53 protein-coding genes (1 of these 53 only partly in view) are annotated in these 57671 nt (G+C 42.2%); 23 read left to right on the forward strand and 30 right to left on the reverse strand.

All coding sequences use genetic code 11. The features are described from left to right. Window positions 1–36: 36 nt before the first annotated feature. A complete protein-coding gene (locus tag FRX45_RS13435) occupies window positions 37–732 on the reverse strand; it encodes an LOG family protein (protein ID WP_152268953.1) in 696 nt (231 codons plus the stop codon). Window positions 733–985: 253 nt separating this feature from the next. Continuing rightward, on the reverse strand, window positions 986–2509 hold the full coding sequence (locus FRX45_RS13440) for a sodium:solute symporter (protein ID WP_152268954.1): 1524 nt from the start codon (window positions 2507–2509) through the stop codon (window positions 986–988). Between the two features lie 164 nt (window positions 2510–2673). Here FRX45_RS13440 and FRX45_RS13445 point away from each other — a divergent pair, with 164 nt between their 5' ends. Next, the gene (locus tag FRX45_RS13445) at window positions 2674–3222 is read left to right on the forward strand and encodes an LOG family protein (RefSeq protein WP_152268955.1); all 549 of its coding nucleotides are present in this window, start codon (window positions 2674–2676) and stop codon (window positions 3220–3222) included. A gap of 150 nt (window positions 3223–3372) precedes the next feature. On the opposite strand, the gene FRX45_RS23575 is transcribed toward FRX45_RS13445, so the two are convergent. Continuing rightward, window positions 3373–3774, reverse strand: coding sequence for a TolB family protein (locus tag FRX45_RS23575; RefSeq protein ID WP_226805366.1), 402 nt, complete (start codon window positions 3772–3774; stop codon window positions 3373–3375). Next, window positions 3771–4877, reverse strand: coding sequence for a TolB family protein (locus tag FRX45_RS13450; protein WP_226805369.1), 1107 nt, complete (start codon window positions 4875–4877; stop codon window positions 3771–3773). Before FRX45_RS13450 ends, FRX45_RS23575 begins: the two co-directional genes overlap by 4 nt. Window positions 4878–4951: 74 nt before the next feature. On the opposite strand from FRX45_RS13450, the gene FRX45_RS13455 reads away from it, so the two are divergent. Next, window positions 4952–6085: a redoxin family protein gene (locus FRX45_RS13455; RefSeq protein ID WP_152268956.1), complete on the forward strand. Its 1134-nt coding sequence runs from the start codon at window positions 4952–4954 to the stop codon at window positions 6083–6085. Here the strand turns inward: FRX45_RS13455 and FRX45_RS13460 are convergent. The 8 genes from FRX45_RS13460 to FRX45_RS13495 form a co-directional block, all read right to left on the reverse strand. After that, window positions 6051–7433, reverse strand: a complete 1383-nt coding sequence (locus FRX45_RS13460) for an AGE family epimerase/isomerase (protein ID WP_152268957.1) — start codon at window positions 7431–7433, stop codon at window positions 6051–6053. The genes FRX45_RS13455 and FRX45_RS13460 overlap by 35 nt on opposite strands. A 139-nt stretch (window positions 7434–7572) precedes the next feature. Next, the gene (locus tag FRX45_RS13465; protein ID WP_193311696.1) at window positions 7573–9852 is read right to left on the reverse strand and encodes a S41 family peptidase; all 2280 of its coding nucleotides are present in this window, start codon (window positions 9850–9852) and stop codon (window positions 7573–7575) included. Window positions 9853–10049: 197 nt separating this feature from the next. Continuing rightward, window positions 10050–10442 (reverse strand): type II toxin-antitoxin system VapC family toxin, encoded by a 393-nt coding sequence (locus FRX45_RS13470; RefSeq protein ID WP_152268959.1) that lies wholly within the window; start codon window positions 10440–10442, stop codon window positions 10050–10052. Beyond that, a complete protein-coding gene (locus tag FRX45_RS13475) occupies window positions 10429–10662 on the reverse strand; it encodes a hypothetical protein (protein ID WP_152268960.1) in 234 nt (77 codons plus the stop codon). Before FRX45_RS13475 ends, FRX45_RS13470 begins: the two co-directional genes overlap by 14 nt. A gap of 115 nt (window positions 10663–10777) precedes the next feature. Then, window positions 10778–11122, reverse strand: a complete 345-nt coding sequence (locus FRX45_RS13480) for an L-rhamnose mutarotase (protein ID WP_152268961.1) — start codon at window positions 11120–11122, stop codon at window positions 10778–10780. 9 nt (window positions 11123–11131) lie between these two features. Continuing rightward, window positions 11132–11944, reverse strand: a complete 813-nt coding sequence (locus FRX45_RS13485; RefSeq protein ID WP_152268962.1) for a sugar phosphate isomerase/epimerase family protein — start codon at window positions 11942–11944, stop codon at window positions 11132–11134. Between the two features lie 9 nt (window positions 11945–11953). Continuing rightward, complete coding sequence (locus FRX45_RS13490; protein ID WP_152268963.1) at window positions 11954–12973, reverse strand: zinc-binding alcohol dehydrogenase family protein; 1020 nt, start codon at window positions 12971–12973, stop codon at window positions 11954–11956. Between the two features lie 13 nt (window positions 12974–12986). Then, complete coding sequence (locus FRX45_RS13495; protein ID WP_152268964.1) at window positions 12987–13922, reverse strand: aldo/keto reductase; 936 nt, start codon at window positions 13920–13922, stop codon at window positions 12987–12989. Window positions 13923–14181: 259 nt separating this feature from the next. Between FRX45_RS13495 and ric the strand changes: the two genes are divergently transcribed. From ric to tsf, 11 genes are all read left to right on the forward strand, one after another. Beyond that, window positions 14182–15141 carry an iron-sulfur cluster repair di-iron protein gene (gene ric, locus FRX45_RS13500; RefSeq protein ID WP_152268965.1) on the forward strand — a complete coding sequence of 320 codons (960 nt, stop codon included), beginning with the start codon at window positions 14182–14184 and terminating at the stop codon, window positions 15139–15141. Between the two features lie 191 nt (window positions 15142–15332). Then, on the forward strand, window positions 15333–15788 hold the full coding sequence (locus tag FRX45_RS13505) for a hypothetical protein (protein ID WP_152268966.1): 456 nt from the start codon (window positions 15333–15335) through the stop codon (window positions 15786–15788). Then, entirely contained in the window at window positions 15785–16594 is an 810-nt protein-coding gene (locus tag FRX45_RS13510; RefSeq protein ID WP_152268967.1) for a DUF2249 domain-containing protein, read from the forward strand. The genes FRX45_RS13505 and FRX45_RS13510 overlap by 4 nt, the downstream gene beginning before the upstream one ends. Window position 16595: 1 nt before the next feature. Continuing rightward, window positions 16596–17885 (forward strand): cytochrome C oxidase subunit I, encoded by a 1290-nt coding sequence (locus FRX45_RS13515; protein ID WP_152268968.1) that lies wholly within the window; start codon window positions 16596–16598, stop codon window positions 17883–17885. Beyond that, a complete protein-coding gene (locus FRX45_RS13520; protein ID WP_152268969.1) occupies window positions 17882–18205 on the forward strand; it encodes a metal-sulfur cluster assembly factor in 324 nt (107 codons plus the stop codon). The genes FRX45_RS13515 and FRX45_RS13520 overlap by 4 nt, the downstream gene beginning before the upstream one ends. A gap of 3 nt (window positions 18206–18208) precedes the next feature. Further along, window positions 18209–18640, forward strand: a complete 432-nt coding sequence (locus FRX45_RS13525; protein ID WP_152268970.1) for an RrF2 family transcriptional regulator — start codon at window positions 18209–18211, stop codon at window positions 18638–18640. 233 nt (window positions 18641–18873) lie between these two features. Further along, complete coding sequence (locus tag FRX45_RS13530; RefSeq protein ID WP_152268971.1) at window positions 18874–19815, forward strand: hypothetical protein; 942 nt, start codon at window positions 18874–18876, stop codon at window positions 19813–19815. A gap of 313 nt (window positions 19816–20128) precedes the next feature. Continuing rightward, the gene (gene rplM, locus FRX45_RS13535) at window positions 20129–20572 is read left to right on the forward strand and encodes a 50S ribosomal protein L13 (RefSeq protein ID WP_152268972.1); all 444 of its coding nucleotides are present in this window, start codon (window positions 20129–20131) and stop codon (window positions 20570–20572) included. 50 nt (window positions 20573–20622) lie between these two features. Beyond that, window positions 20623–21012, forward strand: coding sequence for a 30S ribosomal protein S9 (gene rpsI / locus FRX45_RS13540; RefSeq protein ID WP_152268973.1), 390 nt, complete (start codon window positions 20623–20625; stop codon window positions 21010–21012). A gap of 101 nt (window positions 21013–21113) precedes the next feature. Further along, window positions 21114–22055, forward strand: coding sequence for a 30S ribosomal protein S2 (rpsB, locus tag FRX45_RS13545; RefSeq protein ID WP_152268974.1), 942 nt, complete (start codon window positions 21114–21116; stop codon window positions 22053–22055). A gap of 49 nt (window positions 22056–22104) precedes the next feature. After that, window positions 22105–22944, forward strand: coding sequence for a translation elongation factor Ts (gene tsf / locus FRX45_RS13550; RefSeq protein ID WP_152268975.1), 840 nt, complete (start codon window positions 22105–22107; stop codon window positions 22942–22944). A 90-nt stretch (window positions 22945–23034) separates the two neighbouring features. Here tsf and FRX45_RS13555 read toward each other — a convergent pair whose 3' ends face one another. From FRX45_RS13555 to FRX45_RS13565, 3 genes are all read right to left on the reverse strand, one after another. Further along, window positions 23035–24330, reverse strand: coding sequence for a M28 family metallopeptidase (locus tag FRX45_RS13555; protein WP_152268976.1), 1296 nt, complete (start codon window positions 24328–24330; stop codon window positions 23035–23037). A gap of 169 nt (window positions 24331–24499) precedes the next feature. Then, window positions 24500–25243 carry a LytR/AlgR family response regulator transcription factor gene (locus FRX45_RS13560; RefSeq protein ID WP_152268977.1) on the reverse strand — a complete coding sequence of 248 codons (744 nt, stop codon included), beginning with the start codon at window positions 25241–25243 and terminating at the stop codon, window positions 24500–24502. Window positions 25244–25257: 14 nt separating this feature from the next. Continuing rightward, entirely contained in the window at window positions 25258–26310 is a 1053-nt protein-coding gene (locus FRX45_RS13565) for a sensor histidine kinase (RefSeq protein WP_152268978.1), read from the reverse strand. 193 nt (window positions 26311–26503) lie between these two features. On the opposite strand from FRX45_RS13565, the gene dxs reads away from it, so the two are divergent. Then, the gene (gene dxs, locus FRX45_RS13570; protein ID WP_152268979.1) at window positions 26504–28441 is read left to right on the forward strand and encodes a 1-deoxy-D-xylulose-5-phosphate synthase; all 1938 of its coding nucleotides are present in this window, start codon (window positions 26504–26506) and stop codon (window positions 28439–28441) included. Window positions 28442–28596: 155 nt separating this feature from the next. Further along, on the forward strand, window positions 28597–30717 hold the full coding sequence (locus tag FRX45_RS13575) for a S9 family peptidase (RefSeq protein WP_152268980.1): 2121 nt from the start codon (window positions 28597–28599) through the stop codon (window positions 30715–30717). Between the two features lie 99 nt (window positions 30718–30816). On the opposite strand, the gene FRX45_RS13580 is transcribed toward FRX45_RS13575, so the two are convergent. Further along, on the reverse strand, window positions 30817–31215 hold the full coding sequence (locus tag FRX45_RS13580) for a hypothetical protein (RefSeq protein WP_152268981.1): 399 nt from the start codon (window positions 31213–31215) through the stop codon (window positions 30817–30819). A gap of 2 nt (window positions 31216–31217) precedes the next feature. Beyond that, window positions 31218–31781, reverse strand: a complete 564-nt coding sequence (locus FRX45_RS13585; RefSeq protein ID WP_152268982.1) for an ORF6N domain-containing protein — start codon at window positions 31779–31781, stop codon at window positions 31218–31220. Between the two features lie 225 nt (window positions 31782–32006). On the opposite strand from FRX45_RS13585, the gene FRX45_RS13590 reads away from it, so the two are divergent. Then, on the forward strand, window positions 32007–34532 hold the full coding sequence (locus FRX45_RS13590; RefSeq protein WP_152268983.1) for a ligase-associated DNA damage response DEXH box helicase: 2526 nt from the start codon (window positions 32007–32009) through the stop codon (window positions 34530–34532). Between the two features lie 67 nt (window positions 34533–34599). On the opposite strand, the gene gdhA is transcribed toward FRX45_RS13590, so the two are convergent. Genes gdhA through FRX45_RS13605 form a run of 3 tightly spaced genes read right to left on the reverse strand, consistent with a single transcriptional unit; the run spans window position 34600 to window position 36590 of the window. Next, window positions 34600–35940 (reverse strand): NADP-specific glutamate dehydrogenase, encoded by a 1341-nt coding sequence (gdhA, locus tag FRX45_RS13595; protein WP_152268984.1) that lies wholly within the window; start codon window positions 35938–35940, stop codon window positions 34600–34602. A 55-nt stretch (window positions 35941–35995) separates the two neighbouring features. Beyond that, window positions 35996–36421: a hypothetical protein gene (locus FRX45_RS13600; RefSeq protein ID WP_152268985.1), complete on the reverse strand. Its 426-nt coding sequence runs from the start codon at window positions 36419–36421 to the stop codon at window positions 35996–35998. Then, window positions 36408–36590: a hypothetical protein gene (locus tag FRX45_RS13605; RefSeq protein ID WP_152268986.1), complete on the reverse strand. Its 183-nt coding sequence runs from the start codon at window positions 36588–36590 to the stop codon at window positions 36408–36410. Before FRX45_RS13605 ends, FRX45_RS13600 begins: the two co-directional genes overlap by 14 nt. A gap of 99 nt (window positions 36591–36689) precedes the next feature. On the opposite strand from FRX45_RS13605, the gene FRX45_RS13610 reads away from it, so the two are divergent. Next, entirely contained in the window at window positions 36690–37094 is a 405-nt protein-coding gene (locus FRX45_RS13610) for a cupin domain-containing protein (RefSeq protein ID WP_152268987.1), read from the forward strand. A 20-nt stretch (window positions 37095–37114) separates the two neighbouring features. On the opposite strand, the gene FRX45_RS13615 is transcribed toward FRX45_RS13610, so the two are convergent. Further along, complete coding sequence (locus FRX45_RS13615; RefSeq protein WP_152268988.1) at window positions 37115–38218, reverse strand: class I SAM-dependent methyltransferase; 1104 nt, start codon at window positions 38216–38218, stop codon at window positions 37115–37117. 136 nt (window positions 38219–38354) lie between these two features. Here FRX45_RS13615 and FRX45_RS13620 point away from each other — a divergent pair, with 136 nt between their 5' ends. The 4 genes from FRX45_RS13620 to FRX45_RS13635 all read left to right on the forward strand — a co-directional run bounded on the left by FRX45_RS13620 (window position 38355) and on the right by FRX45_RS13635 (window position 42109). Beyond that, complete coding sequence (locus tag FRX45_RS13620; RefSeq protein WP_152268989.1) at window positions 38355–38972, forward strand: hypothetical protein; 618 nt, start codon at window positions 38355–38357, stop codon at window positions 38970–38972. Between the two features lie 66 nt (window positions 38973–39038). After that, a complete protein-coding gene (locus FRX45_RS13625) occupies window positions 39039–39335 on the forward strand; it encodes a hypothetical protein (RefSeq protein WP_152268990.1) in 297 nt (98 codons plus the stop codon). Between the two features lie 308 nt (window positions 39336–39643). Further along, window positions 39644–40993 (forward strand): Y-family DNA polymerase, encoded by a 1350-nt coding sequence (locus FRX45_RS13630; RefSeq protein ID WP_152268991.1) that lies wholly within the window; start codon window positions 39644–39646, stop codon window positions 40991–40993. A gap of 24 nt (window positions 40994–41017) precedes the next feature. Next, the gene (locus FRX45_RS13635; RefSeq protein ID WP_152268992.1) at window positions 41018–42109 is read left to right on the forward strand and encodes a metallophosphoesterase; all 1092 of its coding nucleotides are present in this window, start codon (window positions 41018–41020) and stop codon (window positions 42107–42109) included. Here FRX45_RS13635 and FRX45_RS13640 read toward each other — a convergent pair. Continuing rightward, window positions 42106–42741 (reverse strand): DUF4230 domain-containing protein, encoded by a 636-nt coding sequence (locus FRX45_RS13640; RefSeq protein ID WP_152268993.1) that lies wholly within the window; start codon window positions 42739–42741, stop codon window positions 42106–42108. The two genes, FRX45_RS13635 and FRX45_RS13640, sit on opposite strands and share 4 nt — an antisense overlap. A 2-nt stretch (window positions 42742–42743) precedes the next feature. Next, window positions 42744–43304, reverse strand: a complete 561-nt coding sequence (locus FRX45_RS13645) for a DUF4230 domain-containing protein (RefSeq protein ID WP_152268994.1) — start codon at window positions 43302–43304, stop codon at window positions 42744–42746. A gap of 433 nt (window positions 43305–43737) precedes the next feature. On the opposite strand from FRX45_RS13645, the gene FRX45_RS13650 reads away from it, so the two are divergent. Continuing rightward, the gene (locus FRX45_RS13650) at window positions 43738–44406 is read left to right on the forward strand and encodes a 2-C-methyl-D-erythritol 4-phosphate cytidylyltransferase (protein ID WP_152268995.1); all 669 of its coding nucleotides are present in this window, start codon (window positions 43738–43740) and stop codon (window positions 44404–44406) included. A gap of 43 nt (window positions 44407–44449) precedes the next feature. Then, window positions 44450–45259: an FkbM family methyltransferase gene (locus FRX45_RS13655; protein ID WP_152268996.1), complete on the forward strand. Its 810-nt coding sequence runs from the start codon at window positions 44450–44452 to the stop codon at window positions 45257–45259. An 8-nt stretch (window positions 45260–45267) separates the two neighbouring features. Here the strand turns inward: FRX45_RS13655 and FRX45_RS13660 are convergent, their stop codons facing one another. The 7 genes from FRX45_RS13660 to FRX45_RS13690 all read right to left on the reverse strand — a co-directional run. Beyond that, window positions 45268–46197 (reverse strand): hypothetical protein, encoded by a 930-nt coding sequence (locus FRX45_RS13660; protein WP_152268997.1) that lies wholly within the window; start codon window positions 46195–46197, stop codon window positions 45268–45270. Window positions 46198–46213: 16 nt separating this feature from the next. Next, window positions 46214–48991: a M1 family metallopeptidase gene (locus FRX45_RS13665; protein WP_152268998.1), complete on the reverse strand. Its 2778-nt coding sequence runs from the start codon at window positions 48989–48991 to the stop codon at window positions 46214–46216. Between the two features lie 126 nt (window positions 48992–49117). Further along, window positions 49118–50536, reverse strand: a complete 1419-nt coding sequence (locus FRX45_RS13670) for a sugar transferase (protein WP_152268999.1) — start codon at window positions 50534–50536, stop codon at window positions 49118–49120. Between the two features lie 21 nt (window positions 50537–50557). Then, complete coding sequence (locus FRX45_RS13675; RefSeq protein WP_152269000.1) at window positions 50558–51535, reverse strand: Gfo/Idh/MocA family protein; 978 nt, start codon at window positions 51533–51535, stop codon at window positions 50558–50560. A gap of 419 nt (window positions 51536–51954) precedes the next feature. After that, complete coding sequence (locus tag FRX45_RS13680; RefSeq protein WP_152269001.1) at window positions 51955–53454, reverse strand: HAD-IB family phosphatase; 1500 nt, start codon at window positions 53452–53454, stop codon at window positions 51955–51957. Between the two features lie 280 nt (window positions 53455–53734). Further along, complete coding sequence (locus FRX45_RS13685; RefSeq protein WP_152269002.1) at window positions 53735–56272, reverse strand: TonB-dependent receptor; 2538 nt, start codon at window positions 56270–56272, stop codon at window positions 53735–53737. Window positions 56273–57128: 856 nt separating this feature from the next. Continuing rightward, window positions 57129–57671: the 3' end of a HEAT repeat domain-containing protein gene (locus FRX45_RS13690; protein ID WP_152269003.1), read on the reverse strand. The gene runs 2883 nt beyond the window's last position; only the last 543 of its 3426 coding nucleotides appear in the window; its start codon lies off the right edge, out of view; its stop codon occupies window positions 57129–57131.

A 57671-nucleotide genomic window follows, 5' to 3' on the forward strand; every position in this document is an offset into this window, starting at 1 on the left:
CCCGGGATCTAACCGCTGAAAGCTCATTGCCGCAAATTAAAAATTCGGCGCCAGTTGCCTCGTACGATAATAGTCTAACATATAGCTCACCACTTCTTCCGAGGTATCAACAATTTCAAATAAGGCAAGATCTTCAGGATGGATATTGCCTTCCACCAGCATTACATCTTCGAGCCAGTTAATCAGGCCCTGCCAGTATTTTCTGCCTACCAGCACCATGGGCATTTGCCTGAACTTTTCTGTTTGTATTAAAGTAACTACTTCAAAAAATTCATCTAAGGTACCAAATCCACCGGGCATCATAACAAAGCCCTGCGAATATTTGGTGAACATTACTTTGCGCACAAAGAAATAATCAAAATTCAACAGCTTATCCTTATCAATAAAATCATTGGGACGTTGTTCAAACGGAAGATCAATATTTAACCCAACACTTTTACCGTTAGCCAGCTTAGCGCCCTTATTGGCTGCTTCCATAATGCCGGGGCCGCCACCGGTTATAACGCCAAACCCTTCCTCCGAAAGCCGTCGTGCTATTTCTATAGAAAGTTCATAATACACAGTGCCCGGCTTTGTTCGGGCCGAACCGAATATAGATATACAGGGACCTATCTTGGATAATGCTTCAAAGCCTTCCACAAATTCGGCCATAATTTTAAATATCTGCCAACTGCTGTGGGCCATGCTTTCCTTCCAGTGTCTTTCCTTCAAAGTTTTAAGGGTTGCATTCATACTTTTTTACTTTTTGAACAAAAATTGTATTCTACCGATGCTATGTCAGTCAAATTTTGGCTGGATGTTTATCCTGACGTGAGACGATAAAAGAGAGACGATAGAGGGGGAGCCTTTCACCTTTCTCGTTTCACCTTTCACTTCTCACAATTCACAACTCACGATTTACCCATTTCACATCAACCCAGCCACAGATAGCAAAGCCACCGCTCATGCAGTGGCCGCTCATTGATATAACGCAGTTTATAAAAATTTAGTTCGTGGAAGCAGGTTTTTTTGAAATGACCCATAAACCAAGGTAGGTGAGCATTCCGTTATAGATCAGCAGTTCGTAGCCAATTTTGAAATTACCAAAAAGGGAGTTGGAAAGGGACTTGATGTTTTCAACCCATTGCCCGCTCAGATTCATTTGCGGCTGGTACCATTCAATGTTATTGATCATGTCAATGCCAAGGATCAGTAAAGGAGCCAGCAGGCAGACAAACAGGGATAGCCGGTCGTTGATGACTCTTTTGGTAAGGATGCCAAACGCAAACAAACCAAGCAAAGGCCCATAAGTGAAGCCTGCTACTTTCAGAATTACATCAATGATTGATTTATTATCAACCAATTTGAAGCCCAGCACGATAATAAAAAATATAAAAGCAAAAGTGAAGTGAATAGCCAGCCTGATCTTTCTTCTGCGGGATTCACTCCAGTCTTCCCTTCTTTTTAAACCTAAGATGTCTAAGCAAAATGAAGAGGTCAAAGCTGTTAATGCTCCATCGGCACTGGGGAATAGAGCAGAGATGAGCCCGATGATAAAGATAATGGATACCGCTGTTGGCATATAACTCAGCGCGGCAGTAGGAAACAGATCATCAGGCGCAACATTGATGCCTTTTTCGGCCGCAAAAATATACAACAAACCACCTAAGAAAAGAAATAAGAAGTTTACCAATGCCATAATGATGCTGAAAGTAATCATGTTTTTTTGGGAGTCCTTCAAGTTTTTAACACTGATATTTTTTTGCATCATTTCCTGGTCAAGCCCGGTCATGGCAACCGTAATAAAAACGCCTCCCATAATATGCTTCAGAAAATGAGATGAACTGTTAATATCCGTATTGAAGATCTTAGTCATGCCGAGGTTTCCTAACTCATTCAGTGTTCCTGAAAAGCTATGACCCAGGTTGTTCATAATAAAGATGGTGCATACAACCAATCCCAGCAGCATAAAAGAAGTTTGCAGCGTATCCGTAAATACAATGGTTTTAACGCCTCCTTCAAAAGTGTACAGGATGATCATCAGCAGGATAATAATGGTAGTGAGCCAGAAAGGCATTCCAAGGTTATCAAGAATGAAGATCTGTAGAATATTGATGACAAGATATAGCCTGGCTGTTGCGCCTAATGTTCTGGAAATGATGAAAAACAGTGCCCCTGTTTTGTAAGAGATCATTCCAAAGCGGTGCTGGAGGTAATTATAAATGGATGTGAGATTCAACCGGTAATACAAGGGCAGAAGAATAAATGCAATCAGGAAATAACCAATCAAATACCCGATAACCACCTGGAAATAGGCAAAGCCGGCGCCACCCACTGTTCCCGGTACTGATACAAATGTTACGCCCGATAAGGATGTGCCGATCATACCAAAAGCCACCAGCATCCAGTTGGAACTTCTGTTGCCAATAAAAAAAGAATCATTATTGGAGTTTCGTGAAGTGTAGTAAGCCACCACTAAAAGCAAAACAAAGTATCCTACTACAAATGAAAAAAGCAGCCATGGAGACATATGGTATAATTAAAGTTAGGGGGAAAGATAAAACTTTTATTTTTTATTGATTGCATCACGTGATGGGGATATTACAACTTTCATTTTCTACAGTAGCAGAATATTAAACGCAAACAGACATGCAAGCGTGTTACTGCGTATCATTGCAGTACAAAATAAGGTTTATGCAAATTAAGGCGGTAACGGTTTTTTGCGGATCCAAACCTGGTGCCAATCCGCAATACGAAAAAGATGCGGCACGACTCGGTAAGCTGATAGCGGAAGCCGGGCTTAAATTAATTTATGGAGGTGGCAACAAAGGGTTGATGTCGGCGGTAGCCAATGCTGCATTACAGAATGGCGGCAGCGTAACCGGCGTTATGCCTCAAATGCTTATAGAATGGGAACAACAGCATACGGGGTTAACAGAACTTATTATTACCGATACTATTCATCAGCGAAAAAAGCTGATGTATGAATTGTGCGATGCAGCCATTGTTTTACCGGGCGGTTACGGCACCCTTGATGAGTTGTTTGAAATGCTTACCTGGAACAATTTAAGAATTCATAATAAAAGAATATTCTTACTAAACACTTCCAGCTATTACAAACACCTGGAGGCACATATACAAAATATAGAAGCAGAAAATTTCGCGTACAGGAAGTCAAAAAATCATATTGTGTTTAGCGATACGCCTGAAGCATTGATGAATAGTATAAACGACTCATGTTAAGTTAACCATATTATGCTATATCTTCTTTGTGAGAGGTGAAAAGGCAAAGGTGAGCATTTTTTTACCGCCCCGGTTCGTGTCTCCACGAAACGGAAGTCAGGGCATTGGTGGGAATCTGGTTCGTGCGGACACGAACCAGGGCATTGGACATTAATTAATCACCGAATTGCTGATGAAAGCAATCCTTTTGCTGTCTGGCGACCAGGAGGGCGTGTTGATGGTTCCCTGCCCGCCATATACATAAGCAATTACTTTGGGCGTTCCGCCCGCAACCGGCATTAACCGGAGATATACGTGTTTATAAAAAGGATGATCCTCCGCTTCCACCTCTTCTTTTAAAAAAGACAGGAATACGATCCATTTCCCATCGGGCGATACATGCGGGAACCAGTCATAGAAGGTTCCGTCTGTAACAGGTTCCTGTTCGCTTCCATCTGCTTTCATGCGCCATAGCTGCATAGCGCCAGTGCGGGCGGAATTGAAATAAATATATTTTCCATCGGGCGTATATTCAGGGCCATCGTCCAATCCTTTGGCTGTGGTTAATCTCACTTCCTTACCCCATTGGAAGGAACCGTATAAATATCGTATTCATCGTTTCGCCGACCGGTAAATATAAGCAACTGGTCGTTTGGCGACCATCCGTGCAGGTAAGATGGACCTTTGGGCGTAATTTGTTTGGGAATACCACCGGCTACGGGTACTGTATAAATAATAGATCCGCCTAAATCCCCTACACCGCTGCTTAGTCCAAGCATTTTGCCATCAAAGGAAAGCACATGATCATTATTGTTATTTTTTACTTCGCCGGTTGGGAGTAATGAGGGTTTACGGGTAGCAAGATCAAAATTATACATGAGTCCCTCGCTGTTGTAAATTAAGGATTTGTCATCTGTTGTCCAGTTGGGCGCCTGCAGCGATTTGGGAGATGTGTATACGATTTCCCTTGAACCGGTAGCGATGTCAAGCAGTTCAACATGGCTTCCCAGGTAGTTCCGGTACTGAACCAATCCATCCCATGCAGGAATGCAAATGCGTACATCATTGAATACGCCGGTTTCTATAACATCCGCATTATGCGAGCCAACAAACAAGCCGAGATAAACTTCTTCTCCCAAATCAAGGGCTTCCGTTTGTGTTGTAACAAATGGTTCGCCATATTTTGCCACACGCATCGTATACACATTTCCTTTTCTCTCCAACTGGATGATATTGGCGTGGGTAAGCGCTGACCGGATTTCTTCCGTAGCCGATCCGGCGGTTTTTCTGAATTGTAATGAAGTTAACCCGTCTCCATGCACTACGGCATTAATATGCGGCGCATTTCCTTCAAGACTTTTCCGCGCCATCCAGCCAATTTTGCGATGTGCTTCTACCCCTGCACCAACAAATTCCCCACGGGCGTACGCAATAAAATCACCTTTTATTTTTTTCCACGCAAAATGGAATTCATCGTGATCGCCCCATATATTATAACCGGAGCCAGAAATTACATACTGGCGTGTAGCTGCGATGTAGGTGGCTTCGCCGGGCTTTACTACCGCTCCAATATCGCCATGCCCGTTAAATATGCCCATTGCTGTTTGCGAAAACAGTGAAGGGTTTACCAGCGTAATGCTGTACATTAAAATAAAGAAGGCAAATTTTTTTAGCATGTGCAATTTTATTTAGGTCTATTAATATAAGCTGTAATGCCGAAAAATGGTAACTTTTAGTAAAATATTCAGTTATGAAGCATTCATTTGTAGTTTTCCTGCTGAGCATTTTATTTTTATTGCAGTATTCTCAGTGTTATGCCCAACCGCCCCGGGAGCATAAAACCCTTGCTATAGGAGCCTCTGCGCCCGATTTTACATTGCCGGCTGTTGATGGCAAAACATATACACTTGCGTCTTTCAGCAACAGTAAAATATTGGTCATCATCTTTACCTGTAATCACTGCCCTACCGCACAGGCTTATGAAGATCGTATTATACAACTCACCGATGAGTATACTAATAAAGGCGTTGCTGTTCTTGCCATTATGCCCAATGATCCAAAGTCCATTACTTTAAGTGAGCTGGACTATACAGATTTAAGCGATTCCTTTGAGGAGATGAAGATCCGTGCCAAAGAGAAGCAATTCAATTTTCCGTATTTATATGATGGCGATACGCAGGCAACAGCAAAAGCTTACGGACCTGCCGTTACACCGCATGTTTTTATTTTTGATGAAACCCGCAAACTCCGTTTCCAGGGAAGAATAGACGATGTGGAAAATCCTGCCAAAACACCGAAGTATTTTGATACGCGGAATGCTATAGAAGCTTTGCTTGCTAATAAGGAAGTAACTACGCCCACTACAAAGGTTTTTGGTTGTTCTGCAAAATGGAAAGAAAAAAGCGATTGGATTGTTAAGGCACAGCAGGAGTGGGCAAAAGAGCCGGTGCAGTTGAACGATATTGATGTAGCAGGAATAAAAAATTTGCTGAAGAATGAATCCGGTAAACTGCGTTTAATTAATATCTGGGCTACCTGGTGTGGTCCCTGCGTTACGGAATTCCCGGAATTTATAACCATGAACAGGATGTACCGCAAAAGAGATTTCGAATTCATCAGCATCAGCGCCGATGATCCTGCCAAAAAGGAGAAAGCATTACAATTCCTTCAAAAGCAACAGGCTTCCAATGCCAATTATATTTTCAGCACAGATGATAAGTACCAGCTTATTGAAGCGGTAGACCCTAACTGGCAGGGCGCACTGCCTTATACTATTTTGGTGGAACCCGGAGGTAAAATTGTATATGCCAAACAGGGGATCATTGATCCGCTGCAAATGAAAAAAACCATCATTGAGCATCCGCTGCTGGGCCGATTTTATTGAGTGCTATAATACAATTGCTTAATGAACGGAAGTGGTGGTAAGTGGCTTTCCATATATGGCCCTTTAAACTTTTTTTGAGTTCGGGCTGTTTATCTAATCCGCCTTCATACCAGTCGCCGTATTCGTGATCAATAAGGTAGGTTTGGGTATAGCTCCAGAGTTGTTGGAATTTTTCAAAATATCGTAAAGGATCGTTTGGAAAAAGATCGGCCATTAATAACAAGGTATTCATTCCTTCTGCCTGCGCCCACCAGTTTTTGGTATCCTTTATGATCGTGATCTTATCATTACCTTTAAAATAATAGCCTTCATCATAAAATCCTCCAACAGCGTTATCCCAGCCATTGCGCAAAGCATGATCCACCATATGCTTTGCCTTATGAAGGGTGATGCTGTCGTTTTCAATTCCCAATATATGGGACGCTTCAAGCATAAGCCAGACGGTTTCCACATCATGACCAAAAGAAACATGATCGAGGTAGCGATGCTTCAAAATAGTTTCTTTATCCGAGCCGTTGAACGAAACGGGCGTCCAGTTGGGCTGAAAGAAAAGTATAAGATTTCCTTTGGGAGAAGTAATAGTATCCCTGATAAGCAGCAGCATTTCGTTTAAGCGTTCGCGCAATAACGGGTCGGGCCATACCTGGTACAGTTCGGTGAAAGCTTCCAGCAGGTGAATAGAGCTGTTCTGGTCTTTATATCCAAGATCGGAAACAGAAGGGATATCAGCGGTTCGTTTAACAGGCGTGCCATCTCTTTGCATGTGCTGAAAGTATCCCTTGTAGACCGGATCGTGGCTGTGTTTCTCCAGCCATGCAAATGCCTGTTTTGCGAGATTCAGTGCGGCGGTATCACCTGATGTTTTATAATATGCGGCAAGTGCATAAATACCAAATGCATTTCCATAGGCTTCTTTTGCTGCAAAACCGTTGTTCTTTACATTTCCTTTTTGATCTGCCAGTGTATAAAATCCACCATAAATTTTATCCCACATTACATCTTTAAGAAAAAGAAAGCCATGCTTTGCACCTGCTTTATAATATGCAACGGAAGGATATAATTCAGCGGCTTTTGAATTAACCCAGGTATGGCGTGCCTGCGTTACGATCATTTTATCCTGGTTGGGTGACGGTTTAAAGTCGTAGGTATAGGAGCTTATAAACCCTCCGTATACGGTATCCAAAGACCGGGGATACCAGATGTTTAGTAATTCTTTTTGCAAACTCTTTTCCATTGCCATGGCAATCTGCATGCTTTCCGCTTTCTTGTTTTTTGGAGGTAAAGTTTGTAGCTGTGTGTATGCTGTATGTTGTAAAAAAAGTGAAAGGAAGAAGAGTACGTATTTCATACAATTGATTTAGTTCTTTTTTTGCCGCCCTGTTTCGTGTCTCCGCGAAACGGAAGCTAGAAGCTGGTTTGTAAGGACACGAACCAGGGTATTGATCGCTTTAGCGGAATGTAATAACTAAAAGTCAAAAGAAGATAATTCATTTTTCTGAAATTAAATCCATTGCTTTTTCCAGCACCTCGTCTCGTCCCGAACGGATTCCTTCTATGGTCGGTCGTAATGAAATATCTATTTTAACACCTGTCTGCTGAGTTTCAGTTCCGTCAGGATAATATACCCCAGTACCAGAAATTGATGTTTTAATACCTCCAGGTAATGTAATTTCAGAAATATCTCCGTCTGCTCCTGCGGTAGTGCTTCCAAGTACAAGAGATCCCTGTACCGTACTTAGTGCCATAGTGGTATATTCTGCCTGGCTAATGGTGGATGCGTTTACAAGAATAATAACCTTCCCTTTATAAAAATCATTGTTGCAAAATGTTCCGTTTGATATATTCTTCCTATGTACAATTGCTCCAGGCATCTTCAAGCTGATTGAAGTAAAATGAACAAATGGAGAACTGGTTTGTTTTAGCCAGGAGCCATATGTAAAAGGCATAAAAGTTGAAGGATAGCAACGCAGATCAATGATCAATCCTTTAGTGTTCTTAAAAAGAGGCTTGATAGATTCAATATCAGATTCCTTTAAGGAAGCCGGATAAATATATCCAATATCGCCATTCAGTTTTTTGTATCCTCTATCTATAACATTAGCATTAGAGGAAGTATATGTAGAGCGCACCGGAATTCTTTTGATAACGTGTTCTGTTAGTTTGCCCTTGCTGCGAGTCAGTAGTTTTACATCAGGATTATTGCTCCTTAAAAGAAACCCTTTATTAGAAGACAGTTGTTCCAATTGAGCGTCTCTATTAGAACCCGGAGTGAATTTTAATAATTGTTCTACCAGACTATCTGTCTTTATTCCATCTATTCCTTCTATTATGTCTCCAACTTTCAATAATGGTTTAATTTCTGCAGAGTCTTTGTAATAACCAGTCACTAAGAGTTTACGTTCTATGAATTTGGTCTTAAAAGGAATAATAAGCATTCCTTTTAAGGAATCTAAAGTGCCTATTTGGTCTTGAAAATATGCGTGTGTATCTTGTATCCGTCCTGTTAATTCAAGACAAGCCAGTACATATTCAGACCTGATACTAGCCTGTACAAACTTAGGAATGAATTCAACTAATACTTCATTCCAGTCTTCTTTGATCAGGTGTCTGTAAGGGAAGAAATACTGTATACTATTCCAATACCTGTACAATGCCAGCAGCCTTAATCCAATGTTGAGATAATAGGAAGAACCAAAAGCCAATTCATTTTTGAAAATGGGATTTCCAATATGCTCTACCTGGGAAATATAATAATGACTACTCCTGTCATCATAATTATCACGAATTTTAGCAAGCCTGGAAATTAATGAAGAAGTTAGATTGCCATCGTTAAACAGATACCCGAACGATGGCATTAATTTGATTTTTGACCTATCCAAAACGTTGCAATCTCTGCAGTCCTGAACGGCACCCAATTCGTCAACCCAAATTTCCATTTCCGAATTAAACTCGTCTTTTGATGATGCAGAAAACACTTTAGGAAGCATCCTGAATAATTCTTTATCCCAATTATAATCCCCCGCTGCAACCCGCGGGTGATAATATTTTAAGAATCCCCAAAGCATCCCCAAATTGGTTAGTTGTTTAATTTTGTCCGGAGTTATCTTTGGTGGTGCTATTCCTGAAAGATTGAAGGATGTGTCCTTCTTTTTAAATATAGTTTTAAGCGGAACATCTGTTATTAATGTATCGTCAATAGTTAGTTGAAGGTTATCAACCCAGATTTTTCCGCTTCCTGCGAACAAAGCACCAAAGGATATCCTCTCAGCCCTTGCCGGATCAAGAGGAATTTCCACGCTGTATTTCTGCCAGTCATTGGTTCCAGAAATTCCTTTGTCATACATATTATTAAAGGCAAGTACATTCTGGTTTTCATCATCCGCTCTTATCCACAATCCCGCAAATCCATCCAGAACATCTTCGGATTTTATATATCCGCTTAGTCGAAGGGTTTTCCCTGCCAGCGGGGGAGCGATTTCTTTAACGCTAACAATAGCGTTTATGTCTCGCGCATTTTTGGTAAAACGCAATGAATATCTTCCCTCTTGTTTAACAGTCGAATCAATATTTACAGCGTGTGTAGCATTTCCTTCAGGGATTTGCCATCCCAGAGGATGAAGCGTGTCATTAATTTTTTCAACTTGCTCAAAACTGAGGTTGTATTTACTTTCTATCCGGGTGTGACATGAAAAAAGCGATGAGATAAGTAACGCCGCTAATATGGGAGTCGCTATCCTATTTATATAAATACAGCAGGCATCAATCATGGCTGAATTTTGTAAAACAAACCGACTATCCAAATACATGCCTGTTAAAAAGGAACGAATGGCGATTCAATTTTTAGTATACAGGTCTGCTATACGCAGTCTCCAGACTTCGTTATTAATATGTTCTTCCGGGACTATGTCTCGAATGTGGAACTGTGTCCACGAAACGGAAATTGGAGCTGGGGAGCATAAATTATTCACCACGATTTAGTTTGCAGGCCTGCAATTTCTGTAAAATGCTTATCTCTTGTAATTAAAACGAGCTCATGCTGAAATGCCGATGCGGCAATCCATATATCATTAGTAGGTATGGGTTTTCCTTTCTTGTAAAGTTCTGCTACAATTAATCCGTAATGCTGTGCCGTAACTTCATCTGCGTTTAAAACGGTGCATAATTGCAGAAAATCTTGCAATTTTTTCAGGTGCTTAGCTTTGTTGGTTACACGATTTATGCCGATATAAAGTTCGCCTAATACAACGGAGGATATATAAAAAACCGGCAACTTGCTAATTTTATCTGCAATGTTTTTGTTGCCATCAAAAACTTCAATTATAATATTGGTGTCAAGCAAAAAACTATTTCCAGTCATCGGCGCATATGGTTTCGCAGGTTTCAGCAATCGCTGTTCTCATTTTACTGGCTTCCTTTTTGGTAAGGATACCTACAAAATCATAAATACTTGGCTTTTTCGCGGGAATCGTTTTTTTCCTTGATTTTTTCAACACGGCTTCCAATGCTGTTAAAGTTGCTTCGTTGTCAACTTTCAGCACTTCTTCGATTAAAGATATTTTCCTTGCCTCCGTGTACATAAATGTATTTTCTCAAATTTACATCAAAAACCGTTTTGGGCAAAGGGAATTTAAGGCTTTATGCCTGCGGGCATAACGGGTAGATTCAAACAAACACCTCCATTGTGTATACTGCTCATTCTCCTTCAAACTGGAAGATCTTTTCCATCAGCACCCATTTTTCACCAGGCTTTGCCCAGGGAATGGCCTGCTGGTATTTCCACATCAGTTCTTCCCATTCCTGTACTTTGGCGCAATGGGCATCCAACTGTTTCTTTTTTTCAAATGAAAAGTTGTCATCCGTTTCCAGGATCATAAACATCCTGTTGCCTGTGCGGTATATTTCGATGTTTGTAATACCGGCATCCAGATCATTTTGTCGCACTCCCGGCCAACCCACCCCGGGCTTGTGCCAGTTTTGATATTCCTCAATGCTTTTGGGGTCATCAATCAGATCAAGCGTAAGACAAAATTTTTGCATAAGTATTATTTATTTGAACCAGGTATTAAAAGCATTGATCGTTTGTTTGGCCGCCGCATCGCTGCTGGGCCAGGGAAACACTTCCGCAGAAATGTACCCGCTGTACGATATGGATTGCAAAGCCTTTGCAATATCACTCATGGATGTATGTCCCATGCCTATGGCGCGCCTGTTGCTGTCGGCAAAATGTATATGGCCTATATAACTGCCATATTGATAAATGGTTTCGGGTATAGAAGCTTCTTCTATATTCATGTGAAACAGATCGGCCAGCAACTGTATGTTGTTTGTGCCAAGCGTTTCAAGCCAGGCAACAGCATCTGCGAAACAATTGAATATATTGGTTTCGTAGCGGTTCAACGGTTCGTATATCAGGCGTACACCCTTCTTTTCCGCTTTGCCAGCCAGTATGCTTATTCCTTCACTCAGCCACTGTAAAGCGGTAGTTCTTTCAATGCCCTGTGGTATATTACCCTGCATGGAACCAATAATAGCGGGCGCGTTAAAGGCCGCGCCAAAATCAATCATTTCACTTATAAACGCTATGGCACGGTCACGCACAACCGCATTGGGATCGGTAAGGGTTAAGCCCTGTACCACTTTCCCTGCTCCTGTGCCAACTGCGCATATCCGTATACGATAGCTCTCTGAAAGTTGCTGCAGGAGGGTAGTATCAACCGCTGTTGCCGAAGCCGTAAAAAGCTCAACCGCGTCAAATCCTAAGGCTGACGCTTTGGCAATGGAGTCTTCTAAGTTCTCCCAGAATACCCAGGGCCCGCTTTTTATTTGGGGTACCAGGGCTATGGTTATCGCAGATTTCATCTTTTTTATTTACAATGTAAGATCAACCATGATCTTGGTAATATTACCCCTGTTTTCCGACCAGTCCTGTAAAGCTTCGCCGGCGTTATCAAGCGACACGGTTTTGGATATAACGGCATCAACAGGAAACTTACCGTATTCCAGGTACTGAATGACAACCGGAAAATCATCAAGGCAATTGCGGGAACCCAGTATTTCAATTTCTTTTCTTACAAATACACCGGTATTGTATTCTACCGGCTTTTTGCCATAGCCTATGTATACTACTCTTCCGGTATACGATACCAGCTCAACGGCTGCCCTATATGTTTCATGATTACCAACCGCCTCTATAATTACATCCGGGCCATCGCCATTCGTCCATTCATCTAAGGCTTGTTTTAAATTGGCGGTAGTAGTATTAATGGCCGTGGACGCGCCAACAGCTTTGGCTATCCCTGTTTTATAATCGCTTATATCCGCTGCAAAAACTTCTGCTCCATTATTCAGCGATCCGGCAATGGCGCCCAATCCTACTATGCCGCAACCAATCACCAATACCTTGTCGCCTTCCTGTACTCTTCCCCTGTTTGCAGCATGAAAGCCAACCGTCAGGGGTTCAGCAAGCGCCAGTTCTTTATAGGATAAAGCTGCTGAAGCATGTAACTTCCTCCAGTTCACCGCAATGTATTCCGTCATAGCGCCCGGACGTCTTACCCCCATTGTTTTATTGTCAACACAGGCATTGGGGCGGCCTTTACGGCACGCAATACATACACCGCAGTTTAAATAAGGATTCAACGTAACTTTCATCCCCGCTACAAAAGCGGCAGGCACGTTTTTTCCTGCTGCTTCTATTATACCGCCCACTTCATGCCCCAGTACATTCGGGTATTCCTGCATTTCAAAAAGACCTTTGAATCCATTTAAATCGCCTCCGCAAAAGCCTACCATACCAATGCGCAGCAATACTTCCTCATCCGTTGGCACGGGCATTGGTATTTCGCGGATCTCCGTTTTCCCGGGTTCAACCAAAACTAAAGCTCTCATATAAAAACTATTGTTATTTAGGTATGTTGTTTTCACTGCGACCTTCAAACCACATCTTGTTTTTTACCGGCGCTACCAGCTTTTCCATATCATGTAACAGCGCGGCAGGAATATCAAGAGCGGCGGCAGCTATATTTTGTTTAACTTTTTCCACTTCGCACATGCCGGTAATGGTACTTGCTATATGCGGGTGGGCAATGGCGTAAGATAAAGCTACATCGCTCAGTGCCACGCCATATTCACGGCAAAGGCTGATGAGCGCCGGTTGTATGGCGATCATTTCTTTGGGCGACCGGTGCCAGGAAGGTAAGGCGGCATCCGTTAGTATGCGCTGCAAAAACGGAGCGGCATTCATCAGTCCGAATCCCTTTTCCAAAGAAAGGGGTACCAGTTCATCATTGATCTCATCTTCCAATAAATTATAATGCGCCCACGAAAGTACCGTATCTACATTGGTTTGCCGGGCTATATGCGCCAAATAGCGTACCGGCAATCCGGTGAACCCGATATAACGGGCCTTACCACTTTCTTTTACTTTTAGTGCCGCGGGTATCGCCTCATTGAGTAGCTGCTCTTCCGTGCCAAATTCAATATCATGGATTTGCAGTATGTCTACGTAATCCGTTTTTAATCTTTTTAATGATTCATCAATGCTGCTCAGTACACGCTGATAGGAGAAATCAAAATGAGTAACGTACCTGCAACATTTGGTAGCCAGTATAATGTCCTGCCTTTTCCCTTCCAAAGCCTTTCCCAGCCTGGTTTCAGCAAGCGTGTCTCCATAAAACGGCGCCACGTCAAAAAAATTGATACCATTGTCTATGGCATAATGAATAGCGTTTACGCCTTCCTGTTCTTCTACCGGCTCAAATACATTGCCTACCGGCGACACGCCAAAGCCCAGTGCGGATATGCTTAAACCCGTTTTACCGAGAATGCGGTACTGCATAATGAATTTTGAATTGAATGATGTTTATTCTTTTGCCTACCGCCCCGGTTCATGTCACCAAAAACGGAAATTGGAAGTTGGTTCGTGAGGACACGGACCAAGGCATTGGCGGTTGGCAAGTTACAACTTGGCTTTGATTTATAGGATAGAGAATATAGTCACTGAACTGTAAAATTAAATTAATAAAAGTAATTAAATACTTTTATTATAAAAATGGCTTAGCTTTGCGCTATACATTAAACTTTAAAAGCGTACAGATATGGACACTATTACAGAAAACATACTCAACGTAACATTACTTGAACCCCGGCAAAAACATCCTACCATTTTTGCGCGGTTCGATGACCTGGAAGAAGGGGAAAGCCTTACTATCCATAATGACCACGACCCCAAGCCGCTTTACTATCAATTGCTGGGAGAAAGAGGTAATATTTTTATATGGGAATACCTTGAAGAAGGTCCGCAATCATGGAAGGTACGCATCAGCAAACGTATTACGGGTGAAAATGAAGAAACACTCGGAGCCATTGCTGCTAAAGATTTGCGTAAGGCCGAAGTGTTTAAGAAATATGGATTAGACTTTTGTTGTGGCGGAAAAAAAACAGTGAAGGAGGCTTGCGCCGAAAAGGGGATTGACGTAACTAAAATTGAAAAAGAGCTGCAACAGGCGGATAAGCACCCTTCCGCGCGTCCTTTGCCCTACAATGACTGGAACCTTGATTTTCTGGCAGACTATATCGTGAATACGCACCACAGCTATGTACGCAAAACACTACCCGATATAAAAGGGTATGCTTTAAAGGTAGCACAGGTGCATAGCGCACAGCACCCGGAGCTGATCCCTATTCAGCAACTGGTAGAAGAAGTGAATAAAGAACTGACTGAGCACTTGGTGAAGGAGGAAAAGATATTATTCCCTTTCATTAAGGAACTGGTAATGGCAAAAGACAGGAGCCAGTCGCCACGTGCCGTGCAATTCGGCAGTGTACAAAATCCTATACAGATGATGGAGGCGGAGCATGAAACGGCCGGTAAATGTATGGAAGAGATCAGAACGCTGAGTAACAATTACGCTTTGCCTGAAGATGCCTGTGCCAGTTACAGTCTGCTTTTTAAGATGCTGAACGATTTTGAAGAAGACCTGCATATTCATGTTCATCTTGAAAATAATATCCTGTTTCCGAAAGCAGTTGCTTTAGAACGCCATTTAAACCCATGAAGAACCCGAGCCCTATAGAATACCCTCCAGGCCTTTGTTGTATTTCCGGGAATAATGATTTGTGTTGTTGTTAAGATGGAAATACGGCAAGGTCTGAAAGGAGGCTATAGTTCGGTGCGTAACCTGTTGCCAGGCTGAATGATTAAAACTCAGGATGCGAAATGAAAAGCACAGCAATCAAATAAATTACAATGATAAAGCCACTGATGATTTTAATGCTCTCCTGCCTCTTTTGGGCGTGTAAGTCAAATCCTTCTCCCGGTACTGAAACGCCCACAGCGTCCGATGGTCAGGCGCATGAGCATGAAGCCACATTAACGTTGAACAACGGCCAAAAATGGGAGGCGGATGCAGCTACTAGTGAAAATGTAGTGGCTATGCGTACCATTGTTCAGAATTTTTCGGTGGAACCGCATACCAGCTTGGCCGATTACCAGATTTTGGACGGCGACCTTCAGAAAGGATTAGACAAGATGATACAGGAATGTAAAATGCAGGGTCCCGATCACGATGCGCTGCACCTGTGGCTTGAGCCATTACTGAAAAATGTAAGTGAATTGAAGAAAGCTGATGGTACAGCATCTGCCGAAAAGATATTTCATGCTATTGAGGAAAGATTGGATCTGTATACACAATATTTTGAATGATGATGATCAATGCCAATACAAAAATAGCCGCTATACTAAAGCAGCATCCTGCAGCATTAGATGCTGTTATTGCTGTTAGCTCAAAGTTTGAAAAATTACGTAATCCTATATTGCGCAAGGTAATGGCAGGCAGAACAAGTCTTGCTATGGCTGCTAAGGTGGGAGGATGTACAGTAGAGGATTTTTTTATGAAGCTTAAACCTTTAGGCTTTGAAACAGATATGGTAACTGTTATTGCTGCAGAAGAAAAAAAAGTCTTGCCGGCATTTATGACTTCGCTCAAAAATGAACAAATCATTGAGCTGGATGTTCGCCCGGTTATCGCTTCAGGAAAGGACCCGCTGAATATTATTGTTCAGAAAGTAAAAACGATACAGAAGGGGCAGGTGTTAAAGATCATTAATAGTTTTGAACCAATCCCATTGATCGCTTTATTGGAAAAGCAGGGTTTTGTTTCCTATGCCGATACGATACAACCCGATTGGGTAGAAACTTATTTTTACAAAATCAATGCTGCAGAAACTACGGTTAAGGACTCACCTGCCGTTAGCAACGAAGGATGGGATATTTTATTGAAACAATTCGAAAATCATATAAAAACTATTGATGTACGGCACCTGGAGATGCCGGGACCAATGATGACAATATTAGAATCGCTGGAAACCCTGCCCGCAGATGCGGCATTGTATGTTTATCATAAACGCATCCCGGTTTTTTTACTGCCTGAACTGGCGGAAAGAAAATTCGGTTACCGTATAAAAGAGATCAGCGATGGGGAAGTGCATCTTTTAATATTTAAAGACTAAAATGTTAGGCGCATCCATAAGTACAGATCCTGTTAAAACCACCTCTTATAAAGTGGTATTGCCCTTCTATGCTTATGCTTCCATCGCCTTTTTTGTTGCTACCTTACTTTTATTTTTTTCGGCGCCGGCATTCGGCAGGCATTATTTTCATCCGCATGTAATAGCTATTACGCATACTATGGCTTTGGGCTGGGGCACGATGGTAATACTGGGCGCCAGTCACCAGTTGGTGCCTGTGCTTATTGAAGGGAAACTGTTCAGTAACACATTGGCTTATATTTCTTTTGCGCTGGCGGCAGTGGGTATTCCGCTGCTGGTGTATGCTTTTTATACCTTCAATATGAGCTGGATGGCCAGGTGTGGAGGTGAATTGGTTATTGGCGCTGTTGTTATATACCTTATAAACATGGGTATAAGCATGGCTAAATCAAAAACAGAGAATGTGCATGCCGTATTTGTATTTACCGCCGGACTGTGGCTGCTGATCACTACTATTGTTGGGTTGCTGCTGGTATACAATTTTTCAATACCCCTGTTTTCTGAAGACTCCCTGCATTATCTTTCGCTGCATGCGCATATGGGCATTATTGGCTGGTTCTTATTGCTGATCATTGGTGTGGGCTCGCGGTTAATGCCTATGTTCCTGATTTCAAAATATGCCAATGCCAAATTGCTATGGTGGGTATATATCCTTATTAACATGGGATTGATAGCATTTGTTTTCATGTTTTTATATGCTCCTCCTGTTTATTGTTACCTGTTGCCCGTTACCGCTGTTACGGCAGCGCTGCTGTTGTTCGGTTATTATTGCAGGCAGGCTTACAGGCAGCGTTTACGCAAACAGGTAGATGAGCAGCTAAAAATATCCGTGCTTTCTGTGGTGATGATGATATTACCCGTTATTTTATTGATTATTATGATCATTGGCCTATGGGTGGCGGGCGAAAATGCCCGCCTGGTGCTGGCTTATGGTTTCACTGTTTTTTTTGGATGGATTACAGCCATTATTTTGGGTATGACATTTAAAACGCTGCCTTTTATTATCTGGAACAAAGTATATCATAAAAAAGCGGGACTGGGCAAAACGCCCAATCCAAAAAACTTATTCAGCAACCGGGTATTCACCGGTATGGCTGTATTGTATCTGGCAGGGTTTGTTTTATTTGTAACCGGTATTTTATTATCTGTTGTTTTTGTTTTGCAGATTGGGGCCCTGCTTTTATTGCTGGCTGCGGGTTTGTATAACTTTAACGTAATGAAAATAATACTGCATAAACCTGTAATGCCATGAATGTAATAACCAACAGCGATATTAAATCTACAATTGCCATGGCGGCGCTGCAAAATGTAATAGACCCCGAAATAGGATTAAACGTAGCGGATCTCGGATTGATTTACCAGATTGATTTTGATGAACCAGGCAGGAAAATCAATACAACGATGACATTAACCACGCAATTTTGCCCTATGGGTGAATCCATAGTAGACGGGGTAACGCAGGCCATGCAGCAAACTTTTCCCGGTGATACTATACAGGTTGATCTTACCTTTAACCCGCCCTGGAGCTACGATCTGATATCGGAGGAAGGGCGAAAATTCTTAAACAGATAGCACATGCTGAGTTATACCTGTAAAACCGCTGTAAAGGCTGTTATTTATCTGGCTTCAAAGCATGATGCCCGTTCCAACGCCGGTAGCAAAGAAATTGCAGAATATATTGACGCCAGTGAACATACGGTAGGAAAACTATTGCAAACACTGGTAAAGCGAAATGTAATCAATAGTGTAAAAGGGCCGTCCGGCGGATTTAATATTTCTAAAGAGCAACTGAAGCAACCCATTGTTAATATTGTTGCGGCTATTGACGGTGAGGAAGTATTTAAAGAATGCGGGCTGGGACTCAGCAAATGTTCTTCAACTCATCCGTGTCCTATTCACGATGAATATAAGGTAGCGCGCAATTTGATTGAGAAGCTTTTTACTACCAATAAGATATACGACTTATGCAAGCCTGTTAACAGTGGGTTAGCCTACCTGATCGGTTAGGTTCCTTCCCGGAGGCTGCTTTCCTTTGTTTTTTTTGCGGATAAAGCTTTTGTTTAGCGAAGGATATCGCCCCTTCATCGAAGCTTTTGGGGTAATCATCGAAATCAACTGTTAAAAGCCATTAAGGCTCATAATTTTACATGTATACCCGGCGTACACGAAAGTGATTGCTGCAGGTTTGGAGATGAAGTTGCCGGGCAGTAAAATTCAATACTTATAAAACAGACCTATCCATGCAAGGAAAGAAAATTGTAATTACAGTTTTGACGGTGCTTTTCATAGCGCTATTTTTTCTGATGACCATTCCCATGCGCCGCACCTATCACGCTAAAATTGTTGTGAACTCGGATGAACTTATTACATACCGCACCTTGCAGGATACTGTTAATTGGGAGAAGTGGTATTCCGATAATGAAATGCTCCGGCCCAGTCCCGCTTCTTTGACCATGCAACCTGCCAAAAAAAGCAAAGTGTTTGAATATCATTTGAAAGATCAGAACGGGTATGAAAAGGAAGGACGGATACAGGTATCGCGGAAGAATAGCTGGAATATGCAAATCAACTGGTCGGAAGAGCTTGTATTTAAAACGAATATTGCTAAAAAGCTTCAGCTCCTTTTTAAACCCTCTGAGTTCAGAACGGCGTTTCTGCAAAATATGGTACAGTTTAAAAATGCCATTGAGCACCCGGATAATACTTTCGGAGGTTTAACTTTTGAAAGAAAAGAAATGCCTGCCAGTAAGCTTGTAACCTTGTCTGATACCGCGGCATTAAGTGAAGTAAAAGATCAGATTGCTTATTTGCACAATACAATAACCGCTCAGTTGCCTGCTGAAGAAATACAATATCCGGGAACTTTTTTAAGTCAGCACGAAGCGCTGAATGATTCCACAATAATACTTTGTGTAGCAGTGGCGGTAACAGACGCATTGCAGGAAGTTAAAGCGCCTTTTGAAATGATAGAAATGGATGAGCATCCGGCTGTGATTATACAAACGCAGAAAAGTTATACCGATATGGATGAGGATATAAGCATCATGTATGAGTGGCTGAAAAAAAATGATAAACGTCCGGCAACAAGCTACTGGATTAAGCATACCCCATCTGCCGACATTGCAAAAACAACAGGTAAAAACAACTTTACCATTATCCAGGAGGTATATTCCATAAAATAAAGAGCTTAAAAACCGGGTAACCAACCTACACTTTCACTCCGTTACTCTTATTAACAGACAGCACAAATACTGCGTAAAAACGCCCATTTTCATGCCTTCTATGCATGGACTTCCTGCCGCTATTTATGACTTTGTCAAAATTTTTACTGATTATCAATCTGTTACAAAGGTGGCTTTAAAATAACAACCTTAAATTTTGGTAATCTTATTTGATTACTCCTACCTTTGCGCTCCAATTTTTAACCGGTAACCGAAGGGATGGCGACGGTACCAACTCCATGTTTTATATGAGCAGGGGTAAAAAACGAAAATAATGAGTAAACTACATTTCACTACCAAACATGCGAACGCGGCTTCCGTGCAACATAACTGGTATGTTGTGGACGGCACCAATCAAACTGTTGGTCGCATGTGTGCCCGTATTGCGGCTGTGCTGCGAGGCAAAAACAAAGCTTATTACACTCCTCATGTTGATTGTGGGGATTTTATTGTTGTAATTAACGCTGATAAGGTAAAATTCACGGGCAATAAAATTGATGACAAAAACTATATCAACTTTTCCGGTTACCCGGGTGGCAAAAGGGAAGAAACGGCCAGGAGCCTTCTCAGCCGGCGGCCAGAAGTTGTAATAGAAAGAGCTGTAAAGGGGATGTTGCCTAAAAATCGCCTGGGCCGTAAGATATATAAAAAATTATTTGTGTATGCGGGCGCTGAACATCCGCATATTGCGCAACAACCCAAAGAATTGAAATTTTAATTAGTAAACTGCTAATAGCGGTTTCGCTAATAGCCTAAAGCTTAAAATAAATGGAAAAGCAAAAAAATGGCGTTGGTCGTCGTAAAGAAGCAGTGACCCGGGTTTTTCTTTCAAAAGGAGACGGGAAGATCATTGTAAATGACAAAGACTATAAGCAATATTTTTCCCTGATCTACCTTCAAAACAAGGTTGAGCTTCCTTTAAAAACCGTTGAGGGATTAGATAAGTTTGATATTAAAATTAATGCTTCAGGCGGGGGTGTTAAAGGCCAGGCCGAAGCTGCAAAGCTGGGTATTGCACGCGCTTTGCTGGAGGTGAGTGCAGATTATCGTCCTGCATTAAAGGCTGCCGGATTGCTTATGCGCGACCCAAGAGGTGTTGAACGCAAGAAGTTTGGTAAGAAAAAAGCCAGGAAGAGCTTCCAGTTCAGCAAACGTTAGTCCTTTATTTCCCGCAAAGGGATATCGGAAATTTTCAAAAGTTTTCAGATTAGCACATCAGCCTGCCGGCTGGCAGGTTTTCAAATTTTAAAATCAGATAAATGGAAAATAATACTTCCCTTCAACAACAACTCCTCGAAGCCGGTGTTCATTTTGGTCACCTGCGTAAGAAGTGGAATCCAAAGATGCTGCCTTACATCTTTGCTGAAAAAAAAGGCATTCATATTATTGACCTGAATAAAACAGTTGAAAACCTGCAGGAAACTGCTGCTGCATTAAAAAGTATTGCCAAAAGTGGTAAAAAAATAATGTTTGTAGGCACCAAAAAACAGGCAAAGGAAATTGTTACCGATTGCGCAAAGCGGGTAAATATGCCTTTCGTTACTGAAAGGTGGCTGGGTGGTATGCTTACCAACTTTAATACAGTGCGCAAAAGTGTAAAGAAAATGCAAAGCATTGAAAAGATGCTGAACGACGGCACTTTTGACAGCATTACCAAAAAGGAAAGATTAACCCTTAGCCGTGATAAAGAAAAAATGGAAAAGGTGCTGGGTGGTATCGCACAGTTAGGACGGGTTCCGGCGGCCCTGTTTATCATTGATATTGGCCATGAACACATAGCGCTTGCCGAAGCCAAACGCCTGGGCGTTGCTACTTTTGGTATGGTAGATACCAACTGCGATCCTAATAAAGTGGATTTTGCGATTCCTTCAAATGATGATGCAACAAAATCTATTGCTATAATAACCAATTATATTGTTGCGGCCATCGCCGAGGGCTTGGCCGAACGCCAGAACGAGAAAGCTGAAGAAGAAACAGAAGAAGAAGTTGTGGACAAAGGCCCGAGGATGGATATAGATGAGGCCGGCGGTGCAGATAAAGAAAGAGGTGGCAGAACTCCGGGAAGCCGTCCCGGACCAGGTGCAAATCGCCCCGGTGGTGGCGGTAACAGGGGAGGCGCTCCCGGTGGGCAAAGAAGACGTACAACCGGCGGACCTGGTGGACCAGGCAGACGCCCCCCGGGTGGTGGCGGTGGCAGATAGCACACATGTACTATCTCAATTTTATTCTTAATTAAAATTATTGTCCGATATGTCAACAATAACAATTACAGCAGCAGATATTAATAAGCTGCGTCAAATGACTGGCGCGGGTATGATGGATTGCCGTAAGGCATTAACTGAAACCAATGGTGATTTTGAAGAAGCGATTGACTGGTTACGCAAAAAAGGAGCAAAAGTGGCCGCTCTTCGTGGCGACCGTGAAGCGAAAGAAGGCGTGGTAATTGCTCAAACTACGGCTGATAATAAGACAGGTATTGCTGTTTGCATAAGCAGTGAAACGGATTTTGTAAGTAAGAATGCGGATTTTGTGGCTTTTGCGCAAAGTATAGCAGACGCTGCCATACAGCATAATGTAAAAAGTGCTGATGAACTGAATAATGTTGCTATTGATGGTGCTAAAATTGCCGACCTGGTAAATGATAAATTGGCCAGCATTGGTGAAAAAATCGGTATCAGCAAATTTGAGCGTTTAGATGCGCCTTATGTTGCTTCCTATATTCATGGCGCTTATCGCATTGGTGTGCTGGTGGGGTTAAGCAAAGAAGCGGCAGATGCCGGTAAGGATGTGGCTATGCAAATTGCTGCCATGAACCCCGTGGCTGTAGACCCCGATTCTGTATCGGCCGATATAATAGCACGTGAAAAAGCAATTGTAACGGAACAAATTAAAAATGATCCTAAAATGGCAGGTAAGCCCGATGCAATGATTGATAAAATTGCAGACGGAAAACTTAATGCTTTTTTTAAAGAAAATACTTTAACTGCCCAGGCATTTGTAAAAGATAATGGAAAAACTGTTGGCGATTACCTCACCAGTGTTGACAGCGGGTTGAAAGTTATTGATTTTAAAAGAGTAGCTTTAGGATAATCGTATTTCAACTTATCGTATAGGGATCCCGGCAAATTTTTTTTGCCGGGATTTTTTTAGTACTTATACCGCCTGATCGTTTAATGTACCCTATCTCAGTTGTTTGGTATCTACCCGCGAAGGCGTATCTGTTCCATTTACAATGCTTGCTGAGCTTAGCGCAATAGCTTTAATAATTTCCGTCATATTTTTAATATCAAGTGTTGAAAACTCATCGCCGGGTGTATGATAATAAGGCTCGCTGTCCATTTTTGAAGTGGAGACAGTATGTGCAGGAACGCCGAGCCTGGCCAGTGTAGCATTATCCGAACGGTAAAACAATTGCTGGTCGGGGTAAGGATCCTGGTAAAATTTAAAAGCGGTGCCTTCAAGATTTTTTTCTAAAATCTTACCCATGTCCGTTTTTTCATAACCGGTTATATAAGCAGAATTGGCACCCCACTTACTTTCAGTGCCAATCATTTCAATATTGAACATTGCGGTTACCTTATCTGGTTCAAACTGCTTAGAAAAATACTGCGATCCAAAACCACCGCTTTCTTCCGCCGTAAATGCGGCAAACACAAGTGTGCGTTCGTTGTTATTTACCTTTTTAAAATATTTTGCCAGCATAATCACCGCCGTTATACCTGCAGCATCATCATTTGCACCGTTGAATACCGAGTCACCTTTTGCATCGGGTTGGCCTATGCCCAGGTGATCATAATGCCCGGAAAATATTACATACTCTTCCTTTTCGGCAGACCGGTTTTTTCCCGGTAAAATGCCCACTACATTTTTCAGTTTCTTTTCTGTTATCCGGTGCTGAATAGAAAACGAATATTCAACGGGTTCCTGTTCCGTTAACACAAACAGCACACTGTTGTCCGACCTGAAGCTTTCTCTTTTGAGCCGCAGCAGGTTAAAAAAATTCTTAGCATGTGCAGTATCCACCCATACCACATAATTTTTCCCGGACGTAATATAGCCATACGCAGTATTGAATAGTTTATCTCCTGCATTGATTTGTACATTTTCATACCCCGAATCCTGTGTTACCGACAATGTTTCTTTGGATGTAAAAGCAATGATATGACTGCTATCCATATGGCTGCTATTTACTGTGCCGGATGCGGTCGTTTGTTTGGCTTCAATCAAAGTAAATTCCTGGAAAAAATTTGTTGAGGAAGGTGGGGGTTGCAAGCCTGCTTTCTTAAATGCTTTTGCGATATATGCTGCTGCCTTGTCAATACCGGGTGTAAATATAGCACGCCCCTCCATATCATCAGCCGATAAGGTTTTTTCTATTTTGCTGACTTTTTTAACGGTAATGATCCTGTCAATTTTTTGTGCGGATACATACACACTTGTGAGCAGTATAATTACTGATACATAAAACTTCTTCATACTTTAAAGGGGAATTTTTAAATAAGAGGAATTAAACCACGAAAATAAACAAAACCCGAAATTCGAAGGGAAATGCAAACCGAAACGAATGCTCCCTGTAACTTGTAACCTGTAACCTCTTCCCGAAACAAAACCCAACGATAAACTAAAAACGATAAACAACAGACTTCTACAGGCTCATCATTTCTTTAAACTTCACGGCCTGGCGGCGGCTTACCTCAATTTTTTCTCCTCCTTTAATTTCAAGCAGTAATCCACCATTAAAATAAGGTTCCACTCTTTCTATCATGCGCAGATTTACAATATGTTTACGGTTGGCGCGAAAAAAAACTTTTTCATCCAATCGTTCTTCTAATGCATTGAGTGATTTTAAGATGAGTGGCTTGTGTGTGCTGAAAAATACTTTGGCATAATTGCCCACACTTTCAAACAGCCGTATTTCATTCAATTTTACAAACCAGCATCTTTCGCCATCTTTTACAAATACCTGGTCATTTTCGCCCAAAATGCCCCTGTTTACCCCCTGAACGCCTAATGAAGAGGTGAGCGCTTCTTTTTCCTCAATATATTCCAGTTTATGCAGTGCATCTGCCAGCCGTTTGGGCTCAACCGGTTTCAGCAAATAATCTAATGCGTTCACCTCAAAAGCTTTCAGGGCGTATTCATCGTATGCTGTAGTAAATATTACCTGTGGTAATCTGTCTAATTCAGTTAACAAATCAAAACCTGTTTTACCCGGCATTTGAATATCAAGGAATACAAGGTCGGGAGCCATATGCTCAATCTTTTCTATACCCTCATTGGCATTGGCGGCTTCGGCTATTACTTCTATTTCAGGGTGATCCTGCAATAGTTTTTTTAATTCAGTTCTGGCCAATCTTTCATCGTCAATAATAATGGCTCTTTTTGTCATAATGTATAATTTAACTATCGGTTATGTACAGGCATTATCACTTTGGCCTCTACCATATTACCCGGTATATCTTTGATCTCAAACGTAGCCCTTGTGCCAAATAAAAGATTCAGACGGTCCTGCGTACTTTGCAGCCCAAACCCCATTTGCCCTGCATGACCATTTAAAAATCCGCTGTTGCGGATGATTAGTTCGTGACGGTTGTCTATAAAATCCGAAATAATGGTTACCACCCCGCCATGTACCTGTTTGCTAATGCCATGTTTGATGGCGTTTTCCGCAAGCGTTTGCAGCATCATGGGCGGTATAGGTTGGTCCAGCGTATCTTCATCAATATTAAACTGCACTTTCAATCTTTCTTCAAAGCGCATTTGTTCCAGGGCAAGATAATCTCTCACTATACTTAATTCCTGCTCCAGGGGAACGGTCTCTAATTTTTCTGTTTGCATGCTGCTGCGCAAAATATTGCTCAGTTCAGTAATAGCCCGCCGGGCCCTTTGTGGATTTTCATCAACCAAAGCCCTGATGCTATTAAGCGAATTGAAAATGAAATGCGGGTTGATATGCGATTTAATGGTTTTTAGTTCCAGCTCTTTTACCAGCGACTGCAGGCGAAAAGTATCTACTTCCTGCTTTTTATTTTTCTGGAAAAAATGGTATACATAATAAATCAATACCCACACCATTAAAATAAGGGAACTGTCAAAAGTTCTTAGCACCAGTTTATTGATGAAAGCCACTTTCTTTTTGGGATCTATTTCAGACAGGTTAAACAGTTCAAAAAAGGTAAGTAAACTGAGCGAGTAAATAAAGCTGGCTATAATGATGCAGATAAAAAGCCGCGGAACTAATTTTTCAATAGGCAATACCAACCAGTTGCGTTTGATGATAACATTGCGCAACATATGGGTAATGGGTATCCCCAATGACAAAGCGATCAAAAGACGGATAATTAGTTTCTCTGATATTGTTTTATCGTAGGTATAAGCAAAAAAGATATTAATAAGCGCAAACATCCCCCAGCCACAAATCTGGCACCACCAGTATCTTGATATTTTAGATAGCATATATCAAATCTAAACATTTCTGCTTCCTGTCAAAAATATTGTATTACTAGTGGTGAAAAATGCGGGTTAACGGCGGACATAAATTCAAATAAATTTGGTTATTTATTGATTTTCAAGTCGTAATAAGCCAATAAATACTTTACTAAAAAAGCATTTATATCTTACTTTTGTTGTTGATTTAAGATGTTTTTACATGGATATAACACCAGGGCCTCTTTTACAACAGATCACCGATCCGAAAGATCTCAAAAAGCTAAGCAGGGAACAATTGCACCAGGTGTGCAGCGAACTCCGTCAATATATTATTGATGTGGTAAGTACGCATGGCGGACATTTTGGGGCCAGTTTGGGTGTTGTAGAGCTTACTGTTGCCCTCCATTATGTGTTTAACACGCCTTACGACCAGTTGGTATGGGATGTAGGTCACCAGGCTTACGGCCATAAAATTTTAACGGGCAGAAGAGATAATTTTTATACCAACCGCAAATACAAAGGACTTAGCGGGTTTCCAAGACGCGCCGAAAGCCAGTACGACAGTTTTGGAGTAGGCCATTCTTCTACTTCTATTTCTGCTGCGCTGGGCATGGCAATGGCAGCTAAATACAAGGGGGAGGATCGCAAATCGGTAGCTGTTATCGGGGATGGCGCAATGACTGCCGGTCTTGCTTTTGAAGGAATGAATCATGCCGGTGTGGCAGATGCAGATATGCTCATCATTCTCAACGACAACTGTATGAGCATTGACCAGAATGTGGGAGCGTTAAAAGAATACCTTACCGATATTACCACTTCGCGTACCTATAATAAATTAAAAGACGACATCTGGAATGCCTTGGGCAAATTACCGGTGGGCAAACGTTTTACCAGGGAAATGGCCAGCAAGCTGGAACACAGTATTAAAGGATTTGTAAGCAAAAGCAGCAATCTTTTCGAAGCACTGAACCTCCGGTATTTTGGGCCTATAGACGGGCATAATATTACCAAGCTGGTGGATGTTTTGCAGGATCTTAAAAAAATTCCAGGTCCCAAGCTATTGCATATACTTACGGTTAAAGGAAAAGGATATTCGCTTGCCGAAAAAGATCAAACCAAATGGCATGCGCCGGGACTGTTCGATAAGATAACCGGTGAAATATATAAAAAGAAATTCGATCTTCCGCAACCCCCTAAATACCAGGATGTTTTTGGACATACCATAATTGAGCTGGCCGAAAAAAACAATAAAATACTGGGGGTAACACCTGCAATGCCTTCGGGGTCGTCATTAAAATTTATGATGGACAAAATGCCGGACCGTGCTTTTGATGTTGGTATCTGCGAGCAGCATGCGGTAACCTTAAGTGCAGGCATGGCTACCCAGGGTATGAAGGTGTTTTGCAATATCTATTCTTCCTTTATGCAAAGGGCTTATGACCAGGTAGTACACGATGTAGCTATCCAGGATCTGCCTGTTGTTTTTTGCCTTGATCGTGCCGGATTGGTTGGTGAAGATGGCGCCACGCATCATGGGGCATACGATATAGCCTATATGCGCTGCATTCCCAATATGATTGTAAGCGCCCCCATGAATGAAAGTGAATTGCGTAACCTGATGTATACTGCGCAGTTAGACACTACTGTGCATCCTTTCGTTATCCGCTATCCCCGTGGTGAAGGTGTTATGCCTGTATGGAAAACCGAGATGAAAGAAATTAAGCCGGGAACAGGAAGAAAATTAAAAGACGGCGAACGGATTGCTATATTGTCATTCGGTCATCCGGGAAATTTTGCGGCCGCAGCCATACGCGAATTAAGAACGGAAGAGCTGAACCCGGCGCATTATGATATGCGCTTTGCCAAACCTCTGGATGAAAATTTGCTTCATGAAGTATTCGCTAAGTTCGATAAAGTAATTACCGTTGAAGATGGTACTGTACAAGGTGGCTTTGGAAGCGCCGTTCTGGAATTTATGGCAATGCATCACTACGGGGCCGAAGTGAAAATATTAGGAATGCCCGATCATGTGATAGAACAGGGCACTCCTAAGGAGTTACAAAAAGAATGTGGATATGATGCCCCTGCTATAGCCGCTGCTGTACGGGAAATGATGAATGAGGGGCAGCATTCTGTCATACACAAATCTATTCTTTAAAATTCCTTTTACAGATAACGGGTTTATGTTGGTTGTTCTGAATGCCGCCATTCAGAATCCTGCCTGTAATTGTTTTCATTTTTGTAATCCAGATCACTTCAAAAAGATATATGAGAACCTGTTTTACAACCTTCATTTTTACTATATGCATTTTTATGACTGCATGCAATACACAAATAAAAGACGAAAAAGAATCCTTTATGTGGAACAAGGATATTAAACCTCCGGTGGCTGCAATTAAAGAACATCAACGTATTATCCATGGCGATACAGTAACCGATAATTATTACTGGATGGTTGATTATTTTAAAAAGGGCCCCGATAGTACTGAAGTGGTAAGTTATTTAAAAGAAGAAAATGCTTACCTCGATACCATGATGAGCGGGTCGAAGATCTTCAGGGAAAAATTGTATGAGGAAATGAAGAGCAGGATAAAGGAAAAAGATGAATCTGTTCCTGTTTTTAAAAACGGGTACTTCTATTATATCCGCACAGATGATGGGAAACAATACTATAAATATTGCCGGAAAAAAGGAAGCCTTGAAGCGCCTGAAGAAATTCTATTGGATGTGGATGAATTGGCAAAAGCTCACCCGTATTATGCTGCTACAGGATTTAATGTAAGTGAAGACAATAAGCTGCTGGCTTTTGGGACAGATACCGTATCGCGCCGGCAGTATACTATTTATATAAAGAATTTAGAAACCGGGGAACTGTTTAAAGAATCAATAAAAGGAACTACTGGTGGTTCCACCTGGGCCAATGATAACAAAACGTTGTTTTACACGCTTAACAATCCCGCTACGTTGCTTACCGAAAAAATAAGGCGGCACAAATTAAATACGAGGGAAGAAGAGGATATAACGGTGTACGAAGAAAAAGATCCCACGAATTATATTGGTGTGGAAAAAACGAAATCCGGCAAATTTATATTTATTGTTTCAGAGGCTACACTGTCGGCGGAAATGCGTTTTATTAAGGCTGATGAACCCGATGCTGCGTTCACAATATTTCAACCCCGCATGAAGGAAGTATTGTATGAGGTACATGAACTGGGGGATAAATTCTATATCGTTACCAATTTAAACGCGAAGAATTTCAGGCTCATGGAATGTTCCCTGAACAAAACAGACAGCAGTGCGTGGATGGATGTTATACCGCACCGTTCCGATGTATTGCTTGAAGATATTGATGTATTTAAAGATCACCTGGTTGTTACTGAACGTAAAAACGGGTTGACACAGTTGCGCATACGCAATATTTCATCAGCGCAGGAATATTATATTGATTTTGGAGAACCGGCCTACAGCGCTGCTGTGGGTTCCAATCCTGAATTTAATACTTCAACCCTGCGGTATAGCTATACTTCCCTGGTAACTCCCAATACTACTTATGATTACAATATGGATACCAAAGAAAAGAAGCTGATGAAACAACAGGAAGTAGTGGGTGGATATGATACTAAAGACTATACTACAGAAAGGTTATACGCTGCAGCAAGGGACGGATCTAAGATTCCTGTTTCTATTGTATATAAACGGGGATTTGTGAAAGACGGAAAAGCGCCATTATTGCTATATGGCTACGGATCCTATGGCAATAGTATGAATGCCACATTTAGCAGTAACCGGCTCAGTTTGCTCAACCGCGGTTTTGCATTTGCCATAGCGCATATCCGCGGTGGGCAGGAAATGGGAAGGCAATGGTATGAGGATGGAAAAATGATGAAAAAGAAAAATACGTTTACTGATTTTATTGATTGCGCAGAGTATTTGATCAAAGAAAACTTCACTTCTACAGAGCACCTGTATGCACAGGGTGGCAGCGCCGGCGGCTTGCTGATGGGAGCAGTAATGAATATGGCCCCGGATCTATGGCACGGCATTATTGCTCAGGTGCCGTTTGTAGACGTAGTGAATACCATGCTCGATGCAAGCATTCCGTTAACCACCAATGAATATGATGAATGGGGCAATCCCGAAAAGAGTGCAGAAGCGTATGCGTATATGAAATCCTATTCTCCTTACGAGAATGTTGAAAAAAAAGATTATCCCAACACACTTGTAACAACGGGGTTGCACGATAGCCAGGTACAATATTTTGAACCGGCAAAATGGGTGGCTAAACTCAGGGTAATGAAAACAGACAACAACATTCTTTTATTGCATACGAATATGGATTTCGGGCATGGCGGCGCTTCGGGCAGGTTCGATTACCTGAAAGACATTGCACTGGAATATGCATTTTTGTTCAGGCTGGAAGGGATTGGGGAGTAAGCGGGAAGAGATAACTCCCATGAACTTCTTTCAATGAGTTATTCCATAATATTTACTTCGCTTAAAATTTCATATCGCACCGCTGGTTCCATTGTAAAATCATACAACAACGGCTGGTGGAATTTTCTGTACCCCGATTTGCTGCCATAGCATTGCAGGCAATGGTTTATGTTTTTCAAAGTCCAGTTCTAAAAATTTAGCATCTTTCATTTTTTTGCTGCTGAATTCAAAAACTACAAAGCCTTCTACGATCTCTTCATCAAAATCTATGGGTACAATGCAGCCAATATAGCCATCAGGAGACGGTCTAAGCACATAACGCTGGCCAAGGTTTACCGGCGTGCTGCCGTTCTTGTTCAGCGAAAGTCCTATCCTTGGATCATCGTTTTCAATTTCCAGGGTTTGCAGCAATTTTTGCTGCAGATCAAAATACCTGTTTATCCATGCTTTGGATGGATAGGCATGCAGGGCTTTTATGAGATGCTGGTATGGATTCATTTTTATTTTTTAAAGCCGATCCGATCCCGGTCTTCCCATTTTTTTTGTGCGGCTTTATCATCTAATAAATTTTCAATAGCGTCGTAAATGGCCGATAGCTGTTCGTCGTGCTCGCCAATGCGTTGCTGTATTTGTTTTAATTGCACCTTTATATCGCCCTGCTGCAAAACAATCCTTCTTATTTCTACAAAAGCCCTCATGATAGCAATGTTCATATTGATGGCTTTGTCGCTATTTAATATACCGCTGAGCATGGCAACACCCTGTTCGGTAAAGGCATAGGGAGTAACCCCGATGTTTCGTTTTCCTTGCGATGCGGTCACAATTTGTGACCGCATGGAAGAAGCACCTACGGATGTGGTCACAAATTGTGACCGGATGGTTTCCCATTCTACTGTAGTGAGCCGAAACATGAAATCAGCAGGAAACCGTTTACGGTTCCTCTTTACTGACTGGTTCAACACTTTGGTTTCCACTTCATAAAGAGCGGACAGGTCAAAATCGAGCATTACTTTTTCACCCCTGACTTCATAAATGCGGTTTTGTATACTCCGGATGATCTGCATGGTATAAGATTTTATTAAAAAGCGGGTCGATGACGGAAAAGTGACTTAGGCGGCTCAGGGCCCGGAAGATTTCCCGGTTTTATCCATGTCGTTGCGTAGTCGGAATTAAGCATAGGCCGGCGCTGAAACCCGGTTGCCGGCAGGCAGGTGTGAAAATATAGAAAATATGTAAATAAAAATTGTGGTGTGCTGCTAAAAATAAATATCCTTTAATTTACATCCTTCATGCAGCTACATCAGTCAGCAGGATATAAGGCAATACGGGAATGGTTGGCTAAAAAGCATTTCAAACCTTTTACCTTCCAGGAAGAAACCTGGCAGCATATCATTAATGGCAAAAGCGGGTTGGTAAATGCGCCTACCGGATTTGGCAAAACATTTTCCGTTTTCCTGGGTACTGTAATAGATTTCATTAATCAGCATCCGGTTGATTATAAAAGCAAGGCAGGCAATAAACTGCAATTGGTGTGGATCACGCCTTTGCGTGCACTGGCTAAGGATATAGGCAGGGCAATGGAGGAAGCGATAGCAGAGCTGGGTATGCGCTGGCGTGTGGGCATACGCAATGGCGATACACCCACAACTGAACGACAGCAGCAAAAAAAACATCCTCCGGAAATACTGATCATTACGCCCGAAAGCCTGCACCTGTTGCTGGCACAAAAAAATTATCCGGAATTTTTCGCTACACTAAAGATCATCGCAGTGGATGAATGGCATGAGCTGCTGGGCAGCAAAAGAGGCGTGCAGGTAGAACTGGCCATCAGCAGGCTGGTATCTGTACGTTCTGCAACCACTCGCCACTCATCTTTTCCCCTCATCTGGGGCATCTCCGCTACCATCGGTAATCTTACAGAAGCGGGTGCGGTATTGCATGCTTCACTTCCGGCACAGGCCCGGCCGGTAATTGTGCGTGCTCAACTGAAAAAAAATATTGAAGTTGAATCTATTTTTCCCGATGAAATTGAAAAATATCCCTGGGCGGGGCATTTGGGAATAAAATTGATTGATAAAGTAATTCCCATTATTGATCAAAGCCGCACAACGCTCATCTTCATTAATACCAGGGGCATGAGTGAAACCTGGTACCAGGGGTTGCTGAATGCAGCGCCGGAATTAGCCGGTGCTATTGCTTTGCATCATGGAAGCATTGAACCCGAATTGAGAACATGGGTAGAAGAAGCATTGCATGCCGGTATTTTAAAAGCAGTGGTATGTACGGCAAGTTTGGATTTGGGCGTAGACTTCAGGCCGGTAGAAACGGTTATACAGGTAGGCTCTCCAAAAGGAGTAGCGCGGTTTTTACAACGGGCAGGCCGTAGCGGTCATCAGCCGGATGCGGTAAGTAAAATCTATTTCCTGCCTACCCATTCGCTGGAGCTGGTAGAAGCTTCGGCATTGAAAAGCGCTATAGCCGAAGATATTATTGAAAGCCGCGAACCCATGTTGCTGTGCCTTGATGTATTGATTCAATACCTCTGCACTTTAGCGGTTTCAGATGGTTTTGATCCGGACATCATATACAAGGAAGTGCTGGCAACTCATTGTTATAAAGATATGACGCGGGATGAATGGCTGCAGATATTACAATTTATAACCGCCGGTGGAGTAGCCCTGCAACAATACGATGAATTTAAAAAGGTAGAGATCATTGACGGACTGTACCGCATTACCAATCGCAGGATGGCCATGCGCCACCGGATGCATATTGGCACTATTGTAAGTGAAGCCATGCTGAAAGTAAAATTTATGTCGGGCGGGTATATCGGGGTGATTGAAGAATGGTTTATATCAAGACTGGATCCGGGAGCCGTCTTTACGCTGGCCGGCAGGAATGTGGAACTGGTAGGCATAAAAGATATGACCGTAATCGTAAAAAAATCCAATGCCAAAAAATCCATTGTTCCAAGCTGGCAGGGCGGCAGAATGCCTTTGTCGGCTAATTTGGGGAAAAAATTAAGAGAAGAATTAAATAAAGCAGGAAGGAAAAAAACAAACCTGTCTGCTGTGACGGATCACAAAAAACAAACCGCAAAGAGGAACGACAGTGAAATAGATGTTTTAAAACCCTTGTTTGACCTGCAGGAACAACTATCGCATGTGCCCAAACACAATGAACTGCTCATTGAACATATTGAAACGAAGGATGGCTACCACCTGTTTGTATTTCCTTTTGAAGGGAGATTGGTACATGAAGCCATGGCCGCCATTTTGGCCTGGCGCATCAGCCGGATCACATCCATCACTTTTTCGTTTGCGATGAATGATTATGGCTTTGAGTTGCTGAGCGATCAGCCTATACCGGTAGATGACAGTAACGTATATGAATTGTTTTCTCCGGATAACCTGTTAAACGATATACAGCGAAGTGTAAATGCAACGGAAATGGCTATGCGCAAATTCAGGGATATCGCTGTTATCGGGGGACTGATCTTCCAGGGGTTTCCGGGCGAGCAAAAAAAGGCACGCCACCTGCAGTCTTCGGCTTCCCTGCTTTTTAAAGTGTTTAATGAATACGATTCGGGTAATGTGCTTATGCAGCAGGCTTATCGTGAAGTATTGGATCAGCAGATGGAAGAAGTGCGTTTACGCAACATGCTGGAGCGCATACAGCAATCCAATATTATTATCACATTCCCTCCGCAGCTTACTCCTTTTTGTTTTCCTATTAAAGTGGATAGCTTACGGGAAAGTCTTACGTCGGAAAAATTAGAAGACAGGGTGCGCAGAATGCAGCAGCAATTGGATTGATACAGTTCAAAAATACTTCGTTGCATGGCAGTAAAAACTGCATTACACCAGCTAGTATATCCTGTTTTTAAACTACTCCCTGGGCCAGCATAGAATCGGCTATCTTTACAAATCCGCCTATATTGGCGCCTTTTTCATAATTGATATGTCCGTCTTCTTCCCTGCCATATTTCACGCAAAGCTTATGGATCTGCTTCATGATTTCTTTGAGCTTGTTATCCACCTCATCTCTTGTCCACGAAAAACGAAGTGAGTTTTGCGACATTTCCAATCCCGATACTGCTACTCCGCCTGCATTGGCGGCCTTCCCCGGGGCATAAAAAATACGTGCCTGGTTAAATGCAGCCACTGCTTCCGGCGTGCAGGGCATATTGGCGCCCTCAGCAACACAAAAACAACCATTTTCTACCAGTGCAATGGCATCATCCCCGTTTAATTCATTTTGAGTGGCATTGGGCAATGCGATATCACATTTGATCTTCCAGGGACGTTCGCCTTCAAAAAAGCTGCAATTGAATTTGTTCGCGTATTCCCTGATCCTGCCCCGCTCATGATCTTTCAGGTGCTTAATATAATTTAATCGTTCCTGGTCAATGCCATCGGGATCATAAATAAATCCACCGGAGTCAGACATGGTGAGCACTTTAGCACCTTTGGCAATGCATTTCTCAGCAGCATATTGGGCTACATTGCCCGAGCCGGAAATGGTAACTTTTTTTCCCACCAGTGAATCGCCCCTGGTTTTAAGAATTTCCTCCACAAAATAAACCAGGCCGTAACCGGTAGCTTCAGGACGAATAAGACTGCCACCCCACTCGTATCCTTTGCCCGTAAGTACGCCGCTGAATTCGCCTTTAATGCGTTTATATTGTCCAAACAAATAGCCGATCTCCCTGTTTCCTACACCAATATCTCCTGCCGGAATATCTATGTCGGCGCCTACATGGCGGTAAAGTTCGGTCATAAAACTCTGGCAAAATTTCATTACTTCATTATCGGATCTGTTTTTTGGATCAAAATCAGAACCGCCCTTACCACCGCCCATAGGAAGACCGGTAAGGCTGTTTTTGAATACCTGCTCAAAAGCCAGGAATTTAAGCACGCTCAATGTTACCGAGGGATGAAAACGAAGTCCTCCCTTATAGGGCCCGATGGCGCTGTTCATTTGTACCCTAAAGCCCCTGTTTACCTCCACTTCTCCTTTGTCATTCAACCAGGGGACTCTGAAGATGATTACTCTTTCGGGTTCAACAATGCGTTCCAGAATTTTACTGTTTTTATATTTCGGATGCTTTTCAATATAAGGGATGAGTGATTCGGCCACCTCCGACACCGCTTGTAAAAACTCTGGTTCTGCTGTATTTCTGCATTGTACTTTTTCTAAAAACTGCCTGAGCAAATCATTCATATACTTAATAAATATGTGTTTAGGGAGTCAATATTCCGGAAATTACTGAAATTATCTATTGAAGCATTTTATTAAATTTTTGCAATTCACTTAATTCCACAGTTGACAGTGGTTCGTTGTTGTCGTATTTGGCCTTTAAAAACAATACTCTTTTGTGTTGCGGATATTTTGCCAGTATGGCATTGAGCATACGTTCCGCATTTTCATCTTTTGTGTAAAGCGGTGAGGGCCCGGGTGGGGCAGATTTATACCTGTTCGGTTTTTTTTTAATGATCGCTTCCAAAGTGGTGAGCTTATTTTCGGGGATAGCAGCTATTTTAGCGGCTTTATAGTACAATCCCTCCAACTGCTTTTTGCTCAGTCCCCCCCGTTCCTGGTATTGATACAATAAGCTTTGTATAAAGGAAGAATTGGGCTGGGCAGCGAGGACAGCTTTCAGCAAATCGCTAACGATATCTACATCTGGTTTAATTCTGTTCATAAAAACTGGTGCGTGAAAATAGTAAAAAAGAACGATCATCAGGTGTTTCCTGCTTTTTCACTCCGGCCATCATGTATAAGCCACTCAAAGGGTTGAGAAAATATATATGATCCGTATAGGTGTAGAATAAATACCACAGGTAGAAATAATTTTCCCATCCCGTTTGCATATGTCCATTTTTATTTCGTGCGGCCCCTTAATGATAGGTTATTTGTTTTAGTGGTATGGTTTTGCACTTTAAAACAGCAGTTAATAAAAACAATAGCAGATGGATACAAAATACAATGAAGCTACTCCCAATCGTCCAAAAGGCGAGCGGGTTCTGGATGCCCCATTTGTACTGATGGATATTCCGGCTTTTACAGCACAATTACCCCAGGAAAAAGCCTGGCAGGAAAATGACCGCAATGGCATTACGGTTTTTAAAGGGAAGAGTCTCACTATATTCATTACAATGCTGAAAAGCGGAGCAAAAATAAAAGACAGTCCACAAACAGACATTCTTGTTGCTTACCTGCTGAAAGGAGAGGCGAAGTTTACTACAAACGATAAGGAGGAAGTAATTGTGAAAGAAAATCAATCCATCGTTTTTCATAAGGGGATGCTCAATTGCATTGAAGCAGTTTCAGAAGCAACGATAATGTTGAACAGCTACGGAGAAAAGAATGTATAGTATCATTCGTACCACTTATTTCATAGTATTGGATTGGGAAATTGGAATCCGGAAAGCCGCGGCTTCTGTATTCCTTTTAGCTGAAGAAGTACCTTTAATTTTTTGCCCATGCCCAGAAGAAAGTTGTGCAGGAAACGGGCTCTTTCTTCCTGTAAAGCCTGGTTCGATAAACCTGCGTTCTCTTCCATCTTCTCTAATTGCCCCGTCAGTCCAAGTCCCAGCAGAAAATAAGCCTGGTTGGTAAACCCTCCACATTTCAATCCTTCTTTTAATCCCCAGTGCACTAAGGCGGAAAAATTAACATGCGTCGTTATATCCTGTTCACCAATATGAATATAAGGACAATCGCTGATCTGATGTTTGTAGTAACATAGCAATGTACCCGAAGTGCGGAGCGGATGGTAGAGCGCTGAAGCAGGGTATCCATAATCTATGGTCAATACAAATCCTTTGTGTATCGCTTTGGCTATCTCCCGGATCCATTCCGTGACGTGCAGGTTTATTTCTGTGCGAAAACCCTGTGGCAGTTGTACACGGGATTGGACCAGGTAGTTCTTAAGCAGCGGAGATGCAGGCTGCAAACGTTCAGCAAAACCATCCTGGTAATCCACAAAAATTTCCATAAGTTCATCCTGCATCAGTACCTGGTGTACGGCAAAATTATCTACTACTTCATTAGACAGAATGCAACCTTCTACAGCCGGAATGTCGCCGATGCTGTTAAGCCACTGTACTTTTTCATCTGCGTCAATCTTTTGTTTTTGTTTCATGAAAGGACTTTTTTCGATAATGCAGTACCGCAGATTACTATAAAGTGCTTCGTTTTTTTTGAGATGCTGAATGATATCCCTGCACAAAAAGCCATTGCCTGCCCCGTACTCTACCACGGTGAATTTCTTTTTGCCAAGCAACGCCCACATTTCTTCCAGTTGTTTGGCCAAGAGTGCACCAAAAGCAGAAGTGATATAAGGGCTTGTATAATAATCGCCGGAACCACCAACAGGGTCGTGTTCATTAACATAATAACCCGCCCCGGGATAATACAGGGCCATTTCCATGAAATCATGAAATAAAACCGGTCCTTCTTTCCTGATCTTATCAGCGATGATTTCCGTGAGCGACATCTTTACCATATTTAAAGTAAACAAGACGCTCCAATTTTAATGCCGTGCCTTAACACCCGGTATTGTTCATGGTATTATTATTGTACTCACTTTATTTTATTTAAAATGAAAGTAAAAATCACATAAATGTATTTATATGCATAATGAGGATGTTGAACCTGTACCTCCGCAGGAGGTGGGAAAGAAAACGGATATTGCGGCGCATGTAGAGGCAACAGGCCCGGAAGAAGCCCACCGGATATTTGCGGAGGCTAAAAAGCGATTACTAGACATTAATCATTGGGGGGACATCAGCCGTGGCATTTCAGCTTCTTTTGTTTTAACGGATTGCAGGGGAATAATAAAAAAATGTTCTCCCGAAGTGGGTGATTATTTCCGTATAGATATTCCCGGGCCGGGAACTACGGCGGGTGATGGGTTTGACTGGGTACGAATTGAGATGATAGAAGAGGAGCCGGGTTACCTTGGGGCAAAAGAATCTGTTGTAGTGCGTGTACGACCTGCACCGCGACCTGAAAAGAAGAAGCCAACAGCGCATTTTTTTGAGCAGGATGCTACAAGTTCTTTTATAGTAAAAAGAGAAGGCAGGCGTATTACAGCAGAAGTGCATGGAAGAAATGAAAAGCCCAATACAGAAAATGAAAGCCTTACCGATGCCATTAGAAATGCAGTGGTGAGTAGGGGTGCACAAGCGGGATTATCTAAAGTACAATGGGAAAAATTAGTAAAAGGTATATTAAATATCCAACCATGATTTACAAATAAATGAACTGGCATTATTTTTTATAAGTGGATACTATATAAAAACCCCTGCAATTCTATGCGTACTACACATTTGCACATCGCCGACCAGCTACTGGAGTATATTCTGCCTTACCCGGGAGAAAAAGATATTCAGGAAATTGAGCATCATTTGAACCTTTCTCCCTTAAAGCTACAATTGTTTCTTACCGAGATCGGGAACGAGAAACCGGGATGGATATATAAATCAATTGGCGAAAACAATGAACCCAAATCAGTGGGCGTAATAGAAGAAATGAAACCGGAAGTACTGGACTTCCTGTCTAAAGGTGGATTTTCAAAACAGGTGGAACCGGGTAATATGTCACCTTACTAAACACAATAAACCAATCAAACAGCTAATCCATTTTTTGTAAGGACTCATCCTTATTTGATCATATATCAGTCCGTATTCTATACATGAATGAGAGGTTTGTAAGGTATATATACCTGAACGATTTCTCATTTTCCTTTTCTATGCTACCAGGCCGGGTTATAACAAAAGGGCATCAGTTTATTACTTCACCATCGCTCCTTCATTTATGCTCCAAATGAGGTCTGCCCTGCGATAATATAATGTTCAACCAACCGCTAAAAAAATATTAAAAATGCTAATTAATTTAGTATTTTATATTATATTTGTGGATGTCTGATCTGTCAGCCTTAGCAGGTGCAACAAATACATTGTTTGAGAATGTTCCGGTGCGAAAAAGTTTCAAAGCCATTGTAGACTGTAACAATTTTTATTGTTCCTGCGAAAGGTTGTTCAGACCGGATTTGAAGTATAAGCCGGTTGTGGTGCTCAGTAATAATGACGGTTGTATTGTATCGCGCAGCGATGAAGCCAAAACCATAGGCGTGGAAATGGCGGGGCCTTATTTCAAAGCCAAACCGCTGATACAAAAGCATGATGTTGCGGTTTTTTCTTCTAATTATAATTTGTATGGCGATCTGAGCTGGCGGGTTATGGAAACATTAAGGATGATGTTGGGAGCATCCAACGTGGAAGTGTATTCGGTAGATGAAGCCTTTGTTGATTTGCCTGAGATGGATGAAAAGGAAGTGCTGGATTATGCATTGCATATCCGTTATACAATTGAGCAATGGACGGGAATATCTGTTTCGGTAGGAGTAGCTCCAACCAAAACCTTAGCCAAAGCAGCCAATTATATGGCCAAAGAAAATAAGCGGGCTTCCAATTGTGTAAAAGTTTTGTTGTTGCCTGAACAACAAAGGCAGGCATTGCAATCCATACGGATCAGTAATCTTTGGGGCGTGGGTGGTGCATATGCCAATAAGCTCATCAATATGGGCATAACCAGTGCATGGGAATTGCGCAATATGTCTGTTGAATGGGCATATAAAAACCTGGGAGGCGTAACGGGTGTAAGATTAATAAAGGAATTGCGGGGAGAACCCTGTATAGATATGAAAGAACAACTGGCAATCAAAAAGATGATCGCCACTACCCGCATGTTCGGTTCTCCTGTAAACAATATCAGCGATATAAAAGAAGCCGTTGCTACCTATACCTCCCGCGCAGCCGAAAAATTGCGCCGTCAGAGAAGTGCGGCCAACACCATTAGCGTATTTATTGTTCCCAAAGAGCAGGATCATTCCGTTGATTTCCACCATGGCCCAACCATAAGCACCTATACCATATTGCCTGCGGCCACTTCCATTACCCATGAACTGATAAAGCCCGCAGTTCAACTGGTAGATCAATTATACGAGGCCGGAAAATCATACAAAAAAGCAGGCGTAATGCTTAGTGGGCTGGTTCCTGAAACGGCCATCCAGGGCAATTTATTTGTGCCGGAAACGCAGAACCGTAACCGTTACCTTATGGATATGATGGATAATATCAACTTCAGTATGCGGGATGATATACTCAAATTTGCAGCATCAGGAACCCATAAAAACTGGAAGATGCGCCAGGAACTGCGCAGCCGCCGGTATACTACCCGCTGGGAAGAAATGTTTGAGGTGAAGTAAAATTTGTAGTATTGCTTTTTTTACATGAGCCTCCGCACATTTCTGCAGCGCATACTTAAAAAGCCGGTTGCCAGGTTAGCCAACCGGTTTTCTTCCCGCCCCAACAGGGAAAGGGTGCACGATGCACTTACCAAACTGTATAAACAGATCAGGGAGAAACCCGGCAAAAAAGGGGTTGTTATTGATCTGGATGTGTCGCCGCAAAAGATCATTATTTTTTCTGATCTCCATAAAGGCAACAAAAAACGTTCGGATGATTTCGCACCTGCAGAACAAAACTATATTGCCGCATTAAATTATTACAACCAGCAAAATTATACATTGATCGTGCTGGGAGACAGTGAAGAGCTTTGGAAATTTAACCTCTTCACCGTAAAAAAACACAATCATGCATCTTTTGAACTGGAAAAATATTTTCTTCAAAGAAAGGCGCTGATCAAAGTTTTTGGTAACCACGATGTGTTCTGGAATAATGATCCCTTTGCAGCATTACAGCTCATAAGTATTTATGGTGAGCCGGTGCACATGTATGAAGCTGTGCTGTTGAAATACAATACCGGGCAAAAGCCAATAGATATCTTTCTTACACACGGACACCAGGGCGACGGGCAAAGCGATGGCAATAAATTCAGCGCATGGTTTGTGGCAAAAATATGGGCGCCTTTACAGTCTTACCTGGATCTTAACATCAATACGCCGGCCTTTAACGACATTCTTAAAACGGAGCATAACCAGTTTATGTATGAATGGAGTTTGCATCAGCAGGACCTGGTGCTTATTACAGGACATACACATCAGCCGGTATTTGAATCTATGACGCACCTGGAGCGTTTATATAAGCAACTGCTTGTTGCACGGCAAAACAACAACAGCAAAGCCATAACAGATCTGCAGAAAGAAATTGCTTTTCGCCGGCAGGAATATGATCATGTATCAGAAGACTACCTGCGGCTGAAGCCCACCTATTTCAACAGTGGGTGTTGCTGCTTCAATGATGGCGATATCACGGGAATAGAGATTGAAGAGGGTGAGATAAGGCTTATAAAATGGAAAATGGATAACACCATATCCAAAAGAACCATACTGGAATACACGGCGTTGAAAAACTTATGTTAGCCTACTGTTTTTACAGTCACTTTTTTAAATCCAAAACCCCGCAAAAAATTTTCAAGCAATGCAATACTGCGGGTATTGGCTTTGTTGAGTATGCCCTGCTGCAGTGCTTTGTCAATCATTTTTTTTCGCGCTTTTACTTTAACCGCTGTAACCGCTTCGCTGCTCCATTCCCCTGTTTCGCTAAAGGTTTCAAAATCCGAAGGGTTCATTATCACATCCAGTATTTCTGCACGGGGAAGCAATAGGGAAACAGAATCGCCGTGAACAAAGATAGATTGCTCGTTTAATTTTTTGAGATCCACGCCTGCAATGAGTTTCCCTTTTCCAATGATCACAATGCGTTTGCCGGTTATGGGCAAATTACCAAAGGCTGAAAGATCCGGAAGGAGTGTTTCTATTGGGGTCTTTATTTTAATAACAACGGAATCTGCTACTACTTCATCAAAAGCCGTAATGGTACACAATTGTGCCAGTTCGTTGATCTCTTTAATAAGTATTGGCGTATTTTCTATAGTAACAGGTTGCTGTTTAAACATATTTTTAAAAGAAGGCAGCCATTTTGTATTCAGCAGCAGAAGCACTATTAAAACAGTAGCGATAAGAAAAATATACCTGGTCCATCCTTTCCGCATGATCAATTGAGTTTAACAGGGGTGTTTCCAAATTGAATAATAACTTTTTCATAGCCCATATTACGCAGGAAGTTGCTTGCGAACAAACTGGCATTGGCTTCCGCGGTTTGCAATACACCCAATGAATCGGCGCTGTCCTGTATTTGCTTTTGCGCCTGCGCTGCCAGCATATCTCTTTCCTGTGTTGTGAAACTGTTCCTGAAAGCGCCAATTTCTTCATATGCCACTTTAATGTCTTCGGGTTTTATACTAACCGAAAATAAGGTAGCATGCGGAAGGGTTAAGGTAACTTGTTTGTTGTTGATCTGGATATGTTCTGCATTAATGGCAGAGAAATCAATACCTGCTTTAAGGGTGGCTTCACAAGTCATCAATATTTTCCTGTCGCCTATTTTATACCAGGTTTTATCATCACTGGCCTTAATGATCTTGTTTACGATATATTCTACGGTAACCAGTTCATTTATCTCTCTTAATGCCAAAATTTCCTGCTCCTGTTTGACGGGAGCTGTATGGCAGGCTGCAACGAGGCAAAACAGGAAATAAATATATCTTTTGTACATATTGCAATTTACAAATCCTGTTTCACTTGTGTTATTGATTTAAAATATAGATCATAAATAGGACATGAGAAGGCCGGGCTAAAAGCGGTGCCTCATTTTTGCTCCAAATAGGGGTTTCCTTTATAATTAAAGGTCTTTAGCAAAGCAGTGGTTTTTAAGAGCCGCCCGATTTTGATACCATTATAATAGCCAAATATTACAAATTTTGAACGTTACAACAGCAAAATATCAGAAATGAGATGAAATTTTCATCTTTCCGGCACGTGGTGACACGTGCCGGGGCAATCGCCTTGGTACGTGTCACCTACCATTACCAAGGCTTTTTTTTATTTAAGTTGACGGCTATGATGTTTGCACGAACCAGAAATGAGATGATACAATTTTATCAATGAACATTTCATGGGTAATCATTAATTTTCCCGGAAATTAGGATATGACAAAATATGCGGTAATAGTAGCCGGCGGAACGGGAACAAGAATGGGCTCTGCTGTTCCCAAACAGTTTATGCTATTGAATGGTAAGCCGGTATTGCTGCATACTATAGACACGTTTCTGCGTGCTTATGCCGACCTGCAGATCATACTGGTGCTTCCTGCTCCTTTTGAAGAACAAGGCAAACAACTCATTTTGCAGGCAACCACACCTTCACGTATTCAAATGGTTTTGGGCGGCGCTACCCGTTTTCATTCCGTGCAGAACGGTTTAAAAAAGATCAATGAAGCATCGGTTATTTTTGTACATGATGGAGTAAGGTGTTTGGTTACTGAAGCGCTTATAAGGCGCTGTTATGAACAAACCCTGCTAAAAGGGAATGCCATTCCTGCTGTAGCTGTAAACGACAGCATAAGAATGATGGAAGGAAATAAAACAAAGGTGGTAGACAGAAGCAAACTGCTTGCCGTTCAAACACCCCAAACTTTCCGGAGTAATATTATTTTATCTGCTTTTGGGCAGCCTTATAATGAAGCTTTTACAGATGAGGCTACAGTAGCGGAAGCAGCAGGCCATGAAATTTTTATGATAGAAGGGGAGAAGGAAAATATTAAGATCACCTTGCCTGCGGATCTGTTAATAGCGGAACAATTATCCAGGAAAGCGTAATGTTAAGCATAGCTTTCTGCTCTGTTTCTACAATGTCAATTTCATGTTTGAAAGAATTACCACAGCATTCGGGAAATTTATTTTCTGTTATACCATTACAGCAGATCTGTCTTCTTTTATCCGCTTGCTGATCAATACAAAAAGATACCGCTATGCTAAAAAACCTGTAGTGCATCCCGCCATACCCATTCCTTACCATTTGCGTTTGAATGGAAAAAGAAAAACTGTTTTTTTAAGAACCTATACAGGAGATATCGCTATATTTTATGAAATGTTCTGGCAAAAAGTATACAGGCTTCCATGGCCGGATAAAACGATTACCGGGTCTGTGGTTGATCTTGGCGCCAATACAGGAATGGCGTCCTTGTTTTTTTCTGCATATTATTCTATACACGGGGTGTATGCGGTGGAAGCCGATAAATACAATATGGATTTGCTATTGCAGAATCTTTCGGGTGAAATAGCAGCGGGCCGGATTAATGCCCTACATGCTGCTGCCTTTGCTGAAGATACTACGGTATATATGCAAATGCGGGAAAAGGCATATAATACAACTGTTAGCGGTGAAGTAACGAATATGCCTGTACGGGCAATTGGTATGGCTACCTTATGCGATATGTTTGAACTGGACAGGATAGATCTCCTGAAAATAGATATTGAAGGCAGTGAGGAGTCCCTTTTTTCAAAAAACACGGAATGGCTGGAAAAAGTTAACATGATTGTTATGGAAATTCATACTGATGGGTACCGGAGTGTATGCGAAACCTTATTGCGCGCTAAAGGATTTGTTATTTATCAGCCGGGCGAAAGGGCTCCGCATTCAACTTTATTGTGGGCAATAAAACAGGGATAATACAATAACTATTGCTTTAAAATATTCACCGGAAATGGCAGGCGGTTCATTTTAAGATGCAAATAAAAAGCCTCTGCGGGACCAAACTGCCGGTTAAAAAAGGCAATGCCGGGAACATCGGATCCTTCAAACCGGAATATTTTACCAGTGTCTGCATGGTCTTGTATGGCAGCATCGGTAAGCAGGTAAAACGCGCCCATTGCTTTTCCTTTTGAAGTACTTCCTCCCACCAGCGAATACACAAAGTTGTTATCATAAAGCACAATGTAAAATGCAATTGCTTCGCCTCCGGACGTGTGTGCGGTATAGGTTTTAAGATGATGTTTTTTGCCTGCCGTATTACAGCAGGCGATGAGTGAGCGATAATCTTTGCCTTTAATGCCCGGATGTGCTGTGCTGTATGCTTTCCGGTATAAAGTGATAATATCTTCGGGCGTATCGTTACGCACGATTATCATATCATGCTTATTCGCTTTTTCCAATGAGCGTTTGGCCAACCTGCTGTACTGGTTTGTTAAAGCGGATCTGGATTTCCCCAGATCCAGCAATAGATTTAACCGCTTGTGCACGGTGAGCCCGGCAAGGGAGTTTGCCCCCTGTAATGCATGAGTTTTATTGATATCAATATCCAGTAACTTAAATTTTGAAGGGATAACCTGTAAAAAGTCAAGTATATCAACGGGCTGTTTTTCACCTGAAAAAAGACCCAGCGATGCCGTAAAAAAAGGCTGGTACAGGTAGTAAAAGCCATATTTTCTTCTCCAGGTAAGGGGCATTACTGCTTCATAATCATTTAATACAAGGGCATCCCAATGGCTGGCCATATGGTCTAACCACCAGGAGTAACCGTAGATCAGCCCTTTGCTTTTTTCGATACAGGCATCCCATTTTACAATGTCAATTTCACTTCTTTTGAGATATTGAATGTCTTTGGTCATGAAAAGAGGTGATTTCTTATAATGGAATATGCGGACTGATCTTTTTAAAACTCATATTTTGTATATCTATACTGAATGATATCCTTTGCCAGAAGTTATTCCCGGGTGTTGACTTAAAATAGTCGCTGTATACCTTACTGTACAGTAGCGGAACATATATATTCAGAAGATCCCTGCACAAACTCAACTGCAAACCCGCATCGTACAATATTCGTGGTGCACCGGAACCGCTCTCCCATCCTTCATTGTATGTGCCGGCATCGAAGAATAACTTTACCGGAATTTTAGGATGGATGGAAGAAGTAAAATTAAATGCAATCAGCCAGTCATCCGTTTTTCCCACTTTGTTGCTCAGCAGATCAGTTCGAACCTTAAAGCCGCCATCTCTTATCATTACCTGCTGAGACAGCGTGCCCTCAAATTCATTGCGGCCTATAAAATAATTACTATAGGTGTAATCTTCATATCCCTTGGGGGCTGTCATGTTAAGGTGATACTGATCCGTATTGAACTGTTTCCGGGATGTTTTATCTCCTATATAAAAGAACTTTCCTGCAAACCATCGCATGTTTAATCCGCCGCCTTTGGGATAATTAAAGAAGTAATTTCCCGTATAAGCTACCCTTCCAAAATTATTTGAGGTTTCAAACATCAATTCATAATGATAGGGATATAATGCCCTGCTGTTATCCGTTATATAACGCAATTGGCCAATAGTGGTATTACGGGAATTTATGGCATACCGGTTTTTCATTAATACCGAATCCCATGTAAACTGCAAAGCATCTGTATTAATAATATATGCTTTCCACTGTATAAAGCGGCTGAGCTGACTGCGCGGCTGCCTGTTGCGGAAAGTAAACCTCACGTGGGGGCTGAGTTTTGTAAAACGCAAATGTGTAGTATGGTTATCCTGGTCCCTATAAGCATCTCCCGACAATCTTGCAAAGCTTACGCCCGTTTCAATTTTCTGAAAAATATTTTCCGGATACCAGGTGTACGTTGCCCTGCCAATGCCATTGAGTTGTTTACTGCCTGTTGCATATAACGGTACTGCAATAAATTGAAACTTTGTAAAGGGAAGATTATAGTTATGAACGATACCGCCCAGCATCAGTTTATCGTAATAATTAAAACCCAAAGCAGGCGCTATACCTGTATAGTGATATCTGCTGCTGCCACCGGCTTTTCCAATCCATGCCAGTCGTGGTTTCTTAGGAGTGGGGGGGAGCAGGCTGCCTTTGGTATCGAGCAGATGAAAAATACTATCGGTGTTCTTTCCACTTACAGAGTCGATAACATTTTTAAAATCTGCAGGATAGGGATGTTTAAACTGCCACTGGTTGTAATAAGCCTGCATACAGGAATCAAACAGCGCTTTACCCAATGAGGTTTCCAGTACCTGCAGCCATTGCGATGCTTTATAATAAGCGGATAAATAATAATTAGCGGGAGAAAATGCAGAGGCAGGCAGGTTAACAGGCTGGTCTTTTTTTACGGCGGCTACCGATTCAAACGCAACTTTTTCAAAGTAGGAAGGATTGAATTTTGTGGCAGTTATTTTGTGGCTGGTAAGGTATCGTTTTTCGTAAAAGCTGTTCATCCCTTCATCCATCCAGGGATGCGCACGCTCATCGGATGCCAAAATGCCATAGAACCAGTTGTGCCCCACTTCATGAACGATGATGCGTTCTGTTAGCTGCTCGCTTTTGGGCGCAGAAAGCACAGCAATCGTCGGGTATTCCATTCCTCCTTTCATGTGGGGTGGCCCTTCAACAATGCTTAAGGTGGTAAACGGATACAGGCCCACCGAAGCAGAATAAAAGCGCAGTGCCCGCTTCGCATAGGCGATGCTGTTACTCCACTGCTTTCGGGAAGCAGACGTAAAGAAAGCATACACATCAATTATTTTACCGGGGGCCAATATGCAGGTGTCGTGTTGTGCAATAAAACGCTTATCGGCAAACCAGGCAAAATCATGCACATTGTTTTGTTTGTAATGAAGCGTTTTGGTGGTAGTGGCTGAATGAGGAAAAACCTGCCGGATGGTTTTATAGGAGCCCCCTTTTACTTTTTTTCTGTGCCGTGTTTCTTTCCATGTGTAAGAGGCACGCGCTTTCAGCCATTCTTTTTCGGCTTCATTTTGTAATGCTCCTGTGGCGGCCACCACGTAGTTCTCAGGAAGGGTAATGGTTACATCAAAATTTCCCGTTTCGCTGTAAAACTCTCCCTGCTGCAGGTAAGGCATGGGATGCCAGCCTTCACGATCATACACCGCGGGCTTTGGATACCACTGTGTTATCTGGTACGATTGCCCCACATGCCCGCCTCTTGAAAAGTTATAAGGAAGCTTAACATGAAAAGGAGTAGTGATCAGCATTTGTTGTCCGGGTAAAAGCGCCAAAGGCAGCATCACTTTTATTATATCTAAGTGATCCGGGTGATCTTCTGTCTCTGCCCGCACATCATTTACCCTGAAATCGAGCTGATTAATATATCCTTTCTGCTGAGGGCTGGAAAAATAAAATTTTGTATCTCCGTTTTCCAGCATCTGATCGCTAAAAGCCGTTCTGTCGGTTTTATAGGCATTGGGCCACAAATGAAACCAGATATACTGCAATGTATCGGGTGAATGATTGGTATAATTTATTTTAATAAAGCCATCTAAGGTATGCTCCACGTCATTGAGTGATACATTGATGGTATAATCCACACGCTGCTGCCAGTATGCCTCCTGTGCAATAGCTTTTGCAAGCAGGCAATGAAAGGCTAATATAAAAAATGCATACTTCAAATTGCAGATCCGGTTGTGTTTAAAAATAAACGAAAACGACCAGGGTTATGAGAAAACGGTGTCCTAAATTCAGCCCGGCTTTACCTTTAATCCATAGTTATGTTGATGAAAAAATCCCGCTAAAGCTCATTTGCCTTTTCCTTTCAATATAATTTGTAATGTATGCAGGAGTATCTTAAAATTAAGCGAAAGGGAAATGTTTTCGATATACACCAGCTCGTACTGCATGCGTTCAATCATTTGATCCACATTTTCGGCGTAACCGAATTTCACCATACCCCAACTGGTGATACCGGGTTTTACTTTTAGTAAATATTTAAAATAAGGCGTTTTTGCATTGATCTGGTCAATATAAAATTGTCTTTCCGGGCGGGGACCTACAAGGCTCATTTCACCCTTTATTACATTCCAGAACTGCGGCAGTTCATCAATGCGCCATTTGCGCATGGTTTTTCCCCAGGGGGTAATCCGCAGGTCGCCATGCGACGACAGAGCCGGCCCATTCTTTTCCGCATCTGCATACATGGAGCGGAACTTATACATAAAAAAAGGTCTGCCTTTATAGCCGATTCTCTGCTGTGTAAAAATAACAGGTCCTGCAGACGAAAATCTTACCCTAATGGCGGTATACAACAACAGCGGAGACAATAATATTAGCCCGGCCAAAGAGAGCAGCACATCTGCCAGCCTGATAAGATACAATTGCCACTCGGGCATCAACCCGGTTTTAATATCAATCAGCGGGGCATCCAGCACATTCTTGGTGCGTACGGAACCGGCAAGAATATCAAGATTGCTGGGTGCGATCTTTATTTCTATGTCTTTTTCGCTTATGCGGTTAATGATAGACGTTACTTCATCAGGGAACGAATTTTCTATGGCAATGATCACCTGGTCGGGACTGCTGGTTTCCAGTATTTTTTCAAGGTTATCAATATTGCCGAGGCAGGGGAGGTGCTGGTGTAATCCATTGAGGGATGCATTGGTAGTGATAAACCCGTTGAATTTGTATCCCAGCAGCTTTTGATTTTTTTTGATTTCTTTAAACAGGTGAATGGCTGTTGGATTATTACCCACTATTACCGTATCGAACCATATGCTTCCTTTCTTCAGTTGTCGTTTGGCCATATTCAGCAACAGCATTCTTCCCGTCCATATTAAAATAAAATGTAAGAAAAATAATGAAAGGAAAGCTTTGTAGTAATAGGGATAATTGGCCAACCTATCATCGAGCACCAGCAGGAAAAAGAGAAAAACAGATCCTGTAAGCGTGCTGATGAAGGTTACTATACATTCGGAAAACCACGATTTGATGTATAATGAATGGTGATAACTGCCCAGCATCATAAACAATGCCATCCAACCAGAAGGAATAAGCAAAATGCTCAGTAATAATTGAGAATTATTTAAAAGTTCGCCTGCAATGTTCAGTTCAAAACCGGTTAAATGTTTTCGTATAAAAAAAGCGATAGCCCATGCCAGTGCCGCAGCTATATAGTCACTAACCGCATACCAGGAAGTACTTATTTTTTTGGGGGCTTTCATTTGGATATTAACGTAAGCGTATCATTTAACAAGGTAATTGGCCGACTGAATCTTTTGTAAAATGTGATGCGCCACATCCATCGCCATTAAACCATCCACTTCTGAAACGGCAGTGGGTTCATTTTGTAAAACGGAATGCGTAAAAGCTTCCAGTTCCAGTAAAATAGCATTGGCTTCCGGAATTTTAGGGTTGGCTATAGCAATCACTTTTTTGCCCGATGGCGTATCTATGTCAAAAGTAAAAGCATCTTTGTCTTTATCGTCTTTCAATTTTATGATCTCTGTTTTTTTCTCCAGGAAATCAATACCAATATAAGCGTCTTTCTGAAAGAGCCGCATTTTACGCATTTTTTTCATGGAGATCCGGGAGGAGGTGAGATTGGCCACGCAGCCGTTATTAAACTCTATGCGCACGTTGGCAATATCCGGGGTATCCGTCATTACCGCTACGCCGCTGGCAGAAATATTTTTTACACCGCTTTTTACAATGCTTAGTATAATATCAATATCATGGATCATCAAATCCAGGATTACACTTACTTCCGTTCCACGGGGGTTAAACTGCGACAGGCGGTGTACTTCTATAAACATGGGATTGAGTTCATATCCCTTTAAGGCGAGGTATGCCGGGTTAAATCTCTCCACATGTCCTACCTGCACTTTTACATTCGCTTCTTTGGCCAGCTTTACAATTTTATGCGCCTGCTCCATAGTGTCGGCAAGCGGTTTTTCTACAAAAACATGTTTGCTTTTCCGGATGGCTTTTTCACACAAATCAAAGTGAAGGGTGGTAGGTGCAATAATATCAACAGCATCGCATGCGTCCATCAGCGCATCGGCATCCTCAAATCTTTTTAATTTGTACGCTTTAGTCACTGCGGTTGCCGTTTCATTATTGGGGTCATAAAAACCCACTAACTCCGCAGTTTTAATTTTCTGCCAGTTGCCAATGTGAAACTTGCCGAGGTGACCCGCCCCGAAAATGCCGATTTTAAGCATGCATAACAATTTAAGGGTCAAAGATAAGGTTTGCTGATTTGTGCAGACATAAGGGAATTTACGCTATTCTTCTTTTCCTTACCCGGCATAACAACCTGTGATCTGCCAATGACAGATAAAATTAAATCCGGAGCCGGATCACGCATGTGCAGGACGAAATACGAGAGAATACAAAGCATCGAGAACCCAATAACAAAAGACAAACCTGTCCGCCGGGGCGGATAAAATTCAAATATTAAATTCGAAGTGGAAATACAATCCCGAGGTTCAAAAAATAGCTATAATGCAGACTACTGAAACATGAGAAAGTAGCAGCGAAATGAAGAAGCCACTCTGGCACAAAAGTTACATCAGGGCTCCGCCGCAAAACAGGGTGTTCCCTGCCAGCGGGGCTGTAGTAAAGGAGCGCTCAGGCTTTACTATTGGGCCATCTCTGCTTTTTCCTTGGTTTTTAAATACAGGTAATAGCCTGCAAAAGCGGCAGAAGCTGCGATCAAACCTATCCCTGCCAGGTATTTTATTGAATTGTTTTTTGAGGAATTGCTTTTGTCAACGCCATTGATCAAACCCAGGAGCGGCTTTAATGAATCGCCGGGCAATATTTTATCGGCCCATAGTTTAACAGAAGAAGCCGCCTTTGTTGTAACGATGCCCATCCCCGATGATTGAAGCATAGGAATATCTTCCGGCTTATCCCCCACAAAAACAATATTTTTTTGGGGGATATTAAAATTTGTAGTCAGATATTTGAGGATGGCGGCTTTATTGTAATGTAAATCAGGTTCCACGGGATCAGTAAAGAAGTCTGGAAATTCCAACGCTCCTGTTGCCTTGCTTTTTTCCATTGTAAGGTGATTGGCAAAACAATAATCAAATCCGAGTTTGTTTTTAATATGATTGGCTACAACATCAAATCCGTCGGAAAGCAATATACAGATGTAACCGTTTTGTTTTAACCGCAAAATGGTTTCTCTTGTATAAGGTATAATGGGAATGGTATCGGCGATGGCCTGCAACTCGGGCAGGGATCTGCCCTTAAGAAGTGCAGCCATTTTTTTTATCCTCGATTCCGGATCTTTATAAGTGCTGGTTATCCGCATTAACTGGTGTTCCATGTTATAGTAAGCTGCTGCTGCTTCGTTAAAGTCAAATTCCAGTATTGCATTGATGTCAATGAGGATTATCTTTTTCAGTTTTTGAATGGATTCCTTAATGGCAAAATCCATTTCATCACTTATGGTCTGGATATTGGACAGCGTTTCTAAGTTGTCGTTGGAAGACAAGGCTGCCTTCTGCAAAATGGTTCTGGAAACCTGGCGCGACATTTTCCCCAGAGCTTCCAGGTTTTGCATGTCGTTTTTAACGAAACCGATATTCACTTCCTTTATCCGTAATTTTTTATTAAAAGCATCTATCAATAAAGCAATATCTACTCCATAATCATTTTCAAATTCAACCTGCTGCAAAAAATCTTTCCGCGCAGCGATCATGCCGCTTAAAGGCTGAGAAAATTTTTCCAGCTCAGGAAAAAAAATACTTAAAAGTGGCTTGGCAACGAGTTGGGTTACCCTGCCACCCTGCCTGTCGAAAAAGGATTTTACAAAATCAGCTTCTCCGTTTATAATCGGATCGGCAAGGAGCTTTACAATGTTTTTGGGATAGGTAAGAATATCAGCATCAAGATAAACGATTATATCAAAACCCGCTGCCAGCATTCCCTCGTGCATAGATATACCCTTTCCTTTTTTGGAACTGGTAATAACTCTTGCCCCTTCTTTTAAGGCTTCACTTACCGTTTGGTCTGTCGAATTATCATCCACTACAATAATTTCCAGCGGTGCAGTAGTTTGTTTAATACGCTGAATTACTTTCCGGATTGTAGCTCCCTCGTTTAAAGCAGGTATAATTACGCTAATCATAAATGTTGTTTTCCCGTCCAAAACAAAAATAACCGTTTTTTTTCAGCGTTGGGAAATTGCGGTTGTTAAATTAACCCGCGTAAAGCAGGAATACATTTAGATTAACCTGGTGCTGCTGCTCCATTCGTATATTCCTTTACGTTAGGTGAGGTATTCCTGCTGGCAAACCAATTAACAATAAAAAAAGCTGCCTCAAAGTTGAGACAGCCATTTTAAAATTTTGCCCAATATAAAAAACCTTCAGCAGTGCAATTTTTTGCTGCCCCGCCGGTTGTTTAGGTTACAAACTGTAGCGCAAAGTTATGCCGAAGGTTCTGGGATCGCCCAATACAGCGGCATAATGCCCGGCACTGCCAGCGGCAGGTAATAATTGCTCAAAATAGTTTTTATCAAGCAAATTCCGGCTCCACAAAAAAGCCGACAAGCCGTTTGACACCCGGAAGCCTAGCCTGGCGTTAAGCAGTGCATAGCCTTCAATATTCAGATACGTTGAAGGCGATGCGCTCGAAGAAAAAGAGGAGCGATAGTAACCGTCTGCGGCGATAAAGAACTTTCCGGCCTTACCCAAAAATATGGCGGGAGTAGTAAATTCACCACCCAGTGAAGTTGTCCATTTGGAAATGCCCGGAAGGTCGCCTCCCGAAATATCTTTAAATGCAGAGGGTCCGCCGGTTTCTTCCAACGGAACCGGCGCGTTTTTAAAGGATACATATACGCCTTTGGTGAAAGCCAGTGCACCGTATAATGAAAAATGATTGTTGAGCCTGGTATTTCCGTCAAACTCTATGCCGCGGATGCTCACCTTTTCGGCATTGGCCAGATAACCGCGGTTCACACCTACTTCAGCGGTTTGAACCTGCGTTTGGTAATCCCTGATGTTGGTATTGTAAACCGTTAAGTTAAGCGTAGTACCCGGTGCAGGGGTAGTTTTTATGCCAAATTCGAAGTGTTGTACGTATTCAGGTTTTATTGTAGCAAGATCCAGCAATACTTCTCCGTTTGCCGTAGGCAATCCTCCAAGGTTAAGACCTACAGATTTGTAACTGGTAGAATAAGTAGCATAGGTGTTGATTTGGTTAGCGGCTTTGAATGCCAGCGTGAGCAGGCCCGACAGGTTGGTGTTGTCGGTATTGGCTTTGAAAGCCTGGTCAGTATATACCGCTTTCTTCAGGGCGATCAGTGCCGGATCATCCGTTTGCATTCCTCCGTAGGTTTGGCGGTTGAAATCTACTTTTTTATTGTCGTAATTGTAGCGCAGTCCACCCAGCACATGCAAACGTTCGGTGATGGCGAAATCAAATTGCCCGAATGCAGCACCACTGAAGGTCTTGAGCGATGACCTTGTTTTGATCCCGTAACCGTCGAAAAGCCCGGGTGTATTCCATTTGGGATCTGTAGTGTTTTGTGAGAACCGCCATTGTGCAGCGCCGGATTCTTCAATATGATAAGGGTCTGTTTTTAATTCCTGTCCAATGGCAAACAGTCCAAATACGCCACTCAGCCGGGAAGAGAAATCACCGGCATAGCGGATCTCCTGCGACCAGTTCTGGTGTTTGGATGTAGCCTGCGACAATTGCAGCACCGCAAGCCCTGTGAAGTCGCGGTCATTGGAAGGATCCCATCTCCAGTAGCGCCAGGCAGAGGTGGAAGTAAGCGTACCCCGCCTGAGCTTTATGTCAACATTCAGCGAAGCGCCGCCCAGGTCGTTGCCCGATCGCCATGTGGTGTTGTGATCAATTTTACGATCGAATGGGTTCCGGCTCGGCAGGTCATAATTGAGATCGGCGATAATTTGTTCGAATTGCCGGTAAGGCGCCCGTTGTGTGGGCACAACACCCGCCACCACCTGCGCATAGCCATCGGGTTTCTGACTGGACGCATCTGCAGCCAATATGATCTCTACTTTATCTGATGGCGCGTACAGCAATTGTCCCCGGAAACCAAGGTTGTTGATATCATTTATTTTCTTCTGTGTTGTTACATTTTCAATGAGTCCGTCGCGTTGGGTACCGGAAAAGGATAAGCGCCCGGCCAGTTTTTTGCTTAAAGCGCCGGTAACGGAGCTCTTGGCCTGGATGAATCCGTAGTTGCCATAACTTACTTCAAAGTTGGCGCCGGGTTTAAAGCTGGGCTTGCGGGTTATAACATTGAATGCGCCGGCGGTGGTATTTTTGCCGAATAAAGTTCCCTGCGGCCCGCGCAATACTTCTATTCGTTCAATATCAATAAAGTCTAATGTTGCCGCGGCCGGGCGCGCATAATAAACCCCATCTACATAAAAACCAACGCCGGGTTCCACCCCATCATTGGTTAATCCATATGTAGTGCCTTGTCCGCGTATGTTCAGGGCCGTGTTGCGCGGGTTGGAAGAATAAAGCTGAACCGAGGGAATCAACTCTTTGAGCCGGTTTACATTAAAAGCGCCGGCATCTTCCACCAATGACCGGGTAACTACAGAAATGGGAATAGGAACATTTTGCAGCACTTCCCTGCGCCGCCTGGAGGTGATGATGATCGTATCCTTTTGATAAAGTGACTGAAGCTGCACCAATACATTATTTACATTGCTGTTTCTAATAACCAGTTCCCTGGCTTCATAGCCTGTAGAAGTGATGATCAGTGAAAATGGAAATTGCTGTTGGTCAATATCCAAAGAAAAACGGCCGGTGGAATCAGTAATGGCGCCTATGTTTGTTTTTTTTATGGTTACACTGGCGTAAGGAACGCCATCGTTGTTTTCATTTACTACCCGGCCGGTAAATTGTGCAAATGCCAGCACAGGCAACAAAGATCCTAAAGCTAAGAGCATGCGTTTCATGTATAAAATTTTGATTGACGAGATAAAATATAAAATGGTAAAGTCTACTGAATTGGTAGAGTAATTAGGTAAAAAAATTACTTAACCAGGTAAAGTTTTAGTGCAGGAACAACATCGTTGATCATTATTGCGGGGATAACACATATATCGGCTATTTCATTAAATATTGCGCAACGTTATAGCTTTTTCATTAGTCTACAAAATTTATAGACTTTATTTTTACAATATTAATAGGGATGTCTTGTATGAATTGATGAGGTATTTAAATCATCACATAAATGGGGAAAATCACAAGAGAAGTGTGGCCAAAGTATGCCTGATTACGTCCCGGACTTTGCATTACCACTAAAATACAATGTTGTTAAAGCGCTTGCTGCTGACACCCGCCACTCCAACAGTTATTGATGGACTTACAATGAAGAGTAGTATTGCTATTTCTATATTTTTTAATAGAATTAGTCGTTTAAGTCGTGAATTATTACAAAAAATGATTTTGCAATTGTTACAATCTGGCTTGCGGCAGTCCTGCATTGTTAACTTTCCATTGTCCTCTTTTATACACTTGAAAGAACGATTTGGTTAACGGTTGAAGCAGATGCCTGCAGTAGACTTCCTGTTGTTGAAGTTACAGTAGTGCAAAAGTTGCATCAGGGAACAAGCACGAAAACGGGCAGTATTCCCTGCCAGCCGGCAGGCTGAGGTTTTCGTGTGCCTTTTTTTTCTTTTTTGGGCAAGCAAAAAAGAAAAAATCAAATACATCTTTTAAATGCTTATCCCTTTAAAATGAACAATCATTACCAGTTAGCTTTAGCAAGGCTACATTTATGTTTTCAACTTATGTGCCTAATCCTATTTTTTAATCATCCGTTTTCTGTGTGGCCAGAAAACTAACCACGTCACGGATTTCTTTTTTGGAAAGGATCGCTTTCATGTCGGGCATACTCGATGGCGCATCGGTTCTTTTGGCAACCTGGTCTTTTGGAACCACACGCAAAGGTTCGCCGCCCATTTTTAAAGTAAGGCTTGTTTTGGTTTCCGATTCCAGTATGCCCGATACAGTGGTACCATCTTTTAGTTCAAGGGCAACAATGCCATATCCCGGTGCAAGGCGGGCGCCAGGGGCGATCAGCGCTTCGAGTATTTGTTGTCTGCTTATCCTGGAAGCTATGCCGTTGAGTCGCGGACCTGCATTGCCACCCCTGTCATCGTAAGAATGGCATTTCATGCACTGCGCATTCTGGTTACGGAAGAAAATGGCTCTTCCCTTTGATACATCGCCGCCATATAAACTACTTGCATAAGCAGCCAGTTGATCACCATGCGATAATTTTTGAGTAATGTCTTTATATTTTGCAGCCAGTTCAACGGCGCCGCTGCTGTCTATGGCTTCGCCCAGCTC

The organism is Agriterribacter humi, assembly GCF_009192765.1.
Taxonomy (GTDB): Bacteria; Bacteroidota; Bacteroidia; order Chitinophagales; family Chitinophagaceae; genus Agriterribacter; species Agriterribacter humi.

Excerpts from the sequence above, each read along its gene's own strand:
- FRX45_RS13435 (WP_152268953.1), bottom strand. The coding sequence starts at position 732 with ATGAATGCAACCCTTAAAACTTTGAAGGAAAGACACTGGAAGGAAAGC.
- FRX45_RS13440 (WP_152268954.1), bottom strand. The coding sequence starts at position 2,509 with ATGTCTCCATGGCTGCTTTTTTCATTTGTAGTAGGATACTTTGTTTTG.
- FRX45_RS13445 (WP_152268955.1), top strand. The coding sequence starts at position 2,674 with ATGCAAATTAAGGCGGTAACGGTTTTTTGCGGATCCAAACCTGGTGCC.
- FRX45_RS13450 (WP_226805369.1), bottom strand. The coding sequence starts at position 4,877 with ATGCTAAAAAAATTTGCCTTCTTTATTTTAATGTACAGCATTACGCTG.
- FRX45_RS13455 (WP_152268956.1), top strand. The coding sequence starts at position 4,952 with ATGAAGCATTCATTTGTAGTTTTCCTGCTGAGCATTTTATTTTTATTG.
- FRX45_RS13460 (WP_152268957.1), bottom strand. The coding sequence starts at position 7,433 with ATGAAATACGTACTCTTCTTCCTTTCACTTTTTTTACAACATACAGCA.
- FRX45_RS13465 (WP_193311696.1), bottom strand. The coding sequence starts at position 9,852 with ATGATTGATGCCTGCTGTATTTATATAAATAGGATAGCGACTCCCATA.
- FRX45_RS13470 (WP_152268959.1), bottom strand. The coding sequence starts at position 10,442 with ATGACTGGAAATAGTTTTTTGCTTGACACCAATATTATAATTGAAGTT.
- FRX45_RS13475 (WP_152268960.1), bottom strand. The coding sequence starts at position 10,662 with ATGTACACGGAGGCAAGGAAAATATCTTTAATCGAAGAAGTGCTGAAA.
- FRX45_RS13480 (WP_152268961.1), bottom strand. The coding sequence starts at position 11,122 with ATGCAAAAATTTTGTCTTACGCTTGATCTGATTGATGACCCCAAAAGC.
- FRX45_RS13485 (WP_152268962.1), bottom strand. The coding sequence starts at position 11,944 with ATGAAATCTGCGATAACCATAGCCCTGGTACCCCAAATAAAAAGCGGG.
- FRX45_RS13490 (WP_152268963.1), bottom strand. The coding sequence starts at position 12,973 with ATGAGAGCTTTAGTTTTGGTTGAACCCGGGAAAACGGAGATCCGCGAA.
- FRX45_RS13495 (WP_152268964.1), bottom strand. The coding sequence starts at position 13,922 with ATGCAGTACCGCATTCTCGGTAAAACGGGTTTAAGCATATCCGCACTG.
- ric (WP_152268965.1), top strand. The coding sequence starts at position 14,182 with ATGGACACTATTACAGAAAACATACTCAACGTAACATTACTTGAACCC.
- FRX45_RS13505 (WP_152268966.1), top strand. The coding sequence starts at position 15,333 with ATGATAAAGCCACTGATGATTTTAATGCTCTCCTGCCTCTTTTGGGCG.
- FRX45_RS13510 (WP_152268967.1), top strand. The coding sequence starts at position 15,785 with ATGATGATGATCAATGCCAATACAAAAATAGCCGCTATACTAAAGCAG.
- FRX45_RS13515 (WP_152268968.1), top strand. The coding sequence starts at position 16,596 with ATGTTAGGCGCATCCATAAGTACAGATCCTGTTAAAACCACCTCTTAT.
- FRX45_RS13520 (WP_152268969.1), top strand. The coding sequence starts at position 17,882 with ATGAATGTAATAACCAACAGCGATATTAAATCTACAATTGCCATGGCG.
- FRX45_RS13525 (WP_152268970.1), top strand. The coding sequence starts at position 18,209 with ATGCTGAGTTATACCTGTAAAACCGCTGTAAAGGCTGTTATTTATCTG.
- FRX45_RS13530 (WP_152268971.1), top strand. The coding sequence starts at position 18,874 with ATGCAAGGAAAGAAAATTGTAATTACAGTTTTGACGGTGCTTTTCATA.
- rplM (WP_152268972.1), top strand. The coding sequence starts at position 20,129 with ATGAGTAAACTACATTTCACTACCAAACATGCGAACGCGGCTTCCGTG.
- rpsI (WP_152268973.1), top strand. The coding sequence starts at position 20,623 with ATGGAAAAGCAAAAAAATGGCGTTGGTCGTCGTAAAGAAGCAGTGACC.
- rpsB (WP_152268974.1), top strand. The coding sequence starts at position 21,114 with ATGGAAAATAATACTTCCCTTCAACAACAACTCCTCGAAGCCGGTGTT.
- tsf (WP_152268975.1), top strand. The coding sequence starts at position 22,105 with ATGTCAACAATAACAATTACAGCAGCAGATATTAATAAGCTGCGTCAA.
- FRX45_RS13555 (WP_152268976.1), bottom strand. The coding sequence starts at position 24,330 with ATGAAGAAGTTTTATGTATCAGTAATTATACTGCTCACAAGTGTGTAT.
- FRX45_RS13560 (WP_152268977.1), bottom strand. The coding sequence starts at position 25,243 with ATGACAAAAAGAGCCATTATTATTGACGATGAAAGATTGGCCAGAACT.
- FRX45_RS13565 (WP_152268978.1), bottom strand. The coding sequence starts at position 26,310 with ATGCTATCTAAAATATCAAGATACTGGTGGTGCCAGATTTGTGGCTGG.
- dxs (WP_152268979.1), top strand. The coding sequence starts at position 26,504 with ATGGATATAACACCAGGGCCTCTTTTACAACAGATCACCGATCCGAAA.
- FRX45_RS13575 (WP_152268980.1), top strand. The coding sequence starts at position 28,597 with ATGACTGCATGCAATACACAAATAAAAGACGAAAAAGAATCCTTTATG.
- FRX45_RS13580 (WP_152268981.1), bottom strand. The coding sequence starts at position 31,215 with ATGAATCCATACCAGCATCTCATAAAAGCCCTGCATGCCTATCCATCC.
- FRX45_RS13585 (WP_152268982.1), bottom strand. The coding sequence starts at position 31,781 with ATGCAGATCATCCGGAGTATACAAAACCGCATTTATGAAGTCAGGGGT.
- FRX45_RS13590 (WP_152268983.1), top strand. The coding sequence starts at position 32,007 with ATGCAGCTACATCAGTCAGCAGGATATAAGGCAATACGGGAATGGTTG.
- gdhA (WP_152268984.1), bottom strand. The coding sequence starts at position 35,940 with ATGAATGATTTGCTCAGGCAGTTTTTAGAAAAAGTACAATGCAGAAAT.
- FRX45_RS13600 (WP_152268985.1), bottom strand. The coding sequence starts at position 36,421 with ATGAACAGAATTAAACCAGATGTAGATATCGTTAGCGATTTGCTGAAA.
- FRX45_RS13605 (WP_152268986.1), bottom strand. The coding sequence starts at position 36,590 with ATGCAAACGGGATGGGAAAATTATTTCTACCTGTGGTATTTATTCTAC.
- FRX45_RS13610 (WP_152268987.1), top strand. The coding sequence starts at position 36,690 with ATGGATACAAAATACAATGAAGCTACTCCCAATCGTCCAAAAGGCGAG.
- FRX45_RS13615 (WP_152268988.1), bottom strand. The coding sequence starts at position 38,218 with ATGTCGCTCACGGAAATCATCGCTGATAAGATCAGGAAAGAAGGACCG.
- FRX45_RS13620 (WP_152268989.1), top strand. The coding sequence starts at position 38,355 with ATGCATAATGAGGATGTTGAACCTGTACCTCCGCAGGAGGTGGGAAAG.
- FRX45_RS13625 (WP_152268990.1), top strand. The coding sequence starts at position 39,039 with ATGCGTACTACACATTTGCACATCGCCGACCAGCTACTGGAGTATATT.
- FRX45_RS13630 (WP_152268991.1), top strand. The coding sequence starts at position 39,644 with ATGTCTGATCTGTCAGCCTTAGCAGGTGCAACAAATACATTGTTTGAG.
- FRX45_RS13635 (WP_152268992.1), top strand. The coding sequence starts at position 41,018 with ATGAGCCTCCGCACATTTCTGCAGCGCATACTTAAAAAGCCGGTTGCC.
- FRX45_RS13640 (WP_152268993.1), bottom strand. The coding sequence starts at position 42,741 with ATGCGGAAAGGATGGACCAGGTATATTTTTCTTATCGCTACTGTTTTA.
- FRX45_RS13645 (WP_152268994.1), bottom strand. The coding sequence starts at position 43,304 with ATGTACAAAAGATATATTTATTTCCTGTTTTGCCTCGTTGCAGCCTGC.
- FRX45_RS13650 (WP_152268995.1), top strand. The coding sequence starts at position 43,738 with ATGACAAAATATGCGGTAATAGTAGCCGGCGGAACGGGAACAAGAATG.
- FRX45_RS13655 (WP_152268996.1), top strand. The coding sequence starts at position 44,450 with ATGTTTGAAAGAATTACCACAGCATTCGGGAAATTTATTTTCTGTTAT.
- FRX45_RS13660 (WP_152268997.1), bottom strand. The coding sequence starts at position 46,197 with ATGACCAAAGACATTCAATATCTCAAAAGAAGTGAAATTGACATTGTA.
- FRX45_RS13670 (WP_152268999.1), bottom strand. The coding sequence starts at position 50,536 with ATGAAAGCCCCCAAAAAAATAAGTACTTCCTGGTATGCGGTTAGTGAC.
- FRX45_RS13675 (WP_152269000.1), bottom strand. The coding sequence starts at position 51,535 with ATGCTTAAAATCGGCATTTTCGGGGCGGGTCACCTCGGCAAGTTTCAC.
- FRX45_RS13680 (WP_152269001.1), bottom strand. The coding sequence starts at position 53,454 with ATGATTAGCGTAATTATACCTGCTTTAAACGAGGGAGCTACAATCCGG.
- FRX45_RS13685 (WP_152269002.1), bottom strand. The coding sequence starts at position 56,272 with ATGAAACGCATGCTCTTAGCTTTAGGATCTTTGTTGCCTGTGCTGGCA.